At 43.0% G+C, this 55,708-nt stretch carries 49 protein-coding genes, 6 tRNA genes, 3 rRNA genes, 1 other RNA gene and 1 pseudogene; 25 read left to right on the forward strand and 35 right to left on the reverse strand.

The window, feature by feature from the left end; all coding sequences use genetic code 11:
• From ABWK04_05685 to ABWK04_05695, 3 genes are all read left to right on the forward strand, one after another.
• Positions 1 to 429 (forward strand): GMP synthase (glutamine-hydrolyzing) (locus tag ABWK04_05685; protein MEZ0361373.1); only part of this gene is annotated, 429 nt, incomplete at its 5' end.
• 3 nt (positions 430 to 432) lie between these two features.
• Positions 433 to 1,323 (forward strand): bile acid:sodium symporter family protein, encoded by an 891-nt coding sequence (locus ABWK04_05690; GenBank protein MEZ0361374.1) that lies wholly within the window; start codon positions 433 to 435, stop codon positions 1,321 to 1,323.
• The gene (locus tag ABWK04_05695) at positions 1,320 to 1,973 is read left to right on the forward strand and encodes a septal ring lytic transglycosylase RlpA family protein (protein ID MEZ0361375.1); all 654 of its coding nucleotides are present in this window, start codon (positions 1,320 to 1,322) and stop codon (positions 1,971 to 1,973) included. Before ABWK04_05690 ends, ABWK04_05695 begins: the two co-directional genes overlap by 4 nt.
• Here ABWK04_05695 and ABWK04_05700 read toward each other — a convergent pair.
• The 10 genes from ABWK04_05700 to ABWK04_05745 form a co-directional block, all read right to left on the reverse strand.
• Complete coding sequence (locus tag ABWK04_05700; GenBank protein ID MEZ0361376.1) at positions 1,949 to 2,839, reverse strand: ATP-binding cassette domain-containing protein; 891 nt, start codon at positions 2,837 to 2,839, stop codon at positions 1,949 to 1,951. The genes ABWK04_05695 and ABWK04_05700 overlap by 25 nt on opposite strands.
• Positions 2,836 to 3,507, reverse strand: coding sequence for a molybdate ABC transporter permease subunit (gene modB, locus ABWK04_05705; protein MEZ0361377.1), 672 nt, complete (start codon positions 3,505 to 3,507; stop codon positions 2,836 to 2,838). The genes ABWK04_05700 and modB overlap by 4 nt, the downstream gene beginning before the upstream one ends.
• Complete coding sequence (locus tag ABWK04_05710) at positions 3,500 to 3,898, reverse strand: molybdenum-pterin-binding protein (protein ID MEZ0361378.1); 399 nt, start codon at positions 3,896 to 3,898, stop codon at positions 3,500 to 3,502. The genes modB and ABWK04_05710 overlap by 8 nt, the downstream gene beginning before the upstream one ends.
• Positions 3,895 to 4,656 (reverse strand): molybdate ABC transporter substrate-binding protein, encoded by a 762-nt coding sequence (gene modA, locus ABWK04_05715; protein ID MEZ0361379.1) that lies wholly within the window; start codon positions 4,654 to 4,656, stop codon positions 3,895 to 3,897. The genes ABWK04_05710 and modA overlap by 4 nt, the downstream gene beginning before the upstream one ends.
• A gap of 21 nt (positions 4,657 to 4,677) precedes the next feature.
• The gene (locus ABWK04_05720; protein MEZ0361380.1) at positions 4,678 to 4,881 is read right to left on the reverse strand and encodes a TOBE domain-containing protein; all 204 of its coding nucleotides are present in this window, start codon (positions 4,879 to 4,881) and stop codon (positions 4,678 to 4,680) included.
• A gap of 22 nt (positions 4,882 to 4,903) precedes the next feature.
• A complete protein-coding gene (locus ABWK04_05725) occupies positions 4,904 to 6,202 on the reverse strand; it encodes a substrate-binding domain-containing protein (protein ID MEZ0361381.1) in 1,299 nt (432 codons plus the stop codon).
• 94 nt (positions 6,203 to 6,296) lie between these two features.
• Positions 6,297 to 6,980: a succinate dehydrogenase/fumarate reductase iron-sulfur subunit gene (locus ABWK04_05730; protein MEZ0361382.1), complete on the reverse strand. Its 684-nt coding sequence runs from the start codon at positions 6,978 to 6,980 to the stop codon at positions 6,297 to 6,299.
• A gap of 29 nt (positions 6,981 to 7,009) precedes the next feature.
• A tRNA-Gly gene (locus ABWK04_05735) sits at positions 7,010 to 7,081 on the reverse strand.
• A gap of 2 nt (positions 7,082 to 7,083) precedes the next feature.
• Positions 7,084 to 7,167: transfer RNA gene (locus tag ABWK04_05740), tRNA-Tyr, on the reverse strand.
• 10 nt (positions 7,168 to 7,177) lie between these two features.
• Positions 7,178 to 7,250 (reverse strand) — tRNA-Thr (locus tag ABWK04_05745).
• Between the two features lie 124 nt (positions 7,251 to 7,374).
• Between ABWK04_05745 and ssrA the strand changes: the two genes are divergently transcribed.
• From ssrA to ABWK04_05760, 3 genes are all read left to right on the forward strand, one after another.
• Positions 7,375 to 7,719: a transfer-messenger RNA gene (ssrA, locus tag ABWK04_05750) on the forward strand.
• Positions 7,720 to 7,865: 146 nt separating this feature from the next.
• Positions 7,866 to 8,273 carry a bacteriohemerythrin gene (locus ABWK04_05755; protein ID MEZ0361383.1) on the forward strand — a complete coding sequence of 136 codons (408 nt, stop codon included), beginning with the start codon at positions 7,866 to 7,868 and terminating at the stop codon, positions 8,271 to 8,273.
• A gap of 47 nt (positions 8,274 to 8,320) precedes the next feature.
• Positions 8,321 to 9,676, forward strand: coding sequence for a transposase (locus ABWK04_05760; GenBank protein ID MEZ0361384.1), 1,356 nt, complete (start codon positions 8,321 to 8,323; stop codon positions 9,674 to 9,676).
• A gap of 1 nt (position 9,677) precedes the next feature.
• Here the strand turns inward: ABWK04_05760 and ABWK04_05765 are convergent, their stop codons facing one another.
• A complete protein-coding gene (locus ABWK04_05765) occupies positions 9,678 to 12,161 on the reverse strand; it encodes a cation-transporting P-type ATPase (GenBank protein ID MEZ0361385.1) in 2,484 nt (827 codons plus the stop codon).
• Positions 12,162 to 12,176: 15 nt separating this feature from the next.
• Between ABWK04_05765 and ABWK04_05770 the strand changes: the two genes are divergently transcribed.
• Entirely contained in the window at positions 12,177 to 13,145 is a 969-nt protein-coding gene (locus tag ABWK04_05770; GenBank protein ID MEZ0361386.1) for a GDP-mannose 4,6-dehydratase, read from the forward strand.
• On the opposite strand, the gene dxs is transcribed toward ABWK04_05770, so the two are convergent.
• Genes dxs through rgy form a run of 3 tightly spaced genes read right to left on the reverse strand, consistent with a single transcriptional unit; the run spans position 13,125 to position 18,876 of the window.
• Positions 13,125 to 15,017: a 1-deoxy-D-xylulose-5-phosphate synthase gene (gene dxs, locus ABWK04_05775; GenBank protein ID MEZ0361387.1), complete on the reverse strand. Its 1,893-nt coding sequence runs from the start codon at positions 15,015 to 15,017 to the stop codon at positions 13,125 to 13,127. The genes ABWK04_05770 and dxs overlap by 21 nt on opposite strands.
• A gap of 20 nt (positions 15,018 to 15,037) precedes the next feature.
• Complete coding sequence (locus ABWK04_05780) at positions 15,038 to 15,439, reverse strand: hypothetical protein (protein ID MEZ0361388.1); 402 nt, start codon at positions 15,437 to 15,439, stop codon at positions 15,038 to 15,040.
• Positions 15,436 to 18,876, reverse strand: coding sequence for a reverse gyrase (gene rgy, locus ABWK04_05785; GenBank protein ID MEZ0361389.1), 3,441 nt, complete (start codon positions 18,874 to 18,876; stop codon positions 15,436 to 15,438). Before rgy ends, ABWK04_05780 begins: the two co-directional genes overlap by 4 nt.
• A 76-nt stretch (positions 18,877 to 18,952) precedes the next feature.
• Here rgy and ABWK04_05790 point away from each other — a divergent pair, with 76 nt between their 5' ends.
• Positions 18,953 to 21,775, forward strand: a complete 2,823-nt coding sequence (locus ABWK04_05790) for an AAA family ATPase (GenBank protein MEZ0361390.1) — start codon at positions 18,953 to 18,955, stop codon at positions 21,773 to 21,775.
• Here the strand turns inward: ABWK04_05790 and bioF are convergent.
• Genes bioF through ABWK04_05815 form a run of 5 tightly spaced genes read right to left on the reverse strand, consistent with a single transcriptional unit; the run spans position 21,772 to position 25,208 of the window.
• On the reverse strand, positions 21,772 to 22,893 hold the full coding sequence (gene bioF, locus ABWK04_05795) for an 8-amino-7-oxononanoate synthase (protein ID MEZ0361391.1): 1,122 nt from the start codon (positions 22,891 to 22,893) through the stop codon (positions 21,772 to 21,774). The genes ABWK04_05790 and bioF overlap by 4 nt on opposite strands.
• Complete coding sequence (locus tag ABWK04_05800) at positions 22,874 to 23,236, reverse strand: CZB domain-containing protein (GenBank protein MEZ0361392.1); 363 nt, start codon at positions 23,234 to 23,236, stop codon at positions 22,874 to 22,876. The genes bioF and ABWK04_05800 overlap by 20 nt, the downstream gene beginning before the upstream one ends.
• Positions 23,237 to 23,238: 2 nt before the next feature.
• The gene (locus ABWK04_05805) at positions 23,239 to 23,982 is read right to left on the reverse strand and encodes a DsbC family protein (protein MEZ0361393.1); all 744 of its coding nucleotides are present in this window, start codon (positions 23,980 to 23,982) and stop codon (positions 23,239 to 23,241) included.
• Positions 23,983 to 24,036: 54 nt separating this feature from the next.
• Positions 24,037 to 24,636, reverse strand: coding sequence for a hypothetical protein (locus tag ABWK04_05810; GenBank protein ID MEZ0361394.1), 600 nt, complete (start codon positions 24,634 to 24,636; stop codon positions 24,037 to 24,039).
• Positions 24,633 to 25,208 (reverse strand): DeoR family transcriptional regulator, encoded by a 576-nt coding sequence (locus ABWK04_05815; GenBank protein MEZ0361395.1) that lies wholly within the window; start codon positions 25,206 to 25,208, stop codon positions 24,633 to 24,635. Before ABWK04_05815 ends, ABWK04_05810 begins: the two co-directional genes overlap by 4 nt.
• Positions 25,209 to 25,329: 121 nt before the next feature.
• Here ABWK04_05815 and ABWK04_05820 point away from each other — a divergent pair, with 121 nt between their 5' ends.
• From ABWK04_05820 to ABWK04_05830, 3 genes are read left to right on the forward strand one after another with little or no spacing between them, the layout of a single operon-like run.
• Complete coding sequence (locus ABWK04_05820) at positions 25,330 to 25,944, forward strand: M23 family metallopeptidase (protein ID MEZ0361396.1); 615 nt, start codon at positions 25,330 to 25,332, stop codon at positions 25,942 to 25,944.
• Between the two features lie 11 nt (positions 25,945 to 25,955).
• A complete protein-coding gene (locus ABWK04_05825) occupies positions 25,956 to 27,434 on the forward strand; it encodes a menaquinone biosynthesis decarboxylase (GenBank protein MEZ0361397.1) in 1,479 nt (492 codons plus the stop codon).
• Positions 27,412 to 28,311 (forward strand): protoglobin domain-containing protein, encoded by a 900-nt coding sequence (locus ABWK04_05830; GenBank protein MEZ0361398.1) that lies wholly within the window; start codon positions 27,412 to 27,414, stop codon positions 28,309 to 28,311. Before ABWK04_05825 ends, ABWK04_05830 begins: the two co-directional genes overlap by 23 nt.
• Here ABWK04_05830 and miaA read toward each other — a convergent pair.
• On the reverse strand, positions 28,287 to 29,192 hold the full coding sequence (miaA, locus tag ABWK04_05835; GenBank protein ID MEZ0361399.1) for a tRNA (adenosine(37)-N6)-dimethylallyltransferase MiaA: 906 nt from the start codon (positions 29,190 to 29,192) through the stop codon (positions 28,287 to 28,289). The two genes, ABWK04_05830 and miaA, sit on opposite strands and share 25 nt — an antisense overlap.
• Positions 29,193 to 29,216: 24 nt before the next feature.
• Here miaA and ABWK04_05840 point away from each other — a divergent pair, with 24 nt between their 5' ends.
• Both ABWK04_05840 and ABWK04_05845 read left to right on the forward strand, forming a co-directional pair.
• On the forward strand, positions 29,217 to 29,633 hold the full coding sequence (locus ABWK04_05840) for a hypothetical protein (protein MEZ0361400.1): 417 nt from the start codon (positions 29,217 to 29,219) through the stop codon (positions 29,631 to 29,633).
• Between the two features lies 1 nt (position 29,634).
• Positions 29,635 to 29,835: a Trm112 family protein gene (locus ABWK04_05845; protein MEZ0361401.1), complete on the forward strand. Its 201-nt coding sequence runs from the start codon at positions 29,635 to 29,637 to the stop codon at positions 29,833 to 29,835.
• Here the strand turns inward: ABWK04_05845 and ABWK04_05850 are convergent.
• The 7 genes and pseudogenes from ABWK04_05850 to ABWK04_05880 all read right to left on the reverse strand — a co-directional run bounded on the left by ABWK04_05850 (position 29,774) and on the right by ABWK04_05880 (position 35,146).
• Positions 29,774 to 30,442, reverse strand: a complete 669-nt coding sequence (locus ABWK04_05850) for an HAD-IA family hydrolase (GenBank protein ID MEZ0361402.1) — start codon at positions 30,440 to 30,442, stop codon at positions 29,774 to 29,776. The genes ABWK04_05845 and ABWK04_05850 overlap by 62 nt on opposite strands.
• Positions 30,439 to 31,914, reverse strand: coding sequence for a transposase (locus ABWK04_05855; protein MEZ0361403.1), 1,476 nt, complete (start codon positions 31,912 to 31,914; stop codon positions 30,439 to 30,441). Before ABWK04_05855 ends, ABWK04_05850 begins: the two co-directional genes overlap by 4 nt.
• Before the next feature lie 604 nt (positions 31,915 to 32,518).
• Complete coding sequence (locus ABWK04_05860) at positions 32,519 to 32,845, reverse strand: CRISPR-associated endonuclease Cas3'' (protein ID MEZ0361404.1); 327 nt, start codon at positions 32,843 to 32,845, stop codon at positions 32,519 to 32,521.
• On the reverse strand, positions 32,808 to 32,984 hold the full coding sequence (locus tag ABWK04_05865) for a hypothetical protein (protein MEZ0361405.1): 177 nt from the start codon (positions 32,982 to 32,984) through the stop codon (positions 32,808 to 32,810). The genes ABWK04_05860 and ABWK04_05865 overlap by 38 nt, the downstream gene beginning before the upstream one ends.
• A 153-nt stretch (positions 32,985 to 33,137) precedes the next feature.
• Positions 33,138 to 33,569, reverse strand: a pseudogene (cas8a1, locus tag ABWK04_05870) (type I-B CRISPR-associated protein Cas8b1/Cst1).
• 216 nt (positions 33,570 to 33,785) lie between these two features.
• Positions 33,786 to 34,694 (reverse strand): LysR family transcriptional regulator, encoded by a 909-nt coding sequence (locus ABWK04_05875; protein ID MEZ0361406.1) that lies wholly within the window; start codon positions 34,692 to 34,694, stop codon positions 33,786 to 33,788.
• A 47-nt stretch (positions 34,695 to 34,741) separates the two neighbouring features.
• Positions 34,742 to 35,146 (reverse strand): low molecular weight phosphatase family protein, encoded by a 405-nt coding sequence (locus ABWK04_05880; GenBank protein ID MEZ0361407.1) that lies wholly within the window; start codon positions 35,144 to 35,146, stop codon positions 34,742 to 34,744.
• Positions 35,147 to 35,163: 17 nt separating this feature from the next.
• Here ABWK04_05880 and ABWK04_05885 point away from each other — a divergent pair, with 17 nt between their 5' ends.
• The 7 genes from ABWK04_05885 (at position 35,164) to ABWK04_05915 (ending at position 39,956) form a co-directional block, all read left to right on the forward strand.
• A complete protein-coding gene (locus ABWK04_05885) occupies positions 35,164 to 35,472 on the forward strand; it encodes a dephospho-CoA kinase (protein ID MEZ0361408.1) in 309 nt (102 codons plus the stop codon).
• Between the two features lie 30 nt (positions 35,473 to 35,502).
• Positions 35,503 to 35,775 (forward strand): 30S ribosomal protein S15, encoded by a 273-nt coding sequence (gene rpsO, locus ABWK04_05890; protein ID MEZ0361409.1) that lies wholly within the window; start codon positions 35,503 to 35,505, stop codon positions 35,773 to 35,775.
• Positions 35,772 to 37,889, forward strand: coding sequence for a polyribonucleotide nucleotidyltransferase (locus ABWK04_05895; GenBank protein MEZ0361410.1), 2,118 nt, complete (start codon positions 35,772 to 35,774; stop codon positions 37,887 to 37,889). Before rpsO ends, ABWK04_05895 begins: the two co-directional genes overlap by 4 nt.
• Positions 37,846 to 37,917: transfer RNA gene (locus ABWK04_05900), tRNA-Thr, on the forward strand. Before ABWK04_05895 ends, ABWK04_05900 begins: the two co-directional genes overlap by 44 nt.
• Positions 37,918 to 38,046: 129 nt before the next feature.
• Positions 38,047 to 38,496, forward strand: coding sequence for a dUTP diphosphatase (gene dut / locus ABWK04_05905; protein MEZ0361411.1), 450 nt, complete (start codon positions 38,047 to 38,049; stop codon positions 38,494 to 38,496).
• A gap of 1 nt (position 38,497) precedes the next feature.
• A complete protein-coding gene (locus ABWK04_05910) occupies positions 38,498 to 38,770 on the forward strand; it encodes a cupin domain-containing protein (GenBank protein MEZ0361412.1) in 273 nt (90 codons plus the stop codon).
• A gap of 1 nt (position 38,771) precedes the next feature.
• Positions 38,772 to 39,956, forward strand: coding sequence for a cation:proton antiporter (locus ABWK04_05915; GenBank protein ID MEZ0361413.1), 1,185 nt, complete (start codon positions 38,772 to 38,774; stop codon positions 39,954 to 39,956).
• On the opposite strand, the gene amrS is transcribed toward ABWK04_05915, so the two are convergent.
• Entirely contained in the window at positions 39,948 to 40,973 is a 1,026-nt protein-coding gene (gene amrS / locus ABWK04_05920) for an AmmeMemoRadiSam system radical SAM enzyme (protein ID MEZ0361414.1), read from the reverse strand. The genes ABWK04_05915 and amrS overlap by 9 nt on opposite strands.
• 20 nt (positions 40,974 to 40,993) lie before the next feature.
• On the opposite strand from amrS, the gene amrB reads away from it, so the two are divergent.
• Positions 40,994 to 41,788: an AmmeMemoRadiSam system protein B gene (gene amrB / locus ABWK04_05925; GenBank protein MEZ0361415.1), complete on the forward strand. Its 795-nt coding sequence runs from the start codon at positions 40,994 to 40,996 to the stop codon at positions 41,786 to 41,788.
• On the opposite strand, the gene sppA is transcribed toward amrB, so the two are convergent.
• A complete protein-coding gene (sppA, locus tag ABWK04_05930; protein MEZ0361416.1) occupies positions 41,778 to 42,614 on the reverse strand; it encodes a signal peptide peptidase SppA in 837 nt (278 codons plus the stop codon). The two genes, amrB and sppA, sit on opposite strands and share 11 nt — an antisense overlap.
• A gap of 70 nt (positions 42,615 to 42,684) precedes the next feature.
• Between sppA and ABWK04_05935 the strand changes: the two genes are divergently transcribed.
• Positions 42,685 to 43,824 carry a hypothetical protein gene (locus ABWK04_05935; protein MEZ0361417.1) on the forward strand — a complete coding sequence of 380 codons (1,140 nt, stop codon included), beginning with the start codon at positions 42,685 to 42,687 and terminating at the stop codon, positions 43,822 to 43,824.
• Here the strand turns inward: ABWK04_05935 and lptB are convergent.
• Positions 43,801 to 44,517 carry an LPS export ABC transporter ATP-binding protein gene (gene lptB, locus ABWK04_05940; protein MEZ0361418.1) on the reverse strand — a complete coding sequence of 239 codons (717 nt, stop codon included), beginning with the start codon at positions 44,515 to 44,517 and terminating at the stop codon, positions 43,801 to 43,803. The genes ABWK04_05935 and lptB overlap by 24 nt on opposite strands.
• A 117-nt stretch (positions 44,518 to 44,634) precedes the next feature.
• On the opposite strand from lptB, the gene ABWK04_05945 reads away from it, so the two are divergent.
• Genes ABWK04_05945 through ABWK04_05955 form a run of 3 tightly spaced genes read left to right on the forward strand, consistent with a single transcriptional unit; the run spans position 44,635 to position 48,896 of the window.
• A complete protein-coding gene (locus ABWK04_05945; protein MEZ0361419.1) occupies positions 44,635 to 46,728 on the forward strand; it encodes a TonB-dependent receptor in 2,094 nt (697 codons plus the stop codon).
• A gap of 13 nt (positions 46,729 to 46,741) precedes the next feature.
• Positions 46,742 to 48,157 carry a 4Fe-4S binding protein gene (locus tag ABWK04_05950; protein ID MEZ0361420.1) on the forward strand — a complete coding sequence of 472 codons (1,416 nt, stop codon included), beginning with the start codon at positions 46,742 to 46,744 and terminating at the stop codon, positions 48,155 to 48,157.
• Between the two features lies 1 nt (position 48,158).
• Positions 48,159 to 48,896 carry an energy transducer TonB gene (locus ABWK04_05955; GenBank protein MEZ0361421.1) on the forward strand — a complete coding sequence of 246 codons (738 nt, stop codon included), beginning with the start codon at positions 48,159 to 48,161 and terminating at the stop codon, positions 48,894 to 48,896.
• Positions 48,897 to 48,904: 8 nt separating this feature from the next.
• Here the strand turns inward: ABWK04_05955 and rrf are convergent.
• From rrf to ABWK04_05980, 5 genes are all read right to left on the reverse strand, one after another.
• Positions 48,905 to 49,024 (reverse strand): 5S ribosomal RNA (gene rrf / locus ABWK04_05960).
• Between the two features lie 37 nt (positions 49,025 to 49,061).
• A 23S ribosomal RNA gene (locus ABWK04_05965) occupies positions 49,062 to 54,194 on the reverse strand.
• Positions 54,195 to 54,235: 41 nt separating this feature from the next.
• Positions 54,236 to 54,307 (reverse strand) — tRNA-Ala (locus tag ABWK04_05970).
• Positions 54,308 to 54,326: 19 nt separating this feature from the next.
• Positions 54,327 to 54,400, reverse strand: a tRNA-Ile gene (locus ABWK04_05975).
• Between the two features lie 68 nt (positions 54,401 to 54,468).
• Positions 54,469 to 55,708 (reverse strand): 16S ribosomal RNA (locus ABWK04_05980); the annotation flags it as partial.

Genomic DNA, 55,708 nt, shown 5'->3' on the forward strand with positions numbered 1-55,708 from the left:
GTTAGACAGATAGGAAAAAGCTTGGGAATACCTCAAGAGATGCTAAGGAGACATCCTTTCCCCGGTCCAGGGCTTGCTATAAGAATACTGGGAGAGGTAAAGGAGGAAGATCTCACCATACTCAAGGAGGCTGACTTTATATTTATAGAAGAACTAAAAAGGTGGGGACTTTATGATAAGGTTTGGCAAGCTTTTGCGGTACTTTTACCAGTAAAAAGTGTTGGAGTGATGGGGGACGTGAGGACTTACGAAAGGGTTATAGCATTGAGAGCTGTTGAGAGTGTAGATGGTATGACTGCAGATTGGGCGAGACTTCCCTACGACTTTCTTGATCACGTAATGAGAAGGATAATAAATGAGGTAAAAGGTATAAATAGAGTTGTGTATGACATTTCCTCAAAACCTCCTGCCACTATAGAGTGGGAGTGAGCTATGCAAAGTCTCATAAGCCTCATCATTCTACTTTTTGTATCATCTGCAGGGCTAATATTTAGCGAATTTTTCAAGAGTTTCAAGGATATGATCGTACCGCTTCTCGTTTTTGTCATGCTTAGTATGGGACTCACCCTAAGTCAAGAAGACTTTTTGCGTATACTAAAAAGACCTGTAGTGGTTGTGTACGGTGCTTTGCTTCACTATAGTGTGATGCCACTTCTGGCATTCTTCTTATGCATCCTTTTGGACATAAGTAAAGATCTTTATGTGGGTATGGTGCTTGTAGGGTCTGTACCAAGTGGGACAGCCTCTAACCTCATAACATACTTAGCAAAGGGAGACATCCTTTATTCAGTAAGTGTCACAACTTTTTCAACCTTTCTGGCTCCACTCTTTACACCTTTTTGGACCTACATGTTAGCTGGTAAGTATGTATATGTTCCCTTTTTTAGTATTATGGCTGATGTCTTGAAGATAGTTATTTTGCCTGTTGTGTTGGGTTTTACAATAAGGAGAGTTTTTCCCTCTTTACTGAGGGTAGAGAAGTTCCTGCCTTATGTGTCTGTGTTTGTGATAGGCTTTATAGTTGCGGTTGTGCTTTCTTTAAACTTAGATAACTTAAAAAAAGTATCCCTATTGGTTGTTATTGCGGTTTTTTTACATAACACGCTTGGCTTTCTTCTTGGATTTATTATCGGAAGGTTTCTCGGGCTTGACGTAAAAATGGCGAAAACTCTCTCCATAGAAGTAGGTGTGCAAAACTCTGGATTGGCTGTCGCTTTAGCTCTAAAACACTTCACTCCACTCGCTTCACTTCCGGGTGCTATCTTTAGTCTACTCCAGAATATAAACGGTATACTTCTGACAATCCTATACAAGAGGTTATGAGGATCTTTCTGCTTTTCCTGATCTTTTTAAGTGGATGTTCGGTGACTGTAAGGGAAAGAAAAGAAATACAAACTTCCCAAAGACTTACGGTTAATTGTCCAAGCCACATTTATACTAAAGGTTACTACTGCACTGGAGACAGGGCAAAAAGCAAACTCATACAACCATGGAGTAAAGTAAAAATAACTAACGTGAGAAATTATAAGAGTATAACCTTAGCTGTGATGTACGACAAAGATACTGAAGGTGTATGTGTGCCGGAAAGATATAGCCATATATTGGGTCAGGCTCCCTTCCCTGCAAGGCTTGATATAGAAAGGTGTGGTAGGGAAGGTACAAAGGATTGTCCTTCAAAGATAGAAGGTGTGGCGAGTTACTATGCTGAGCCTTATCACAACAGAGAATCCACTTATGGCATACCTTACGACATGTATGGCATGTATGCAGCCCATAAAAGTTTACCCCTCGGGACACTTCTGCGTGTGGTAAATCCCAGAAACGGCAAAGAAGTGATTGTGAAGGTTATAGATAGAGGACCCTTTAAAGAAGGGAGAGTATTGGATCTCTCTTACGAAGCTGCAAAAAAGCTTGGTATAGTGGAAAGAGGCGAAGAACATGTTGTGGCTTATGTACTGAGGTGCGGAGAATGAACTTTGCGAACTACCGGTATAAAGGCTTTAGCTGAAACGAGAACAGTGTCACCAACATTTACGCTATTAGCTGTGTCCTGGTCTACCACAACTTGTACTATCTCTGAACCTACGGCTATACTCAGAAGATATATAAAGTCCATTCGCTGCTTTTCCAAAATGATACCTTGAAAAGAGAACTTGGGAGACCACACTCTTGAGAAAAGTACTTCCTTAGGCTTACCGTAAGCTTGCATTTTACCATTTACAAGCCTTATTACTTTATCTGCGAGCCTAAGCACCTCCTCTTTATTGTGAGATACCATAAGGGTAGGTATGCCGTATCTTCTTTGGAAGCTCTTTATTTCATCTCTAAGAAGGAGCGCGGTTTCGTGATCTAAAGCCGATAGAGGCTCATCCAAAAGCAGTACCTTTGGCTCTCTCGCTAAAGCTCTCAGAAGTGCCACCCTTTGCTTTTGACCGCCTGAGAGGGTATTGGGTTTCCTGTCTTTTAGTTCCTCCATTTTGGCAAGCCTCAAAAGTTCCATTACCTTATCTGGATCTTTTCTTCTCATTCCAAAGGCGACGTTTTCAAAAACGCTCATGTTGGGAAAAAGCGAATAGTCCTGAAAGACGAAACCCACCTCCCTCTTTTGGGGAGGTAGGTTTATGCCCTTTTTTGAGTCGTACCAGATCTCTCCGTTCACCTCTATATAACCCTCTTGAGGTGTTTCAAGACCAGCCAGCATCCTCAAAAGGATGGTTTTTCCGCTTCCAGATGGACCAAAAACCACTACAAACTCCTTATCTTTTACTTCTAAGCTCACTTCAAGGTAAAAATCTCCCTGAGAGCCGTGAAGCCTCTTTTTGACTTCAAGCCTTATCAAAGGAGACTCCACCTCCTATTTAGGATATAAAGACTCAAAAGCGTGATAAAAGATAAGGAAAATAGCACAAGGGCATAAAGGTGAGCGGCAGGGTAATTGACGGATTCTACAGCATCGTATATAGCTATAGAGACTACTCTGGTTTCTCCCTGTATGTTTCCACCAACCATGAGAACCACACCAAACTCTCCAACTGTATGGGCAAAAGACAATACTATGCCGGTAAGTATGGAAGCTTTCATATTGGGAAGGATCACCCTAAGCAAGGTTTCAAACTTAGATTTACCTAAGGTCCAGCTTGCCTCTACAAGGTTTTTGGAAACCGACTTAAAACCTGCGGTGAGAGGATGCACCATCATAGGCAAGCTATAAATGATCGATGCTATCACTATACCCTCAAAATGAAAGACGAGTTGTCTGTCAAAAAGCCTGTACCATAAAGAGCCAAAAAATCCCTGCTTGTTAAAAAGTAGAAGCAGGTAAAAACCCAGAACTGTGGGAGGGAGAACCAAAGGTAGTGTAATAACAGCCTCCAAAATGGTATTTATCTTGTGCTTAGTGTAGGCAAGATAGTAACTCAGAGGTATGCATAAAATGAGTAACATGAAGGTTGTCCAAAAAGCGAGCTTTAGAGTTAGCCAAAAAGGGGAAAGATCCAGCTCACTCATGAATGACCTCCAGAGCTATCTGCATAGGTGGTAAAAATACATGCACCGTATCACCTTCTGAGATCTTCAAAAGATCCAATTGCCTTTTCAGAAGCATTGCCTTTACAAAAACACCTTCGCAATCTACGGTAAGCAACGAAAGGAGAAATCCCTTATCTATGCTTTTTACGAGACCTTTGAATGTGTTAATACAAGGGGTAGCTTCCCTTAGAACTACGACACTCGCTTCCTTAAAGATACATTCCACTTCGGAATTTTCCCTTACGAATTCCGCATCCCCAGGGCTTTCAAGCACAACAGAATAAAGTATACCTATACTCGTTTGTACCTCCACTTCAGATACTCCGTTAGTTGAACGTATACTTTTAATCTTTCCCCTGATTAGATTCATCGCTTCTCACCGGGAAGTACAAAACCGTACTTTATAAATATCTGTCTTACCTTAGGAGTCCCTATAAAGTTGTAAAATCTCCTCACAGCTTGGGAAGAAGCGCCCACCTTTGTTATACCGTAGCCTTGCATAAGAGCATCGTGTTTGTCTGCGGGTATAAGCCAGTAAGTTCCCACCTCTCTCATATTTGAAGAAACTGCAAGGGAAAGAGGTATAAAACCCACATCCGCTGCACCAGAGTACACAAAACTTGCCGTTTGGGAGACATTTTCGCCTAAAACAAGTTTATTTTTCACCTTTTCAAATACTCCGTAGTTTTCAAGCACTTGCTTAGCTGCTCTTCCATAAGGAGCATGTTCCCAGTTTGCTATGGCTATTTTTCTTACCTTAGGATCTAAAAGCACCTGAGGGAACTCAGAGGGAACGAGTCCTGAGTCCTTTCTTACCCAAACTACGAGCCTACCTATAGCGTAAGGTTTTGGCTCTGTAACTACGTAACCTTCTTTGTATAACTCCTCTACATATTTCATATCCGCAGAGAAAAAGATGTGATATGGTGCGCCTGATTTTATTTGAGCTGTTCCCTTTCCTGAAGATCCAAAGATAAGCTCTACCTTGTCTTGAGGATTTTCTTCCTCATAAAGTTGGGCTATCTCTTTAAGAGCGTACTGAAGGTCTGCGGCAGCATATACCCTTATGAGTTCAGCTTTAGAAAAGCCGAAAGTAAAAAGCAGTATAAAGAGTAAAGCTTTTAACATAATAGCACCTCCTTGGTGTTGTTATTTGCCTATCATCACATCTGTTGATTTGAACACTGCGTAAGCGGTATCACCTTCTTTGATATTCAGTCTTTGGGCTGACTCTTTTGTGATAATTGCGACCACATCTTGACCACCTATGTCCAGCACTACCTCTGCCATTACCTGACCCAGCAAGACTCTTTTAACTGTGCCTTTGAGCTTGTTGCGTGCACTGACTTCCATTTTAAAACCTCCTGCAGAGTTTTTACACAACAAACTTTTCAAGAGCCGAGTTAACGTAATAACCCGGCAGACTCTTGAGGAACTCTCTGTAAGACCGTTCCATCAAGCCTGTAAGTATAACAGAAAAACCTTCATCTTCCTCAAGCTCTTGCCTGTAGCATATACAGTAATCTTCCTTCTTCACACTCAAAAAGCCAAGACCGTATTCATAAGCAAAAAACTTAGTACCCACCCCCGCATCACCAAAACCATTTTTTAAACTAAAGGCAAGCTCTCTGTGTCCACCAGTTATTTCTCTGTAATTGACAGATCCAAGCTCAGCACTTAACTCTTCAAAGACTTTTCTTGAGCCTGTGCCTCTTTCCCTAACAAGCCAAAGGATCTCTCTCTTGTTAAGCTCCTTGAAGGTTTTACTGATCCCCTCTCTCAGCATGATCCCTTCTTCCCAGGAGAATACTTTTAAAACCGTATAGCCTTCCCCTAAGTATCCTTTTATTTTCCTGAGATTTTCTTCAAGTGTTCCCAAATGCACACCAGCCAAATGTACGTATCCTTTTTTCAAAAGCTTTAAGGCCTTTTCGCTTGAAGCATAAAAAGGAACGAAACGTATATTTTTTGCAATGAGTTTGTAAGAGATAATATGTAGGGAAGTGTCACAACCTACGAATATATACGTAGGTATGTGTCTTCTTTCAAACCATTTTATCTGTCCGTTTCGGTAAATACCGTCGGGAGGTAAAAAAGTGGCAATTTTAGAATCAATAGAATAAAGCACCTTCTTATGTCCCACCCTTGAGCTTATGAAGGGTCCTTCCCTAAAGCCCTCAAGGAAAAAGGATATTTCTTCGCTTACAAAAAGCTCCTCTACACTACAGCCTAAAGCTTTTGACAACTTTATGGCGTAATCTACCGATGGTACAGCTTTTCCTGATTCTATAGCGCTTATGGTGGTTCTTGGAATACCGCACAGTTTGGAAAGTTCTTCCTGGGAGAGTCCCCTTTTTAGTCTGTATTCTTTTACTCTATTCTTCATGTCTAATATATTGTATAGTAATGCTAAAATATTGTCAATAGTATCTTCAAGCATACTTTCAAGAACAGCGGTGATCCCCTTTGATGGAGTTATCAAAAACCCTTTTGAAAAAAGCCTTCCTCTATTAAAATGGCGGGTAGTCTTTCTCTGCTCGTTAGCCTTTCTACAATGTTTTTCGCCTTTGTAAGATACAGCAAGGATAGGAGTTTTATAGTTCTCTAAAGAAAATAAGAGCTTTATGGTGGTTATGACACTCGGTTCAATTTTAGGTAGTTTTGTAGGTGGCAATCTTTTGCTCAGTTTTATTTCTCAAGAGGGAATTTTGTCATTGCTAATTCTTATCCTCATAGTATCTTCTTTGAAGCTTTGGCGTCACTGAAGTTTATAAATGCCTGTTGTAAGTCATAAGCTCCCTTATGAGCGTTGCAGGCTGAACTTCCTTAGGACATACGTGATTGCATTTATTACAGGAAAGGCAGTGATAAAGATTGCCATACTCAATAGCTTGCATCAGTCTTTCCTCTCTATTCACCTCTCTCGGATCTTCAAGAAATCTGTATAGTTTTGCGAAGATAAGTGGACCTGCGTACCTTTCCTCCAGGACTTGAGGGCAGTATGACTGACATGCAAAACATAATATACAGTCAGCGGCATTTTCTAATTTTTTACTTATATCTGGCGGTATTCTGCATTCACCTGCTGTTCCCTTTATCCAACCGTGTATCTCCTTAATCCTCCTTATAACCTTCTCGTTTTCTACGGCGAGATCCCTTATTACCTTAAAGCCCTTGAGGGGTTCCAAAATAACCTCCCTCTCCAAAAGTACATATGGTAATACCTGTTCTTTACAGGCGAGCTTTGGAAATCCGTTTATGTATATGGTACATGTACCGCATATACCCGCTCTACAAAAATGCCTAAATGTCAATGTCTCGTCCTGATACTCCTTTATCCTCTGTAAGGCGGTTAAAAAGGTCATACCTTCTTCGTATGGGATCTCAAAACTCTGATAAGTGCAAGTACCGTTCTGTGGATCTTCCCTTCTTATGCTCAAACGCAAGATCATAGGAGAAAAATATATACCTTTTTTTTAAAAGCGGGCGACGGGACTCGAACCCGCGACCTGCTGCTTGGAAGGCAGCTGCTCTACCACTGAGCTACGCCCGCTATGGAGGGGGCAGGATTCGAACCTGCGTAGGGCGGAGCCCGGGGGATTTACAGTCCCCTGCCTTTGGCCGCTCGGCCACCCCTCCTTGACTCTTAAGCTGGCGGTGGGACTTGAACCCACGCCCGCGGGATTACAAATCCCGCGCTCTACCCACTGAGCTACGCCAGCTCAAAAGCAATAAAATATTATATTTCAACACGAGACTTTAGTCAATCAATCTCTTATCAAGGTTGAAAAGGGAGCTCTTCGTACATATATTTATATGTGCGGAGGGACCGAAAGGTCCCTTGTAGGGGGCGAATGGCTTCGACGGGGATAGCAGGTAGAGAGTAGCAGGCAGGTTGGCAACCTTAACAGCCAACGAAAACACTTCCCGAAGCTCAACTTGCACTCGCTGCCTAACTAAGGGCAGCGGCTCACCGGTGGCTTGACCTCTGGGTTGCCGGATGGGTTCAGAGACAGAGGAGTAGGGAAGGGATAAACGCAGGGTAAACCCTTCCCGAAAAAGCTACCCTGCCTGTCTCCGGAGGTTTGCAGGTGGACAGCCGGGGATTAGTAGAAAACACCTGCTAAGCCTGTAGAGGCTCTCTTGCCGGGCTATCCTCGGACGGCGGTTCGATTCCGCCCGCCTCCACCAACTTAACTTAACAAATGTATATAGATTAGAAAAGGTGCGAAAGACCTTATGGGTTGGACGGTTTAACACAATAAAGGTAAGAAGTTATTGATAAGATATAGGCTTTACATTATAATATATTATTAAACGCTTAGGGGGATTCTATAATGGAACTTATCAAACTTACGGAAGACTTGCTTACTGGTGTGCCAGAAATGGACAAAGACCATCAAATGCTTGTGGACATGCTCAACGAAACTTACAGCTTGATAGCAGAAGGCAAAAGGGAAGAAGCAAAAAAATATTTTGAAAATGAACTTGTGCATTATGTTGAGTATCATCTAACCCGTGAAGAAAAGTTTATGGAAACTATCGGCTATCCTGAACTTGAAAGACACAAAAAAGCTCACGAAAATTTCAGAAAGGTGGTCTTTGATTTGGTCCACCACATAGAAGAAGGTGAGCTACACGCCTTTAAAGAAGCTCTTGCTATGGCTTGGGGCTGGCTTGTTGGACATATAGGCAAGGTGGATAAAAAGTATGGTGAATATGCTAAAGAAAAGGGCTTTATCTGAAAAATAAAAACTTGATAGATTAATAAATATAGCATATATTTTCTGCAATGGCTGGAAAAGGAAAAGGCAACATTCAAGGCACTGTGTTTGGAGTGATAAGGCAGAGGCTAAACCATCTGAGCAGGAAAGAGTATGAGTCGCTCTACTCTATGTGTAAAATATCCAAAAACCTATACAATCAAACACTCTACAATATAAGACAGCACTACTTTCAGTTTGGCTCTTACCTTAGATATGAAGAAAACTATCATATATTGAAAGAATCAGAAAACTATAAACTCCTAAACTCTAATATGGCACAGCAAATAATCAAAAAAGCTCATGCCAACTTTGAGAGCTTTTTCTCGCTCCTAAAGCAAGCTAAAGAAAAGAATTTGCCAAGACCATCTATACCCAAATACCTACCAAAAGATGGTTTGTATCCATTACATATTGTTATGTTCTCTATAAGAGATGGATATCTGACAATACCAGTAAGCAAGCAAGGAAAGGAGCTTTTTGGAGAGGTAAAAATTAGAGTTCCGAAGATGGTTTTAGGGCTTGACCTTAAAGAAGTCAAGATAGTGCCAGAGGCTAAAGGAAGATGGTTTGAGGTGCATTATGTGTATAGGGTAAGAGAAAGAGAGCAAAAGAAAGATAAACCCAAGAAAGTCTTAGGAATAGACTTAGGCATAGATAACCTTGCTACCTGTATAAGTTCAGATGGAAAATCTTTCATTATAGATGGTAGAGACATAAAGGCGGTCAATCAGTGGTTTAACAAGGAGCTTGCAAGACTAAAAAGCATATATGCCAGACAGGGTATAAAGTCCAGCAATCAGCTGGCGGTTCTGTCGGAGAAAAGACAGAACCAGATAAGAGACTATATGCACAAGACAGCCAGAACAATTCTGGACTTTTGCCTGAAGGAAGGCATAGACATTGTGGTGGTAGGAGACTGCTCATCTGTTTATGATAAGCCAGAGCTTGGAAGAGTTAATAACCAGAACATGAAGTTTTTGCCTCTTGGCTATTTGAAAGACCTCATAAGGCACAAGTGTGAAAAGCATGGCATAACTTATATGGAAGTAGATGAGGCATACACCTCACAGGCTGATAGCCTGTGCAGAGACTACATACCAAAACACCATGAGAGAGGAAACCATATCTTTTCAGGAAAGAGAATGTCAAGAGGACTGTATCTTTCAGGCACGGGCAAAGTGATAAATGCGGATGTCAATGGTGCTATAAACATTATGAGGAAAGCGGGCTTTGAGCCAGAATTCTCTCATATACCAGTGCCAGTAAGAGTGAAAGTATGGCGGAGTGCGGTTAAAACCGCATACGCAGTAGGGGGCGTATGTGAGCGGTCCTCTGAGGAGATAAACTCCTCAGGAAGCTCCATGCTCTATAGCATGGAGTAGTTCACCTAAATAGACATTTTCTCAGCTCTATTGCAAAAAAGGTGAGGGTTGGAATTATAAACACATAAGGTATATGCTCCATGGATAACCTTACAGCGTGGAAGTAATAGGGTATAAAGCCAATAGCCAAAAGGTGAAGCAACATGCCTATGCTTATGCCTAAGTATATGTATGGGTTTAGTTTTATATACTCAATGGGGTTTTTAAGAAAGGGTCTTTCTCCTATTTCTTGAATGCCTACAGACAACTGGCTTAGTACCGCAGAGGTGAAACTAATTGTGAGAGCTACCTCATAGGTATATAGCTTAAGAAGATATGTAAAAATAAGGTAATGAGAAAAGCCCATAACAAGACCGTTGTAAGCTACCTTTATAAACTGCTCTCTTCCGATAAAGACCTGTGCTGGATGCTTTGGTTTTTCCTTCATGGGGTTTCCTTCGTATTTGGTAAAGGGGTAGGCTTTGTCCTGAACGCCGTCGGTCACCAAGTTTATCCAGAGTATCTGAGTAGCATAGAGGGGTAAAGGCAGTTCAGATATTATCGCTAAGGAGTTGTATATTATCTCAAAGGCATTGGTGGATAAGAGATACCTTATGACCTTTGATATGTTTTTTGCTATTAGCCTGCCTCTTCTAATGGCATTCACTATTATGGCTAAGTTGTTATCCAATATAATCATCTTGCTGGCTTCTTTTGCAGACTGAGAGCCTGAGCCCATTGCGATGCCAAGGTCTGCCACTCTTAAGGCTGGAGCATCGTTGGCTCCATCACCCGTAACAGCTACCACCTCGCCCTTTGATTGTAAAACCTTTACAATTCTATATTTGTCCTCCGGAGTTGCCCTTGCCACTACAGAAACGCGCTTTAGAAGTTGATAAAGCTCTTGATCCGAGTACTTTTCTATGTCTTTCCCCTCAATGGCTATATCCCCTTCTTGGTATATACCCACCATCCTCGCCACAGCCTTTGCGGTAAGGAGGTTGTCGCCCGTTATCATGATAACCTTTATGCCTGCATACCTCGCCTGCTCTACCGCTTCCCTCACTCCTTCCTTCGGAGGGTCTAAAAAACCTACAAAGCCTACAAGCTCAACCTTCACCTCCTCTATATCTCCTGGTACCTCTTCAAGCCTTGCATACCCAAAGGCAATGACACGGAGACCCTCCTCAGCTAAATTGTCATGAACCTCTTTAGCCGATTCATGAAGCTCCTTGCATAGTTTTTCAAGGCTTTCAAAGGCACCTTTTACATAAAGCTCCAAACTATTGCCATCCGAGACCACCACAGCCATAAGCCTTAGCTTTGCATCAAAAGGATGCTCCCAAACCCTCCTGTAGGCTTCCCTCAACACAGCCCAATTTACCCTCTCCCTTTCAAGCCATTCAAGAAGAGCCACCTCAAGAGGGTCTCCCTTATTGACAGTGGCATCGTTGCAAAGAGCGGAAGCCAAAAGAAGCCTCTTTTTATCATAGGCGTGGTATCTATACACGCTTAGCCTACCCTCTGTAATGGTGCCTGTTTTGTCAGAACATATATAGGTGGCACTGCCCAAGGTCTCTACAGCAGGCAGGTATTTGACAAGCACCTTTTCCCTTGAAAGCCTCATGGCTCCCACTACAAGGGCTATGGTGACCACTATAGGAAGTCCTTCCGGCACCGCAGAAACTAATTGAGCTACAGCAAAGAACATGAGGGTTTGAATTTTTCTTCCCTGAAGTATACCGATTAAAACAAGTGAAGAGAGGATCATTACAAGTATGGCTACCCACTTTTTCCCAAAACTTCCCAGAGCCTTCGTGAGCGGACTTTCCGGGGATTTTTCCTTCATTCTCTTGGCGATCTTACCAAGCTCCGTATTTTCACCGGTGGCAAAAACTACACCAACACCCCTCCCTCTTATTACAGTAGTTCCTTTGTATAGACAGTTGTACCTTAGGTGCAACGGTGTATTTTCTGGAAGTACCGCCTCGGAAACCTTTTCCACTGGTAAAGATTCACCAGTTAAAAGAGTCTCGTCAACAAGAACACCAGTAGCTTTTACAAGTCTCACATCCGCAGGTACTATATCACCTTCCGAGAGTATAACCACATCACCTGGAACAAGGTCTTTTATGTCTATTTCCGTTTCTTCACCATCTCTTATCCCTCTAACCTTTGGCTCACTCATAGATTTTAGAGCCTTTATTGATGCTATAGCTTTAAGCTCTTGATAAAAACCTACAAAACCGTTGATAAGTATAAGCGCATAGACCACTACTGCATCTATCATGTCCCCAAAGAAGAATGCCACAAATCCAGCGATCATCAAGATGATTATGAAGGAATTGATGAATTGTCTCAGGAGTATTCTCCATTTGCTTTCTTCACCTTCAGCAAACCTGTTGGGTCCATAAAGTTCGTATCTCTTTTTTGCTTCCTCTTCACTCAGACCTTGTGGACCAGTGTTTAGTTCAAGAAAAACATGCTCAAGGGGTATGTGGTGCATGTTAAAATGATTATAATGCAAAGAATTTTGGTTACTGGTTGTGCAGGCTTTATAGGTTGGAAAGTGTCTGAGAAGCTCCTTGATAGAGATATCCAAGTAGTTGGTGTAGACAATCTAAACGATTATTACGATGTGAAACTAAAAGAGTATAGGTTGAGCTTGCTCAAAAAATACAAGAATTTTACCTTTTACCAACTTGATATAGAAGACATTTCTTCATTAAGGGAGGTATTTTTGAGGTATAAATTTGATGCGGTGATAAATGAGGCTGCAAGGGCTGGGGTAAGGTACTCTATAGAGAATCCCTTTATTTATATGAGTACTAACGCGATGGGAACTCTCAATCTTCTTGAGCTTTGTAAAAATTTTGGTGTAAAGAAGTTCTTGCTCGCTTCCACCTCTTCCCTCTATGCGGGACAGCCTATGCCTTTCAGAGAGGATCTTCCAGTAAATGCACCCATATCTCCCTATGCAGCATCCAAAAAGTCCGCAGAGGTTATAGCATACACGTACCACTACCTTTATGGTATTGATGTGTCTGTAGTTCGTTACTTTACCGTTTATGGACCTGCGGGAAGACCAGATATGAGCGTGTTTAGATTCATAAAGTGGATACTTGAGGGAAGTCCCATAGAGGTTTTTGGTGATGGAACACAAAGCAGGGATTTCACTTACGTGGATGACATAGCCGAAGGCACATTTCTGGCTCTCAATCCGGAGGGATACGAGATATTCAATCTGGGAAACAATAGACCTCACGAGCTTTCCTACGTTATTGAGCTTGTGGAAAGATACACGGGTAAGAAGGCTCTGATCGAGTATAAAGAGTTTCATAAAGCTGATATGAGAGCAACTTGGGCAAACATCGAAAAGGCGGAAAAAGTTCTCGGTTGGAGACCCAAGGTGAGCCTTGAAGAAGGTATAAAAAGGACGGTGGAGTGGACACTTGCTAACTGGGATTGGCTAAAGGATGTGAAGCTCTGATTTTGCAGATCTTACAAACTCCTTTACTCTTTTTGCTATACCTTCCGCATCTATACCTATGAGGTTCCTGAGTAAATTCTGATTTCCGTGATCTACAAATCTGTCCGGAACTCCTATCATCAAAACCTTTTTGAGGATCCCTCTTTTAGATAGCCATTCAAGGACTCCAGATCCAAATCCTCCCATTACCACATTGTCCTCAACAGTCACCAAGAGAGGATAACGAGTACAGAGTTGGCTAAGTATGTTTTCATCCATGGGCTTGACAAATCGCGCGTTAACAACTCCGACCCTTATTCCTTCTTTTCTAAGTTCTTCTTGAGCCTTTAAGGCTTGATACACTGTGTAACCCACAGCCAATATGACCGCATCCTCACCTTCCGTAAGGATCTCCCAACTACCTACGGGCAATTCTCTGAAGCCTTGAGTAGGTGCGCCATACGCAGGACCTCTCGGATACCTCACCGCAAAGGGACCATGCCAATTGAGTGCTGTGTATAGAAGATCTCTAAGCTCCTGTTCATCCTTAGGAGCGGATATTACCATGTTGGGAATGCACCTAAGATACGAAAGGTCAAAAACCCCATGATGTGTGGGTCCGTCGTCACCCACCAATCCACCCCTATCAATGGCAAATACAACGTGGAGGTTTTGAAGGGCTATATCGTGTATAAGCTGATCGTAAGCTCTCTGCAAAAAAGTAGAATAGTAAGAGGCTATGGGTTTGAGTCCTTGCGCAGCGAGACCTCCAGCAAAAGTACACGCGTGCTGTTCAGCTATACCCACATCAAAGAACCTTTCTGGAAACTTCTGGCTAAACTCCACGAGTCCTGAACCTTCCTTCATAGCAGGGGTTATTACTACAAGCTCCGGATACATCTGTGCAAGTTCCACCACCGCTTTTCCAAAAACTGATGTCCACGTGGGGGGTGAGGGCTTTTTTATAAACTCTCCAGACTCCCTTTTGTAGGGGGCAACTCCATGCCAAGTTACTGGATCGCTTTCAGCGGGTCTGTAGCCTTTCCCTTTCTTTGTGTATATGTGAAACAGTACAGGACCTTCTATACCCTTTATGTTTTCAAGGGTTTTCTCAAGAGCCTGAAGATCATGCCCATTAACGGGTCCTATATAGTTAAAGCCAAGTTCCTCAAAAATCACACCCGGAGATATGAGACCTTTCAAGAATTCTTCGGTAAGTTTGGCTATTCTGGAGACGCCACTCACATGCTCAAGCAGATGCTTCACCCTCTGTCTGGTCTCTTGAACGAACCTACCGCTCAAGATCTTGCTTAAGTACGTGGATATGGCACCTACGTTAGGTGATATAGACATCTCGTTGTCATTGAGTATAACTATAAAGCGGTTAGGTCTTAGATGTCCAGCATTGTTCAGTGCTTCGTACGCCATGCCTGCAGTCATCGCCCCGTCACCTATCACAGCTACTACGTATCCTTCCTGACCGAGTATATCCATAGCCTTTCTAAAGCCCAAAGCTGCAGAAATGGATGTGGAGCTGTGTCCGGCACCGAAAGCATCATATATGCTTTCTTCCCTCCTCAAAAAACCCGATATACCACCGTATTGTCTAAGCGTAGGGAACTTATCCTTTCTATCGGTAAGGATCTTCCAAGGGTAAGCCTGATGTCCGATGTCCCACACTATAACATCCGAGGGTGGATTGAATACCCTCAAAAGAGCTATGGTAAGCTCTACAACTCCCAAACCTGGACCTACATGTCCGCCGTTTTTTGCAGTCACTTCAAGAATATAGTCTCTGACCTCCTCTGAAAGACAGGTAAGCTCCTCATAAGACATGTATTTGAGATCTATAGGACCCGAATAGTCCTTTAGGATACTGTATCTTTCAAGCATAGGCTATGAATATAGGACTTTCAAGAGAAAAAGACAAGCCTTATCATCCATCCTGTAAATAGCTGTAAAAGGACTATCAGGATACCAAGCACGCCAAGGTATATGCCCTTCCTGCCTATAGTTTCACCTTTGAACCAGAAGAAAAGGAAGGAAAGTAATGAGTAAATAAAGAGAAGAATACCATTCCATTTGTGCGGGAAAAGCCATATGCCTGGAGCTTTTGACTGAACGAGTGGTACGTTGGATACGGAAAAACCGGCAAGAACAGCTATCAATGAGACTAAGATAAGGAATCCATGCAAAATCAAAGCGTACCTAAAGGCTTGAGTGTTTTTAAGCAAGGTAAGGCTGAGAATATAAAGTGCAAAAACGACCAGCGCAAGAAGGATCGTAGTGTAAGCAAAGAGAGGATGAAGGATCATCTTTCCACCTCCAAAGCAGGTTCTAAAAACATTATACTTCTGTATAAATTCTTTAGTATATTCTCATAATCCGCACTTCCTTGCTCTACTAAATCCATTAGATCTTCAAGCTCTCTAGTGAAATCCTCAGATAGAAAGTCCTTTATAACTTCCTTCTGGCTGAGATATTCGTAAGCTTCTTTACCTAGCTTTGTAGGTATGAGAAAGCCTTTTCTTTCTATTATATAGCCTCTCTCAAGGAGCTTTTCTACTATAGCTGCGTAAGTGGAGGGTCTTCCTATACCTTTTCTCTTCATTTCTCCAACAAGCTCTCCGTGTGTGTAAAGGAAAGCTTTGGGAAGTTCTTTTAGCTCCTTCTTGTTTTTGACATCTATTAATCCCTCTAAGTGAGGATGCACCTCCAAATAGAGGAATTTGTTCCAACCGTCCTCAAGGATTTCCGTTGTGAGCGTATGCATGTGTTCAAAGTGTTGAGCTTTTAAAAGTACTTCAAGGATCTTTACTTTAACAGCTCTCGTCTGGCTTGCCATAAACCTTTTGAAGATGAGATCATAAAGCATCAGATGTTCTTTTCCTATACCTTCTGCCTGCCCGCTTAGTACTAAGGATTTTAACTCTTCCGTATCCAGGGGTTTTGTAGGTCTTATACATTCGTGCGCACCACCTTCTGCCCAGCTTCTTGGATGAAAGTAATCTTCTCCCAACTCCTCCTTTATATACTCTTTGGCTATATTAATTCCGTGGTCGGAAACTCTCGTAGAGTCCGTCCTGTGATAGGTTATGTATCCAAGCTCAAAAAGTGTCTGGGCAAGCTCCATAGTTTTTGGTAATGAAAACTTATATCTGTCACTGGCATCCTTTAAAAGACTGTCTGTGGTGTATGGAGGTGGCGGATTTTTATACTCCTCTTTGAAGTTAATAACCTGGAACTCAACCTCGCTTAAGCTGTTATAGAAATCTTCAGCATCCTTTTTTCTTTCAAAGCTAAACTCAGTTTTAAAGGTCTTACCATCTTTTTCTATTCTCACGTAAACCTTGTAGATCCTCTTTCTGTATTCCTTTTCCCTATCTATAATCCAACCAAGCACTGGAGTTTGAACCCTTCCCGCCGATAGCCAATTTTTACCAAAAGCTTGTTGCAGAACCTGGGAAAACTCAAAACCTATCCATCTGTCAGCTACCCTGCGCACTATCTGTGCTTTTACTAAATTTATATTGAAGTCTCTCGGTTCCTTTATGGCTTTAATGATAGCCTTTTTTGTAACTTCGTGAAATTCCATTCTCCTTATGTCTTTAACGTATGGTTTGAGAAGTTCCATAATGTCCCAACCTATCTTTTCCCCTTCTGTGTCTGGGTCTGTTGCCACAAGCACCTGCATGGCTTCAAGAGACATCCTCCTTATACTCTTTATGATCTCCTCCTTTCCCTCTATGCTTTCATACACGGGTACTATCTCGGAATTTACATAAACACCGTGAAACCCGGCTTCCTTGTTTAAGTCAAGCACATGCCCATAAGAAGAGGTGATCATTAGGTATCTGTCTTCAAGGGAGGTTTCAAGCACCTCGTGCTGTCCTATCCTTCTTCTCACAACCTTTCCAAAAAAGCCGGCTATGGTCTTTGCCTTGTTTGGTGACTCAACTATTATCAGTACGGGCTTTAAAAGGTCCGGAAGTTCAGGAGGTTTTTCAGCCATCAAGTATTCCTTAACCTTTTTTCTATCCTTATCTATTTGTGAAAGGACACTATCAAGATCCAAAGAAGATACTGGAACAAAATCTATGTCTTCACTAAACCACCTGACTTTTTTCTTAAGATGGTTAAAAGCTCTCTTATCATCAACAATAAGGAGACAAAGCCCTTTAGTTATGCCTCCTGCAAACATTCTGGATGTCCTCCCGCTCGCCTGAAGGTATCCTGTAGCATCTGAAATCACCATCTGGTAATCTCCATCTTTGAATCGCAAGGCTATATCCTCGGAGGCCTCAAGTATATGGAGGACATCTTCGCTTATAAGAAATTTACTTATTTCCTCCCTCAGTTTTTCTATCTTCACTTTGAGATCCCTTTTGTCTTGTATGTATTCATCGCTTATGTATTGGTATCTCTTCAGCTGAGCTATCCAGTTATCAACCTTCTTTACGTGCTGGCTAAGATGCCTTGCTACATGAGATCTCACCGAGGATAAAGCCCAAAGCAAATGGGATAGACTTTTTTCAAACTGCAGAGATATGATCATCTTGGGAACTCCATAAAAGATAGCGTATCTTACCACATGAGGCATATCGAAACCTCTCGCTAACGGATTCCTGTAAGAGGCTATACCTACGATCACATCTATCTTTCCCCGCTCATAGTCAGATAGATTTCTCTCATTCGTATCTTCATAAGATATAGCTTTTATACCCTGCTTCCCGAGATCTTCTATGATCCTTTCCACTTCCTCCCTGCCTTTGTCTGAAGAGACAAACACCAAGCCTCCTTTGCCAAGCTTTTTGATCCATCCTGATAGAGACATTTCTTCGGGTTTAGCGTAAGCATCTACTATATTTCTCAAGTAAAAGGTGGGAGTTCCTACTTCAAAACCGAGAAGTTCTTTAAAAAGTTTTATCCTGCTGGATTTAGGATTTGAGGTGGCAGAAGAAACCACTAAAACACCCTTGACCTTTTCCGAAAGTTCCCTTACCTCACGGGAAAGCTTATTTATCCTATCCCAATCCTCTTGAGTCTTCTTAAACTTCTCCTTGAGCCTTATGAGGCTCATAGCTTTTTCTATATCCTCTTGCGTAAATCCGAGCAGGTAAAGAACTTTATCTATGTTTTTGGCTGTCTTTAAAAAGGAATCTACATCATCAACAAATATGAATGGAATGCCTGTTGGTATCAGTTGATAATTTTTGTAGAGAAACATAGATGTAGAAACGAGTATGAGAAAGTCCCCTTTCTTTAGCCTCTCTTTACCTTCCTCCTTCTTCTTTTCATTCTCATCACCAAAGGTGAGAAGATCTTCTTCTTTCGCACCCATACTTTTCAGTCGTGCGCTCACCTGCTTTACGAGCAACTTTGTAGGAAGTATTATGTAAGACTTCTCCCCTTTTTTGGCAAGGTAGAAAGCTAAGGATATGCCAAAGGATGTCTTTCCAACGCCGGTAGGGGCAAGTAGCGCAAAGGAGCTTCCTAAGAATACTCTCTTTGCCCAAGAAGATTGCAAACTCCACGGTCTTGACTTTATATGCCTCTCAAAAAAATTCTCCCACTCTTTTATACGATCCTCAATACTGCAAAGCCTTTTTAACTCACCCTGGATTAGCGCCTCACATACCGGCATGTTCTCATCTGGCATACATCTCTCACACGGGAAGCCCTTAAGAAGTCTATCCGCGCTTATTACTCCTCCACAGTTAGGACACAGGTTTAGCAAAAGACTTTTTATCATGGTTATTATCTTATAGCAAAAGTGCCCTAATGTGTATCATACCCGCGCGTAGCCGATCTCTATTATTATTTAAAGAATGGGTTTTTTTGAAAAACTTTTTCAGAACAGAAAGGCTAAGCCAGAAGAAGCTATAAGAGTAAAAGTTGGAGATAGAGATCTTGTAATACAGAGGGATCAGGAGCTGGAAACGGATGCGGACGCACGCATAGAGGAGTTTTGGATAGAAACTATAGGTGTATCAGAGGACGGTTATTGGCTACTTGTAGGTAGAAGACACGGTATACTTCAGTTTTATGACTGGAAAGGAAAGCTTCACAGGCTTCCCGCAAGACCACCTGCGCAGGTAGTGACTGACATAGTATTCAAAGGCAACTACCTCGCACTTTTGACACCTCCCTATCTGATCATTTACTACATGTATGACAAGAGGCATCCGGAAACATGGAAGAGTATAAGGTTCTCTCAAGAGGGTATAAGACCATCCGCAGGACTTGATATAAAAAGAGGCACCCTCGCTTTCGGCACAGTAGGTGAAAGAATATACTTCATAGAGCTTATAGGAGATATGAGCGTTGAGACTATAGACTTTTCAGGCACCTTTAGTTACAGAGATGCACATATAGGACAGTTGGAGGTCATAAAGATACTTGAGGATGGAAAGTTACTCCTTTCGGGTAGCGATGCGGTAGCTATCTACGACAGAGCGGGGAATCTCTTGAAAAACATGACATATCCTGCAAAAAAGTGCGTGTGTTTAAGAGGGAATTGGGCAATCTTTGGATACCAAAACCGCCTCACTATTTACGATCTTGTCAATCAAAACGAGATCTCAAGCACAGAACTGCCTATAAAACCTTCTCAGATGGACATATCTCCGGACGGAAGGTTTTTGTTTATAGCCGATGCGGAAGAAAACAAACTCGGTATTTTTGATCTTGAAGCGCTCTCTATTAAAATAATTGAAGGCTTTGGCTATTCGGTAGTGAGAGTAAGTCCGGACGGAAGCATATACACATGTGCTTATGAAAACACTGCAGAAAAAAGGTTTTACTATCTCATCAAACTCTCCTCCAATCTTCCAGACTTTTACTATACAGAAGAAAGGCGCAGACAGATAGTCAAAAATGTAGAAAGCGCATACAAGGTTCTATACAGAAAACTTTCTTCATTGGGTAGCAAAGATGGTATTGAGAATCTAAAAGAATATACGGATCTTCTCTCCCTTGATGCACCAATAAGGGAAGTTAGGGAGATCCTAAGTAAAGCCGATGGTGATATAAAAAGGGCAAAGACAAACTTATTTATAAGATCATTAAAAGAAAAACTTTTAAATGATGAAGTGCAGGAAAGTGATCTCAGAGAGCTTGAGGAACACATAAAAATCTCTGAAGGTGAAGAAAGACAAAAGCTGGAAGCCCTTAAAAGTGATCTGCTTGCGTATTTTGAAAGGAAGCTAAAGGAGAAACTTGAGAAAGTTAGCTACGCGCTAAACAAACAGGAACTTGTGGATCTCAAAACAGCAGAAAGTATAGATGAGGTGAAAGAGGCGAGAGGATTCTTTTTGAATCTTCCCAGGGATTTACAACTACAAGCACAAGAACAGCTTACGAAAATGATCCAAGAGAGGTTACTAAGTAGTAGGCTCTCACGATACAAAATAGTGATTGAGGATGGGCGGATCTTATTCGGTAGCGAAAGTATAGGAAAGTTCACAGGTGAAAAAAGGAGACTTCCATGGCGACTCCAAATTGAGGAAAAATACAATATTGACGGGCAAATGTATGTCAGGGTGAGCTTTGAGAGAGCTGATGGAATAGTGAGAGAACCAAAAAGATACTCAAATATACTAAAAGCTGAAGAACTCAAACACCCTCCCAAATGGGTAAAATCTTACTTGAGACATCTGAGTGGGCTTTTCTCTTATCAAGAGTATAGACTTCCCCTCTTTGTATCTTATGAAGAAACGCCTTGGTTTGTCCAGAATCTTGAGAAGTTTACCGCTTTGGTTAAAGAGCAACTCAAGTATCAAGAAGGTATCCTCATCCTTGAGGGTGATGCGGGTGTAGGGAAGAACTTTCTCGTGGAAGTCTTTTCCGCACTTACAGGAAGACCTCTTTATATCATCCCGTGCAACTCAAAGATGGAGAGGGAAGACATTACCTTCATGTACGAGTTTGATCCAAAAAGAGGTACAAAGAAGGTATATTCGGACCTTATAAAAGCGCTTCAGACTCCCGGAGCTGTCATCTACTTTGATGAGATAAACACGCTTCCCGCCTCCTTAGTGAAAATGTTCAACCCCTTATTTGACTACAGAAGGTACATGGTGCTGTCTTCCGGTGAGGTTGTAAAAGCAAGACACGATGTGATACTTGTAGGTGGCATGAACCCACAAAACTATTTGGGAGTTTCCGAACTTCCGCAAGACATTAAGTCAAGATCTGACATAATGTACGTGGATTATCCACCTTTTGAAGGTGAAGGGGGTTTTTACTATCCTGACGAGGCTATTATACTTAAGGATCATGTGGAGGAACTGCAAGACATCTCCTATGAGGAATTTACTTACCTTTGGTATTATGTAATAAACTCCGTTAAGACCGAATTGGGACAAAAGGTTTTAACTCCTCAAAGGGAGAGGAAACTGTTAATGATTTTTGAACTTTTGAGTATAGCCAACGCTATAAGGAGTGCATACAGATCCTACCAGATGCAGAAATCCGAAGAACCTGTGGAGTTTGTTTTTTCAATAAGGGATACTATAAGGTGTGCAAGAAGACTTGACAGGTATGGTAATGCCAAAAGAGCTGTACTTGAAACTATTCTTCCCAAAGTGAGTTCACCACTTGAGAGAGAGATCATAAAAGACATAGCAGACAGATCGTTGAGTAAACCTTAGGAACTTATATCCCTCATATATGAGAAGAGAAGATCCAGACTTTCTTTTGGGTATCTTAAACTACCCGTAAGTCTAAGCCTCGCCTTCCCTAAAGGGACAGTAGGATATCTTATAGCTTGGAGAAACATACCTTTTTCAAAAAGACTATCTCTTATATGTATAGCTTTTCTCTCATCATAAATCATCAGAGGGATTATTGGTGTGTGGTGATAAAGTACCTCAAAGTCCAGATCTTTTAGTTTTTTAAATATGTATTCAGAAACCTCTTTCAGCTTGCTTACTCTTTCCGGTTCTTTTTGGATTATCTCAATTGCCTTTCTCGCTCCAGCACACACACAGGGAGGTAAAGATGTGGAAAATATCAAACTTCTCGCTTTATTTACGAGATACTCACAGAAAAGTTCAGAACCGCATACAAAAGCACCATAAGAGCCAAGAGCCTTTGAAAGCGTGCCCATGATAACCATAAACTCTTCCCAGTTTTCATTAAAGGCTTCAAGCCCACCTCTTCCGCCTTTTCCCAGCACGCCAGTTGCATGTGCCTCATCAAGATACAGCATGCAATCATATTCCTTTGCCAGTTTTTTTAGCACTTTAATGTCTGCCACATCCCCGTCCATACTAAAGACCGTATCGCTGACAATAAGACATCTCCTATAGTCCTTTCTGTGAGCCTTTAACAGCTCTTCAAGGTGGCTATAGTCTCTGTGCTTGAAAATTAACACCTTTGCCTTGGAAAGCCTGCAGGCATCTATTATGCTGGCATGGTTTAGCTCATCGCTCAAAATTAAGTCTTTATCGCTTGTAAGGGCTTGTATGGTGCCAAGGTTTGCCAAATAGCCCGAGCCAAAAAGCACACAGTTAGGGACTTTTTTGAATTCTGAAAGCTTTTCCTCCAAAGCCTTGTGTTCTTTTGTGTAGCCAGAAACGAGCTGAGAGGCTCCAGAGCCAAGTCCATACTCTTTTAAAACCCTAATGACTTCTTCCACCACCTCTGGATGTTCCTTAAGTCCAAGGTAGTCATTAGAGCAAAAGTCTATAAGACCCTCCCTTATGAGCCTTTTCCTGTATAGGCTTTGCTCTTTTAAAAGCTCCAGCTCAGTCCTGAGCCAATCCATTGAGCTTTTTTTCAAGTCTCAAGAGCAATTTATGTACCTCAAAAGTAATGTCTTCCATCTTTTTTACCAGCTCCATGTCTGGGTTTTGAATGTCTATCTTCTTGCCTATTTCGTGAAACTGGCAGTGCTTGTCCTCAATTTGAAGAACTATTTGCCTTATTTCTTCTGGAAACCCTTCAAGCCTTGGCATGATTTCTGTATAAAACCTTTCACCAAAAGCACAGCAGTTTGTCTTTGTGTCTCTGCAGCATTCCTTGTGGGCAAAAGGGCGTTTATTTTTAATTGCCAGCTTTAGCTTTTTTGGATAAAGCTCATGCTGACTTATATAAAGCCTTATATCCATGATTAATTTACCAGCTTGTTTAAATCCTCCTCCGTTGGCACGCCTGACTGCATTTTACCGTTCATGCCTATAAACGTAGGTGTACCGTTGACGCCGAGCTGACTGAGAAACTGCAGATTATCCGTAATCACTTTTTTGCCTTCATCACACTGATTTTTTGAGTTATAACCCTTTACAAGTTCATCCCATCCTTTTTTGTCGCACACCAAAGCTACCGATTTCCCAAAGGCTTCTGGATGTATAGGTAGTGGGAACAGAATTACCTTTACCTGCACGTTGTTCTTTTTTGCCCATTCCTCTATGGTAGGCTCGCTCTTTTTACAGAAGGGGCAATCTGGATCGGTTATGTAGTAAATGAACTTTTTACCTTGTCCGTAAGTGAAATTTACATGCTTTTCAAGCTCTTTAAGCTGGTCTTGCGAGACTTTCATAAACTCCTGTTGACGCTCTCTTGTGATATTCTTCTTATCTTTAAGGCTTATTATATTACCCGCAACCACATAATTAGCGGTGCTATCCGTATAAAATACTAAAGGTTGCGCACCTATTTTGATAACTACCTCACAAAGTCCGCTTATTTCTTTAACTCCGGAGACAGACTCAACGGTAAAGTCCTGTGGTATAAGCTCCTTTACCGAATTTTTAATAGCATCCTTAGTGGGACACTTGGCAGAACCTACACCGCATGACGAAGAAACTGCAAAGAAAATCGCTCCAGATAATACAATACCTAACTTTTTTATCATACTTTTCCTCCTTCTTTAAATTATACCCCCTTCACTAAATTTTTCCAACAGGGATCACCTGTTTATGGCTTCAAAAGGAAAACTGATACTTTTTGTTTGACCATCTATGTGGTAATTGACTTTCAAAGTTACCTTTTTAAGTTCCTTGGGTAGCTTTTGAAAGTATACAAAACCTTTTAAGACAGATCCTGGCTGTACAGTACCGTATACAAAAGAGTAATTGAGTATGTCAGGGTATGTAGGTGGATAGTAAGGATAGTAAGGATACCAGCCAAGCCAGTATGGATAAGAATAGTAAGCTACTCCGAAGGAGAAACCCGCACTGTAGCTTAGCATGGAAGATACGTCTCCTGGCGTAAGAGCGTTGTACTGGTTACCTTTATCGTCCAGAAGGTAAACATCACGCCTTTCTATGCTTATACTCTTTTGCGATAAATTTTTAACTTCAAGGTAGATGGGGGTCACATAGTATGGTAGGTCCGAGGGTGAGAAGTTCCAAGCCTGCGATCTTACGAGTATCTGTACATCTGTATTCCTATAAAGGGATGTAGATCTTTCCTTGTTCACAGTGAGACCATCTTCAAGGGGAATTAGCTTGGGAGCAGGTGCGCACCCTATAAAAAGAAATGCGACAAATACCAATATCTTCCTCATGTTTTTATATCTATACCCACCCGCTGTCCTCTTTTCATCAGATCCCTTATACCTTCAACGGCTTTTTCAAAATCCATCACCGCACCACCATAACCTTTAGCAAACTTTTCAGCATCCTCCCTATTAGCAAAGGCTATTGCCGATGGACTACAGCACGGTAAAGCGGAAGATCCCACTACATACCATGCCGAATAACAGCTTATCGGGTTTCCGGTTATGAAATCCCACGTCATACACGCCTCAACTTCATCTTCCTTTATGTCTTTATAGAGTAAAAGACCGCAGTGAGCACAACACGCCTTAATCTTCCTGTTTTTAAGATAGTATATAAATTCAAGTCTTCTATCTACCGCTTTCGTACAGTAAGCGCAAACATCCTTCTTCTCTTCTTTTAGTTCTTCTTCAGTTCTCAATCTCAACTCTCCGTGCTTTCTAACTATCTTCCCTTCCCTTTCCAGTTCTCTAACATCCCTGTAAATGGTCATAAGAGAAACTCCAAAGTACTGTGAAAGAGCCTTTACGTTGTCGTAGCCCTGCTGTATAAGCTCAAGTATCTTTTCCTTTCTGTCCATACTTAATAATTTAAGTCTTTTGTTAAAATGTAAACAAATATCAAATAGATAGTTATGTTCAATCTTGACACTTTCCATATATAAGTGTTAAAGTATTTCAAAACCGAGCGGAGGTGTAACTATGAAAAAGTTGCTTCTGGCGTTTGCGCTCGGAGGTTTCTTTTGTAAGTCTATTGTTGATAGTTCCCCCTTAGGTGTTGGTGGACCTACAAAGGACACCTTTGAGTTCACTCCGGAAAAGGATCTTAAAAAGGAGGAGGATTTTGATACTCAGAGCGTGGATAAGATCATAGCGGTAGAATCCTCCGTAGAAAAGGCTATGAAGGAGCTTCTTGACGTAAAAACTGTTGATACCGTGAAGCCTGACATCTGGCCTGTGATTGGGCTTATCACATCCGATTATGGGTGGAGACGGATGGGTAGAGTAAAGGAGTTTCATCCGGGTATTGACATATCTGTTCCATACTCTACACCTGTGAGTGTTGCTTCTGATGGGAGGGTCATATATGCAGGATGGCTGAGCGGATATGGAAAAACCGTAATAGTGTATCATGGGTACGGCTTTGTAACACTTTATGCACACCTTTCGGATATATCGGTAGATTACGGGGACAAAGTTGTAAAGGGGCAGATAATAGGCAAAGTCGGTATGACGGGAAGAACTACAGGACCACACCTTCATTATGAAGTTATAAGATACGGTATAAGACAGAATCCCATCGCTTATCTGCCGTAGATTTTTTTATTATGCCATACAAAGACTTGAGAGAATTTTTAAAACTTCTTGAAGAGGAAGGGGAACTTGCTCGCATAAGGGAATCTGTTTCTCCCATACTTGAAATAACTGAAATAACAGATAGAGTGAGCAAAATGCCGGGCGGAGGAAAGGCACTTCTCTTTGAAAGAGTGGAAAACTACCATGTTCCTGTACTCACCAATATGCTTGGTTCAGAAAAGAGGATAAAACTCGCCTTAGGATACGAAAACCTTGAAGAAATCGGCTGGAAGCTTTATAAACTCTTAAGACCCGAGATTCCGCACACCTTTCTTGACAAGATCAAAAAGCTTCCTGAGCTTAAAAAGCTAAACGACGCTTTACCTAAAATGGTAAAGGACGGACCTGTAAAGGAGAATTTAAGGATGGATAAAATTGATGTACTCGAGTTCCCTATACTTAAGTGTTGGCCAGAAGATGGCGGTCGCTATATCACCTTCGGGCAAGTTATCACAAAAGATCCGGAGAGCAAAATAAGGAACGTGGGGCTTTACAGAATTCAGGTACTATCTCCAACGGAGCTGGCTTTACATTGGCAGATCCACAAAGATGGAAACCATCACTATTGGAAGGCAAAAAGGCTCGGTAAGAGGCTTGATGTGGCTATAGCTATAGGTGGCGATCCGCTTCTCTCTTACGTAGCCTCTGCACCGCTACCCCCTGAGGTGGATGAATACCTTTTTGCTGGTATCATAAGGGAGGAAGGTGTGGAATTGGTAAAAGGTGCAACCATAGACATTGAGTATCCAGCTAATGCGGAAATAGTAATAGAAGGTTACGTAGATCCTTCTGAACCACTCGTGGATGAAGGACCTTTTGGAGATCACACGGGCTTTTACACACCCGTTGATAAATATCCCAAGATGCACATAACCGCCATAGCTCATAGGAATAACCCCATATACCTTGCCACGATAGTGGGGATACCACCTCAAGAGGATAAGTATTTAGGTTGGGCTACCGAGCGTATATTCCTTCCCCTCATAAGGTTTAACCTTCCGGAAGTCGTGGATTACCATCTACCAGCCGAGGGTTGTTTCCACAACTTCTGTTTCGTATCAATAAAGAAAAGATACCCAGGACACGCTTTCAAGGTGGCTTACGCTCTTTTAGGTCTGGGTCTTATGTCATTGGAAAAGGTAATAGTTGTATTTGATGAGTGGGTGAACGTGCATAATATTGGGGAAGTCCTTTGGGTTTGGGGAAACAACATGGATCCATCAAGGGATATTCTCATACTCAAAGGTCCTATAGATGTGCTTGATCACTCTACCAATGAGGTGGGCTTTGGAGGTAAGATGATCGTGGATGCAACTACCAAGTGGAAGGAAGAAGGCTACACGAGAGAGTGGCCAAAGCTTATAGAGATGACAAAAGAAGTAAAGGAAAAGGTGGACAAAATTTGGGACAGAATAAAATACTATATAGATGGAAACTATAGAAGAACTTAAAGTACATTATGGCTGGACTAAAGAGGATGAGGATAATCTATCCCAAATATCGTGGATAGGAGAAAGATACAAAGAAGAATTTATTGAGGAGTTTTATAGGTACCTGGAAAACTTTTCAGATACCAGTAAGTACCTTCCTGATGAAGCGACGAGAAAAAGACACAAGGAAAAAGTAAAGGACTGGTTTGCTTCCCTTTTCACATCCAGATATGACGCTCGGTACCTGAGAAGGCTTTACAGGATAGGAGAAACACATGTGAGAATAGGGCTTCCTCCACATTATGTTCAGGCTTCCATGAACTTTGTGAGGAACTACATAGCGGACAAGCTGAATAAGGAAATGGGATGTACCCCTGAGATGAACAGAATACTTAAGTCCGTAAATAAGGCACTGGACATCAATCTTGATGTGATGATAAACTCTTTCAGGGAGGAAGAACTTCGCCTTTATCTTGCAGCTGGCAAGTACCAGAGAATTCTTATTGAAAATATAAGAAGGGTATCTTGGTTTTTTGATACTTTTATAATCCTCACCTTAGCGGTAGTTGGTGTATTTCTCATTTTTTGGATATTGTATGAAGTTTGGCTTGCATTGAGCGGAAGTCTGCCTCTGGAGAGAGGAGGACTTAGCATATTAGGTTCAGTTCTGGTTCTCTATGCCATATCTGAGCTTCTTACGGAAGAGATAAGGCATATAAGGGGATCCGCCTTGAGCTTGAAAGTTTTTGTCGGAGTAGCCCTCGCAGCAGTCATAAGAAAGGTATTAGTTATATCGCTATCACCTGAAAAGGTGCAGGAACTTATAACCCTTTCAGCGGTGACGCTCGCCTTAGGTATCGTCTTTTGGCTCATTTACAGAGTTGAGTCAAGGATCTGAATTATGAAGTTTACACTACCATCAATACCGAGTTTTTCAGTATCCACCACAATCCATCCCTGTCTCTTGAACCATCTTATCTGCCTCTTGGCGTATGCTTTTGTGTTTTTAATCACATTTTGCATAGCTTCTTCCAGGCTTATCATACCTTTCACGTAAGGTACAACCTCTTTATAGCCTATCGCTTGTGCTGAAGTGATAAAACTTTCAAATCCCATCTCCAAGAGCTTTCTCACCTCCTGAGTAAGACCTTCACTAAACATATGTCTTACCCTGTTCTCTATTCTTTGTGAGAGGACATCCCAGCTCCACTTAATATAAAAACCTATAAATTCTAACCTGGGCTTTTCCCACCGGTGAAAGGAAGAAAAAGGTTTACCTGTCTGAAGAAAAACTTCCAAAGCCCTCACTATCCTCCTGCTATCCTTAGGTGAGATTTTGAGAGCATATTTTTTATCAATAACCTTGAGCTTTTCGTACATATAAATGCTTCCCTTCCTTTTTAATACACTGTACAACCTTTCCCTTAATGACCAATCTGGCGGTGGGGTTTCCTCTATACCGTAAAGGAGAGCCTGTATGTAAAGGTATGTACCTCCGCACACTATAGGAAGCTTCCCTCTCCTTTCTATATCCTTTATAGCCTCATAAGCCATCTTTTCAAACATCTTTGCGTCAAAAATTTCTCCGGGATCAAGTATATCAACGAGGTGATGTCTTACCTCCTTCATACACTCCAAAGGTTTTGCGGTACCTATATTCATGTACTTATACACGCTCATAGAATCGGCGCTTACTATTTCCGTGTTGAGTATCTGTGCCAACTTACATGCTATGGAAGATTTTCCGCTTGCTGTTGGTCCCCCTATAAGCAATATCATTTATTTATAGTTTATAATATAGCTATGGCTCTTGAGGAGAGGCAGGTTGAGTTTCTCGTAAATCCTTTAAAGAACCGTGTGTGGGCAGTAAGCATGCCGGATGGGGAGCTTCTGGATGACATTATCTCTGTAAAAAGGGCGATCTTTTGTATAGAAAGTAACGAACAGTATTGGCTAAATCCTTTTGGTGGAGCTTTCATGTGGACTACAAAGATGTCCACTCCCTATGAGGAAGAGTTTGTGAGATTCAAGAGAGAGGCAGAGCAGTATATGTGCATATTTGACCTCAACACTTCGGATCTTCAATACATTGATTACTCACCAATAGATGGCACCCTCCTCTTTGAGGAAGAAGAACTCAAAAGGAAGTTAAAAGAGAGCCGTTACAAAGAATTTTTGAGCCTCATAAAAGAGCTTTGGGAGTATATAAAGGAAGATTAATATGCTGGATGAAGAGCTTTTAAAGATACTCGCATGTCCCAGATGTAAGGGAGACTTAATTTACGATAGAGAAAAGAATATACTTATATGTAATGACTGCAGGGTATTTTACCCTATTGAGGATGATATTCCTATTTTACTCATAGATGCTTCAAAACCTCTTGAAGAGTTAAGGCAAGCTCATCGGGAGCATTTACAGTAATGACACCATCTACCTTTACATTTTGACCAAAATGCACGTATTTAACGGATTTTTCATACATCTTCCTGTAACTATTTACCATCTCCCAATCAGCCTTGCTGTCACCTACGTACGCACACGCGGAAAGGTTCATACTTTCAATACAAAGGTGAAGAGCGAAAGGATGAGGTTTTTTCAACTCCTCTACAGATATCTGATCATCATCAAGTATAAAATCAAAGTACTCAAAAAGACCAAACCTTTTAAAAGTGTACTCAAGATCTTCCTTAGGTCTTCCAGTAAGGATACCCAAGGGTATATTCTGAGCTTTTAAGTAAGAGAAAAACTTCCCATCAAGGATAAGTTTTTCCTTATCCCTAACCTGTCTATAAATTCTGTTAAATACGCTTATTATTTCCTCAATCTCTATTTCTTTCCCAAAGTATTTGATAACCTCTCTTGTAGCTATCCAATCGTTGTTTATACCCTTTCCAAATTTAATAGCTCTCACCGTGTCTAGATCCACCTCATGTCCAAGGAAAGCTTCAGCGGTCATCTTTATGGCAAGGTGATAAGACTCTTTTACATCAACAATGACACCATCTACATCAAAGATCACACCCTTCATAGTTCCCCCTTTAATAGAAATTTATTCCCTCCACTCAGAGGGTTTAGGAAGTCCCTAAAGTAGGGATTAGCTTTAAGGACTTCCAGGGGAGCACTATTACACCCCTTGTGTCTCTCAAGATACCTTTTTATCAGCACCTTGAGGAATTGCTTTTTCGGAGTGGAGGACTTTATTAACCTCAGGAGAGACGCTCTCCTGAGGATATTCCTTGCGGAATTTACCTGTGCGTTTATCTTCCTGCCACAGGCTACACACTCAAAAATGTGAGTATCCTTCCTGTTATTCTTATCCACATATCCACAAGAGCTACACTCCTGCGATGTGTATGCGGGATTTACTTCCACTATCTCTATCCCGTATTCCTCTTTTAAACTTTCTAATTTCTTTTTAAAAACTCCTTTCCCAAAGTTCTGAATAATCCTATTCATTCTCCTTGACAAGTCTGGACTTCTGAAGTCTAACCTCTCTATTACTATCTTAGCCGGTTTGTATAACTTTATCAGCCTGTTTACAAACCTGTTTATTTCCGTTTTTATAAAAGCCCTAAGCCTCCTTACAAGCTCTATGTATTTTTTATCTTGATTTGGTTTTATGCCTTTTCTCTGCAAGCTTGCCATCCTCTTTGTTATCTTCTGGTCGTATTTCTTCAATACTTCAAAAAACTGTCTTCCAATAAGGTCTCCTCTATCTGTTGCCATCAAAGGATTTAGCCCTATATCTATGGCTATGCTTTCTACCAGTGGCTTGTATTCCTCCCTTGTGGCTATGTCCTTTATAAGGACTACCTTTACCTTTCCTTCTTCCTCCACAATCTGGCAAAAGTTTAAAAGCTCACCTTCTAAGTTTTCCGCATAGCTGTTGTTCTTGAGTGGCACGTATATGGGTTTTCCTCTCTCAAGGGTAGATAGCTTTAGCCACCTTTGGAAGGTCTTTGAATGCTTGTTTTCCTCCACAAGTACCACTTTGCTGTCTAAGTGCATGGATATGTGCCTAAAAGATGGCCTTCTCCAGCCTTTCAAGATATGCTTAAAAATTTTCCTTGCCAACTTCCTCTCTTCCTCTGTTATCTCATACCCTATCCTCTCCTTTCCTTCTATCCACAGAGCTTTCTCTGACCTTTTAGAAAACCACTCACCTCTGCTGTTGATGTATAGAAGAACTCTTTTGGTTTTTCTATCCAGGTTTGAAGAGAGGACTATCTGTTTGAATTTGTTTTGTATGTTGGAGACAAAACCCTCAAGTCCGCTTACCACCTGCCACAGACAGACCTGTTTGTATCTTTCTGATAGCCTGCTTTCTATGTGTTTTAGCTTTGCATATCTGCTGAACCTGCCTTCTTTAAAGAAGACCTGCCACTGGTAGCTGGCTATCTTCTCTGCTGTTTTTCTGTATTCTTTCAAGACTTTTCCAATTTTTACTACCTTACCCTTATTCGCAAAATGAGGATATACATAAGCTCTAATCACTATCACTCTCCTGTGTGAGTTCCTCTATTATTCTCTCTGTTTTTCTTTATTTTCATTACTTGAAACTCGGGCATAAATAGCTACGGTTTTTTCTGGTAAGTTGGGTTTTTCTTCTTCCAGAACAACTATAGAGCCAGAAGCCTGACCGCATTTGGTATTTTCCCCTCTTTAAAAAGTTGCCATGCCCTTCTATAACTAAGACCTACCCTCTTAGCCCACTGCGATAATTTGATAGCACTAAATATATACTAGATTTCTATAAATGTCAAGATATTTCTATAAAAATCAGTAATTAGTTTCATATAGTAGAAAGGCGACCCTTTTTCGCCTCCAGGCACAGCACTTAAGGGCTCAAGTTCTATAACAGGCAGTTCTTTGTTTGAGCTTGCGTTGTCTATCCGTAGCAAAAGTCCTTTAAGAAGCAGATAAAACTTTTTCTTATCTTTGTCATCACCCGTGAGCGCCTGCAGACTCTGATATTCGTTTTTTACAAGAAGTCTTTTGTGCCAGCCCTGTATCTTTATGTTAAACTCTTTTTCCAGAACTTTCTAAACTTCTTCAGCCACTCCTTCACCCGTTTGTGTATCATGGTGGTGGATTATGGCAAGTGCTATATACTCTTTAAGGTCTTTATCAAGGTATTAGGCAGAAAAGCGGGAGAGAGGAGGTTGTGTCTGACCTCTGGAGTGTATAAAGACTCTACCCGCTCGTTTTTAACCACATTCCGCTGAAAGGCCCAGTGGAGCTTGCCCCAGTCGTGGTATTCACAGGCAAGCTCCAAAGCCTGCCAGAAGATATGTCTGAACTCCTCAGGACAGGCTATTCTGTCTCCGTAAAGCTCTCTCAGAACCTTTAAGTTTTCTTTCAGCCTGTCTGTATGCTCTCTTATGGTGGTGCCATTAGACTTCGCCCACCTCTTCCTCAGGAGGTTCTCCATGGTCTTCTTCTTCCTTCTTTTTCTTTTCTTTTGAGTTCACCCCTATGAGAAAAGCATAGGCTATTCTTTCCAGTCCTTCTCCCAGAGCATCAAGAAATGTCTCGGGCACAGGTCTATCTATTTCCTTGTAGGCCCTCATCAAGTTGTAGAGAAAGCTATTTGTATCCTTCCTTCTTGCAGCTTCAAGGAGCTTGTGAGTAAGGACTGAAAGCTTTTTTCTGACACCCTCAGGGTCTTCTATGAAAGCTTCCTTGTAGGCTTGAGCAAATTCCTTACCTTCCCAGAATACTGCCTACAGCCTTTTGTTTGCTTTTTCATCTACTCTCATTTTTAACTCCTCCTGTAGTTTGATTATAAGAATAAGCTTGCTACTCAGATGCTCCTGCCTTGCTCCGTAGTTTATGAGCGACATAACCCTTGAGTTGTTTTTGCTTTCTCTCTTAAGAATATGTTCTTTGTGAAGGTAGCCATAAAGCACCCAGTAAAGAAGGTCATAAAGGCTTTTGTTCTCATAGGCATAATCAAGCACTGCACAAAAAAGCGTGTCCAGAATTTTCGCATACTCTGTGCTTTTGTCTTCGCTGTCTTCGCTCTTCTTTGTGTTCTTGCTTTCCTTGAGGATTTTGGCAAGTCGGGGTGGCATGTGGAAAGTCTTCACAGAAAGCTCATACCTGTTGCTATTCTTTTTCAAGAAAAGCTCCATAAAGAAGGTGTTGTTTAAAAGCCAATCTGCTTTTTTTAGTCTCTACCCATTTCTCGTCCTCATCTAGTTTGTTTACACGGTGTAATTTTCTCAAGTTTTTCGTCAAGTTCGTCCAGAAGCCAAGCTGTTACTTCACGATTTTTTCTCTCTGGCCTTCAAGCAAGAAAGCGAATCTTTTCAAATCTTCAGCAAAAACTTTCAGTGCTGACCACAGATCTTGCAAAGTTTGTAGCTCTCTCATACTGTTATCTCTTTTTCCGACTTTGAAAGGAGGAATCTTATAAACCTGCCCGCAAGAAAACTGAGTTTGGCATTTTCCGGATATATTATGTAGTACCACCTTTTTGCGCTAAAGCCTTTTATTTTTACATGAACCACGTTCCCTTCTTGAAGATCCCTCTCCAAGAGTCCCTTTGACAAGAAGGACGTACCGTAACCACCTCTTACCATGCTCAGTATGGACATTCCGCAGTTTATCTCCACCTTTATATTCAACTTTTCAAAGATTATTCCGAGTTTCTCAAGTTCCTCTTTTACTATCCTCCTTGTGCCTGAACTGACTTCCCTAAAGATGATATCTGCTTCATAAAGCCTCTCGGGGTGTATCTCACCTTCTCTGGCGAAAGGATGCTCAGGATGAGTAAAGTATATGATTTCGTCAGAGAACCACTGAATTGCGTGAAATCTATCAGAGGGTGGTCTTTCTATTACGCCTACATTAAGCACACCGGAAAGTAAGTTTTCTTCTATTTGCTGTGAGTTCTCTACAAACACCCTTATAGATATGCCTGGCATCTGAGAGTGAAATTCAGCTATAAGTTCAGGCAGTTTATAACCGCTCAGCGTTGTGCTTACACCCACAAAGAGCGTATCTTTAAAGTCCTTCTTTATCTTTGCCATTTCCTCCATAAGGTTTTCATAATCGCTCAAAAGGGATCTGGCTATTTCGTATATTCTCCTTCCTTCGTTGGTAAGCACTATCTTCCCACCTTGTCTTTGAAAGAGTTTAGCACCTACTATTTTTTCAAGGGCTTTTATCTGTTGGGTGACTGCAGGCTGTGTTATGTATAATATCTCCGATGCTTTTGAAAAGCTTCCCAAATCCGCAACCGCTATAAAGGTCTTCAACTTAGTGATATCTATCATTCCTTTTTAAATTATATGTATAAAAGTGCCTTATGACAAGTATAAGTTTATCTTATTTTAAATAGAGAAACTACATTTTCTTCTATCTGATCTCTGAGCTTTCTAAGAGCTTGCAGGTCACTTACATCCTTTATCTCTTCCAAAACCCAGTGTTCCCTCCTTTTGTGGGTATGCATGTATGGACTTTTGTCCCTCGCCTCCGTTGAGAGGGTTATTATTATGTCAGCATCTTCGTAAGATACATCTTCCAAAGATCTCGGTTTTATCTCTTCTACCGAATAACCCTTCTCTTCAAGCACATCTATCACCTGCTTAGGAACTTCTTGCAGTGGTTCCACTCCAGCCGAAAATATTTCCATGTTGAGCAGAGCTTCCTTGGACATTTTTTTTGCTATGGCTTCAGCTATAACTCCTCTTATTGCTCCTCCTGTGGATATAAAACACAATCTCATGGAGTAAAATATAAACTATGATGAACTGGAAGATATATGAGGAAAAGTTAAAGGAGCTTAGAGACTATCTTGAAAAGAGCTACACAACCAACCCAGATATTGAGGTACATCTGATTTCTCCCGATGATAAGGAATTTCAGCATGATAAGGATGTACCTTATGTATTGGTAAGATATTACGTAGATGATGAGCACTTTCATGAGAGAAAGATGGAACTCTTTGATTACTATCTTGAAAAAGATATAAAGGAAATTGTAAAGATGCTGACTGCTATGATAGAAGAGTTCACTATGGAGATAGAACAATCCGAATACGGAGGAGGTTGATGTATAATATTATAACTTAAGGAGGTTAAGATGGCATTACCGAAGGAGAAAAAACAGGAGATAATAAGGAACTTTCAGAGGCATGAAAGAGATACCGGTTCTCCGGAAGTACAGATAGCCGTGCTTACAGAAAGGATAAACAGACTTACCGAACATCTTAAAAAGAATAAGAAGGATGTTCATTCAAGAAGAGGGCTAATAGCTATGATACATGCCAGAAGGAGGCATTTGGAGTATCTTAAAAACACTGACTATAAAAGATACTTAGAGGTGGTTCAAAGGTTAGGTCTTAAGGTGAGATGATGGAGAAGGTGATCGCCAAATTGGGGGACAAGGACCCCATAATAATAGAATCCGGGCATTATGCTAAACTCTCTGATGGTGCGGTAGTCGTAAGACAAGGTGATACGGCGGTTTTAGTTACGGCTGTAGTTTCCGAGGAACCTCAGCAGAATATAGATTTTATGCCCCTTTCCGTTGATTACAGGGAGCAATCTTCCGCCTGGGGAAAGATACCTGGAGGTTTTGTAAAAAGGGAAGGAAAGCCGACGGATCGTGAGGTACTTGTTTCAAGGGTTATAGATAGACCCATAAGACCACTCTTTCCGGAGGGGTTTTTTCACGATGTGGTCATAACAGCGCTTACACTCTCCGCTGATGACAGATACGACCCAGATGTGCTTGCTATAACTGGAGCTTCCGCAGCGCTTCATATTTCCAGAATACCCTTTGAAGGTCCTATAGCTGGATTAAGGATATGTAGGATTGACGGTAATTTTGTGGCAAATCCTACTTACGAAGAGAGACAAAGAGCCGATCTTGAGATAATCTTAGCTGTCAGTAAAGATAGCATAATTATGGTGGAGGGTGGTGCAAAGGAAGTTGATGAGAATACTTTTGCTAACGCTCTATACTTTGGTTTAGAGGTAGGAAAAGATATTATAAAGGTTCAGGAAGAGCTTAGGGATAGGGTGGGGGTTCCTAAGATGAGCTTTGAAGGTATAGAGATTCCTGACGAGATAAAAAATCTTATGGTGGAGTTTTGCAGTGAAAAAATACTTCAAACCTTTGAGATACAAGACAAAAGGGAGAGAAAGGAAAAATCTTCAGCCATCTTGAAAGAGTTTATAGAAACCTATCAGATACCTGAAGAACTTCATTTTAAGGTAGGCTATCACTACAAAAAGCTTACGAGTAAACTGATGAGGGACATGGTACTAAATAAAGGTATTAGGATAGATGGGAGAAGACCTGACGAGATAAGACCTATAAGCATAGAGATAAAGCCCTTTGAGCGACCTCATGGTAGCGCTATTTTCACCAGAGGACAAACTCAAGCTTTTGCTACTGTAACTCTTGGCTCACCACATGAAGCCCAGCTGGTAGAGAGCATTTATGAAGGAGAAGTTTTCAAAAGATTCATGCTCCACTATAACTTCCCGCCCTTTTCTACAGGTGAGGCAAAGCCATGGGGACCTCCCAGAAGAAGAGAGATAGGTCACGGAGCGCTTGCAGAAAGGGCTATAGAACCCCTTATACCTTCCGAAGATGAATTTCCTTATATAATAAGGGTAGTATCCAACATACTTGAATCGAATGGTTCAACGTCTATGGCAACGGTATGTGCAGGTTCTTTGGCTCTCTTTGATGCAGGTGTTCCCATGAAAAAACACGTTGCAGGCATAGCTATGGGTCTGATCATGGAAGGTGAAAGGTATGTGATCCTTTCGGACATACTGGGGGACGAGGATCAGCTTGGAGATATGGACTTTAAGGTAGCTGGTACAAAGGACGGGATAACAAGTGTGCAGATGGATATAAAGATAAAGGGCTTAAAGAGGGAAATCATGCAAGAGGCTCTCATGCAAGCGAAAGCTGGCAGGCTTTATATACTCGATAGAATGTATCAGGCTATATCTGAACCACGAAGGGATCTTTCTCCTCATGCACCAAGAATAGAGATCATAACTGTACCTGAAGATAAAGCTGTGCTTATCATAGGACCCGGTGGAAAGACCGTCAAGGATATCAAGGAGAAAACTGGAACTACCGTGTGGGTGCTTGAAGGTGGAAAAGTGTCTTTGACCGCACCATCCAAATCAGCAATAGATGCAGCAAAGGAAATTATAGAGAACATAATAAGGGATGTGGAAGTGGGAAAGGTTTACGAAGGTAAGGTAACACGTGTAGAACCCTACGGTGTTTTTGTGGAGATCTTACCTGGAAAGATAGGTCTTTTGCATGTGAGCAAGATGGAAGGATACGTAAAAGATGTTAGGGCTGTTTTCAGCGTAGGTGACACAGTAAAGGTAAAGGTGCTTGAAGTAGATGATCAGGGAAGAGCTAAGCTTACCAATATAGGATTAGACGATAGCCGGCGTAGCTCAGCGGCAGAGCGAGGCACTCGTAATGCCTAGGTCGTGGGTTCAAGTCCCACCGCCGGCTGAGAAAAGACCTTGAAAACTAATCCCATTTTCTATTAACAAAGAAATCATATCTTAACGCTAAGGGAGAAAAAAGTTTTTTATACTTGATCTCCCTTTATCTCTGCGGTATATTATTATTCACCCAATGATGAAAACTTTAAAGATCAAAATAAAACGTTTACCTCACGCTCAAGGACTTCCACTTCCCTTTTATGCCACCGAACATGCGGCTGGTATGGACCTTCTTGCGGCCGTTTGTGAGCCTATCTTTCTAAAGCCTATGAAAAGAGTCCCTGTACCTACGGGCATAGCTATAGAACTACCACCGGGTTATGAGGCTCAGGTAAGACCAAGAAGTGGACTTGCCATAAAATACGGTGTTACACTTCTTAATGCGCCTGGCACAATAGATGCGGATTATAGAGGAGAAGTAAAAGTGATTTTGGTAAACTTAGGAGAGGAAGACTTTGTTATAAACAGAGGGGACAGAATAGCACAGCTAATTATCTGTCCAGCCATACGGGTTGAGTGGGAAGAGGTGGAAGAACTGAGTTCAACACAAAGGGGTGACGGAGGCTTTGGTTCTACAGGTTTGTGAGATGACATATATCCAGGAAGCCGAAAGGAAGCTTAGAGAACTTGGCTATGAAGGTATATACCTTTGGGAAGATCCACCTGACACATATTACGACTGGCACACGCATCCCGAAGATGAAGTAAGATTTATACTTGAAGGCTCAATAGTTATAGGTACAGATAAAGAAATTTATCATCTAAAGGCTGGAGACATCTTAGAAGTTCCTGCAGGTACACGTCATTGGGCAAGGACAAAAGAAGGAGTCAAATACCTTTGCGCATCAAGGAAAAAGTAATATGGATCTCCATATCATATTCTTGCATTTAGCTATAATTCTCTTTCTTGCGCGCATAATAGGTGACACCTTTTCAAAGCTCGGTCTTCCGGCAGTTCTGGGTGAGATATTCGTGGGTATTTTGCTTGGTCAGAGTGTGTTAGGTATCCTGGAACCAAACGAAACTCTCAGGCTCTTTGCCGAGATAGGCGTCATACTTTTACTCTTTCAGGTAGGTCTGGAAGCTGACGTACAAAAGCTAAAAGATGTAGGAGTATTAGCCTTTATAGTAGCTTTTGTGGGTGCCTCTCTTCCTATGATACTTGGAACATTGGTCTCTCTTTACTTTCTGAGTTTACCATTAGCTACCAGTTTGTTTATCGGAGGTACTTTGACCGCTACAAGCATAGGTATAACGGTAAAGGTACTTGAAGATCTGGGTAAAATGAGAGAGAGGTTTGCTCAAATAGTACTCGGAGCGGCGGTGCTTGACGATGTGTTTGGTGTTGTAATACTTTCTGCACTTTACGAATTTTCAAAAGAAGGTACTCTGCACGTGAGTGCGATATTAACCCTCCTCCTTTACATAGCTACCTTCTTTATACTCTCTCCCATAGTTGCCCAAATACTTGCCAGAATTATACAGATGCTCTCCAAAGCGCTTGGCACCGAGGACTTTATACCTCCCACGGTAGTGTCTGTGATCTTTCTATTTGCTTATTTGGCTCATGAGGTGGGTTCTCCTGAAATACTGGGAGCTTTTACCGCAGGACTTGCACTATCAAGAAGGCTTACACTACCCTTTGCCATATTTTTAAAGACAGACGAAAAGATGGCTCAAAAAGTGGAACATACCATCTTACCTTTGGTATGGGTACTCACACCTTTATTTTTTGTGTATGTGGGAATAGCGTTGAACCTGAAAGCTATAGACTTTGAATCTGTCGAATTTTGGCTCATGTCTTGTCTGATCCTCCTGGTAGCTCTAACAGGTAAAGTAGTGTCCGGTTTTTTAGTAAGTGGAAGTTTTAGGGAGAAACTCCTTATAGGTTTTTCCATGTTACCTAGAGGTGAAGTAGGTCTGATTTTTGCAGAGCTTGGGAGACAAGCAAATATCTATAACGATCTTCTGTATGCTGTAGTCATATTCACAGTTGCCGTAACTACACTATTAGCTCCTATTAGTCTCAAGTTACTGTCAAAATAAGCTCCAAATACCATCTATTACCTTCCCACACTTGGGACATTTACCATCACTTAGATGAACCTTAACTTGCTCACCGAGAAACCCCTTCCTTTCTATAACTTTGTAAGCGCACGATGGACAGTAAGTGGATTCAAGATCCTCAGACGGATAGTTTCCCAGATATACGTAATTCAATCCTTCCTCTTTTGCTATTTCGTACGCACCGATCAAGCTACTTAAAGGTGTTGGTGACAGATTGGTCATTTTGTAAGCCGGAAAGAAACGGGAAATATGCCAAGGTATATTCTCCGAAATGCTTCTTATAAACCTCGCTATATCCCTTATTTCTTCAGATGTATCATTCAATCCAGGTATCACAAGCGTTGTTATTTCGATCCACACACCCTTTTTATATGCGTACTCTATAGTTTTCAGAACAGGTTTTAGTCTTGCTCCGCAGACTTCTCTGTAGAACTTATCCGAGAAGGACTTGAGGTCTATATTCATTGCGGAAAGATAAGGCAGAGAAGCGTCAATCACTTCTTCTGTTTCGTATCCGCTCGTAACAAAAACGTTTCTTATCCCTTCAGCGTGAGCCAGTTTCATAGTATCAAAGGCAAACTCAAAGAATATTACAGGTTCATTGTAAGTGTACGATATGGAAGGTGTTTTGTAAACCTTTGCCAACCTCACTATATCTTCCGGAGACATATTTTCACCAAAGGTTTTATAACGATGTGTCTGCGGATACTGAGAGATCTCCCAGTTTTGACAAAACAGACATGAGAAGTTGCATCCTACAGTTCCTACTGAAAAGGTATATGTGCCGGGAAGAAAGTGATACAGCGGCTTTTTCTCTATGGGATCCGTGTTGTAAGATGCAACGCTACCGTAAACTGTTAAAAAAAGCTTACCTTCTCTATTTACCCTAACACCGCACTTTCCATACTCACCATCTTTGACCAGACATCTCTGGTAACAAGCTTTACACAGAACTTTACCGTCTCTCTCTTCACTCATCCATGCAAGACTTTCCATAGGAGATTAATTTATTTCTCATGAAGGTAAAAGGACCTAACGTGGCTGGTATCTTTTACCCATCCGATCCGGAAACCCTTAGAATCACTGTAACCAATTTTTTAAAGACTTCACCGCTTTTTCCATTAAAACCTATGGGTTTTATAGCTCCCCATGCAAGTTATGTATATTCGGGTAGAGTTGCTGGAGTGGTCTACAAGCAAATGCAAAACCTTGATACATCAAAAGACTGGAGGATTATTCTTATAGCGCCAAGTCATTATGTGTTGTTTGAGGGTATCTCTTTTGGAAGCTACCAGGCTTTTAAAACACCGCTGGGATTAGTAGAGGTAGATAGGGAACGTATAGAAAAGTTTATTCAGATGGAAAAGTCTGTTAGAGTAAGCTTGAGCGATACGCCCTATTTTAAAGAACATTCTCTGGAAGTACAACTCCCCTTTTTACAAGTGCTTTTGAATAAATTCTATATAATACCTGTACTTTACGGAGATGCATCGCCCAAAGAAATAAAATATCTCCTAAGCTTTTTTGAAGGAGAAGATACTCTTTTTGTTGTGAGTTCTGATCTTAGCCATTACTATCCAGACACCGTCGCTAAGGTTAAAGATAACTTCTGTCACGCTGGAGTCGAGGGTTTGGACGTAAAAATCTTGAGTAAGTGCGAGGCGTGCGGTATAGTAGGCATAACCGGTGCAATTCTCTATGCAAAAGAGAAGGGACTCAAAGGTAAACTTCTTGATTACGGGACATCTGCACAGAGTGGAGGAGAAAGACATAAGGTTGTAGGTTACGGAGGTTACGTTTTTACTTCATGAGATAATAAGTCATTGTTGGATAGTAATTAAGGTAAAAACCAGAAAGATCCGCTCCAAAAAACCTTCTGATTAAGCTCTTTCCCTCCTCCATGTAAAAAACCCTCGCCTCTTTCACTCCTGCAAGTTCTTTAGCCTTATCAATGGCATCTTCAAAGTTACCAAGCCCGTCTACAAGCCCCACTTTCTGAGCCATCAGTCCGGTCATTATTCTGCCATCAGCGACGCTTCTGAGCTTTTCCTCACTTATCTTCCCTGACCTATATTTGAGTATAGCTGATACAAATTGGTTATATGCATCTTCCACTGTATTTTTTAAGTACTCTTTTTCCTCATCCGTGAGGTTCTTAAAGGGAGAGAGTATATCTTTGAACTTACCCGTCTTTATGGTTGTGGTCTTTACACCTATACGATTCAAAAGCTCCCTATAGTCCATGTGCTGTATGATCACACCTATGCTACCTGTTATAGTGCCTGGATTTGCGTATATATAGTCAGCAGGTATGGATATGTAGTATCCACCTGATGCAGCCACATTTCCCATAGAAACCACTATAGGTTTTTTACTTTCTTTGAATCTCTCTAAAGCTCTGTATATTTCCTGAGAAGCTCCAACCGAACCGCCCGGACTGTCAACCCTCAAGACAAGGGCTTTTATGCTATCATCCTTCTTAGCTTTTTCTATCTTCTTCACTACAGGATCAGGATCAATTATTATACCGTCCACCTTTATAACCGCTATTCTGCTCCCTACGGGAAGCTTAGCTATAAGACTACCTATCACGATAGCACCCAAAAGAAGAACTAATACTAATATAAGCCTTTTCATACTTGAAATTATAACTCTTTTTATGGGGGTGGGCTTGACAATACATAAGTGATTACTTACTATTTAATTTATGTTCTACGTTTCAAAAGTAAGCCTCTTCTTTTTTGTTCTGGCATGGGTAGATCTCTTTTTCTCGCTGATATACAAGTCGTTGAGTTTAAACTTGGAAGCCGTATGGATGATAGCAGTATTCGGCTTTATAGCCCATACAATCATGTCCGCCATGTATCAGCTTATTCCAAACTCTCAAGGTAGATCTTTGAAATTTCCACAGGTGTCTTATATAGTTTTTTCCCTCAGCCTCTTTGCATCTCTTTTCCTTTATGCAGGATGGTTTCATTACGCAAGTTACATCTGTGCTTTGGTGTCAATCATCTTCTTTGTTCACATATTTATCTCTGTAAAAAACTGGGGTCCCGTGACGGTGAAGTTTCTTGGTTTAAGCGCTCTTTACTTTTTAATATCCTCTATATTCCTTCTCCTTTCAGATCTTGGCTATGTTCCACCGCAGGTTGCCGTACATACACTTACTCTCGGTTTTATGCTCAACGCAGTTATGGGAACACAGCTTGCGTGGATACCCATGCTTTATATGGAAGCTCTGAATGTAAAGTATGGCATTTATTTATTTTATGTTAGCCTCTTAGCCTTACCTCCCTTCCTTTTCTCCTTTTATATTCTCAACTACAAATTTATAGCTCTTCTGAGTATCCTACCCATAGTCGTAGTAAGCTACTTTCTTTGGATAATTTACTCTGTATTTTCAGGCAGGCGTATGCCAAAAGAGATACCTCTTGCAGTAAGATACTTTATACTGGCTATGGTTTTCCTCCCTTTTGGTATGCTGATCGGTGTTCTCATGGCTGGTAACAATTTGATACCCCTTTTGATAAGACCGCATATAGATCTTCTCGTTTATGGCTTTACTGCAACTACTATAATGGGTGGTGTAGCACACCTCTATCCGCGAATAGTTTACGGTTGGATGCAGTCAAAGGGTGTAAACGTGAGCATACAGACTCTCGTTGATGAAGTTCTTCTCAGAAAGCTACTTCCCTATGTAACTTTTAGCGTATTCTGGATGAGTTTTTGTGACGTTATGGGGGATTTTTTCCTTTACTTTTCCGCTCTGCCTTACATATTTTTGTGGCTTTTATTTTTTAAGGCTGTGTTTTTAAATTCCGTTCTAAAGAGCAAAGTCACTTCCTAAGTATACTTCCCTTACCTCTTTATTGATCACTACTTCCTCAGGCGATCCCTCCGCGATTATACTACCTTCAGATATTATGTAAACCTTGTCCACTATCTTTATAGCTTCCCTCACGTTGTGGTCAGTTATAAGCACTCCTATGTTTTGAGACTTAAGATCTTTTATCATAAGTTTTATATCTGCAACGAGTATGGGATCGATGCCTGCAAAGGGTTCGTCAAAGAATATATACTTAGGTCTTGGTATCAGTGATCTTGCTATCTCAAGCCTTCTCTTTTGTCCTCCGGATATGTGTTTCGCTTTGATATCTTTTATATCGTAAAGTCCAAAGTCCGCGAGAAGCTCTTCGGCTCTTGCATACCTTAAACTTCTACTTTCCTCAAAGAACTCAAGAAATATGAGAAGATTTTCAAGGACGGTAAGATCCTCAAAGAGGGTATGTTCTTGGGGCAGAAAGGTAATACCTTCCCTCGCTCTCAGATGCGCCGGCGTGTGGGTTATATCCTTACCATCAAACAGGATCTTGCCCTGATCAACAGAAATGAAACCGACAAGACAGTTAAAAAGGGTAGTTTTACCGGCACCGTTTGGACCTAGCAGTCCTACTATCTGCCCCCTATCTATCCGCAGATCTACACCTTTGAGAACCTCTCTTCCTTTGTAGCGCTTTTTAATACCTTTGGCGATCAGCATTTATTTTATTTTAACTCTATCGCCTAAATGTACCTTGTGTTATATTCACGAAATAGTTACTTTAAAATTCCCTTATTTTTTATGTTATAATATCATAAAATACTCAGGAGGTTTAACATGAGGCGTACGGTGGGAATGCTTGGGTTGGTTTTTTTAGGAAGTGCGCTTGCAAAGGAGGTGCAGGTAGAAGAAGTTAGCGTTACAGCAACGAGGACAGAGAGGAAGACGGAAGATGTACCTGCAAGCGTCAGTGTAATAGGTAAAGATAAACTTGATCAGAAACCCATGTTTAATCTTTACGATGCCTTGCAAGGGCTACCGGGTGTGAACATTACTACAAGGAATCAAGGCTATGACACGAGACTCATCATAAGAGGTGCAGGATTAAAAGCTCCTTACGGTGTCAGGGAAATAATGATACTGCTGAACGGTGTTCCTATAACAGACCCTGACAGCCTCACAAGGCTGGACTTTGTAGATACATCTCTTATTGAAAGAGTAGAAGTGGTCAAAGGTCCCAATTCCACACTCTGGGGGGTTAACTCATCAGGCGGTGTTATAAACGTCATAACAAGAAGCCCATTTGAGAAGAAGGGAGGCTTTATAAAGCTAAGCGTAGGAGATTATAACACACAAAATCATAATCTCTACTATTCTACACCCTTAGGAGGAGGGTTTTATATAGGTTTTAACGCAAGCAGGAGACAAACTGATAACTCTTGGAGACCCCATAACAAATTCTGGACAAATCAGATAACCCTTCAGCCTTCCTACATGTTTCAGGACGGTAGTACATGGGAGAACTATATAAGTTACACTAAAGCTAACCTTGAGCTTCCGGGATCACTTGTAGTAAACCCAAGCAGGGGTATAGACCAGTGGTCAGAATTTAAAAGAACTGGACAAGTTCCAACAACCGCAGATCCTTGGAAAAATATGGGAAGGTATTCGGAAATATTCTTTCTTAGTTCTAAGCTTACAAAGAATTTTGGAAACCTTGAAATAATACCACTAATTTACCTAAATCACTGGCAACATTACCACCCTGTTACAGGAAAGATAAATGATGCAAATACATGGGTGTATGGCTTTGACTTTCAGGCAAACTACAGACACAGCTTAGGCACACTTACTGCTGGATTCACCTTAAGGCACGACGACCAGAATACGGACTATTTCAAATACAGGGATGTGAAGGTAGTACAAGGTAGGATATTGAGTACTCTTTCTGACAGAAGGGGTGACTTGCTTGAGAAGCAAAATCAAAAAACTACTTTGTCAGGCGTATTCCTTCAGGAATCTCTGCAAAGGGGCAGATGGATCATTGATGTTGGTGCGAGAGTTGATAGGGTAAAGTTTGACATATCAGGCTTTAAATGGGGAGATTACGACTTTGGTCTGGGAAACTACCGAAGCTGTCCTGATCCTTCCATAGACAACTGCCTTTCCTATTCAAGGGATAAAACTTACACAGCATTCAGTCCGAGAATAGGTATTGTGTACAAGCTCACATCCGTAGTGAATCTTTATGGGACAATATCAACTGGAGCAACTACTCCTTCAAGTTCCGAGCTATCCTCAAACCCAGACCTTAAACTTTCCAAAGTTATAAACTACGAAGTCGGGCTTAAGGCAAGGCACCAAAAATTTACCGTAGATACAGCCTTGTATCTAATGCGGGTAAAAGATGAAGTTGTGAGAGTTATACAACCTAACGGATACACACAATTTACCAATGCAGGTAAAACCGAGAAGAAAGGATTTGAGTTCTCGGGTTCTTATAAACTCTTTGAAGGGTTTGATGTAGGATTATCTTACGCTTACTCTGATTACAAATTTAAAGAGTTTTCCGAGCTTGTGGGAGGTAAAAATGTGAGCAGAAATGGTAACAGACTCCCTTACATACCAATTCATCAATACTCACTTTTTGTGAACTATACTCACCCATCCGGAATAAGAGCGAGGGTTCAAACTGATACTTGGGGTAGGTATTACATGGACAATGCTAACACTGAAAAATACGGGGGTTACGACTTTCTAACGAGTGTAAGCTTAGGTTATGTGAAAAGGAACTTTGACGTAGCGCTAATGGTAGACAACATCTTTAACAAGAAGTATGCGGTTGAAGTTACAAAGGATACCTCTGGCGTAAAAAGATACACCCCCGGATCACCAAGGACTTTTCTCGTAAGGGTAAGTTACAGCTTTTAAAGGAGGTATAAATATGCATGTAACTAAGGTGCATATAGCATTAAAGAGAAATAAAAGGGACATTTTTGGTATGCCTATATTAAGCTTTCTTTTTAAAAATAAGTATATGCTATTTTTCTATAGGCTATTTACACTTTTTCTCCTTATTTATTCTACACTTTATGGTTTTATAAATCCTACAAAGGGAAATCTTTTTACTAATGCGGTCTTCTGGTCCATCTTTTGGCCCTTCTTTATGACCGTTAGTCTTCCTACCCTTGGTAGTGTATTTTGTATGGTATGTCCTCATGGTTTTTTGGGCAAGTATATAACCAAACTTGGGCTTAAACTCAGACCTCCAAAATGGCTTGCAAACCCTTACATAGGACTCGTAGGTTCAAACATTCTGGTTTATTGGTTTGTACTTTATACCTTTCCGGGCTTTTTTAGAAATCCTTTTAATACAGCCATTTTCTTTTTATCTTTTACCTTTCTCTCCGTGCTATTTTTCTTCGTATTTAGGGGAATGGCATACTGCAAATATATATGTCCTATAGGTTCAGTTAACACTGCCTTTTCAAGGACATCCTTTACGTGGCTTTCCACATACGAGGAGGAATGTAAAAGCTGTAAAAAGCCTGAGTGTGCTTTAGCTTGCCCCTATGAGCTAAACCCATCCAAGTTTGACAAAAAGAACTCTATGACTTACTGTACCCTTTGCATGGAGTGTGCCAAGGCTTGCGATGCTGTGAGGTTTGAGGTAAGAGGTTGGGGAAGCTCTCTATACAAAGAGATAAGCAATCCCAAGTCTATAGAGATAGCGGTGTATATACTTCTCCTTGGGGTCATCACATTTACAATGAGATTTCATCACGGGCTTTCAAGGAGTGGGCTTGCAAACTACATGCCTTGGGTAGTTGTGGGCAAACATCTTCAGTCAGCTTTAGGTATTCCCAGCTGGGTTGATATTACAGGTCTTGTCGCGTTGCTTATGGCTGTTTCATTGGTTCTTTTGTTGTTTTACGTAAGCTTCAGGCTTGTAGCAAAAATAACTGAGAAAAGTTTTAAAGAGTGCACTCTTGTGCTTGGTTATGCCTTTGCACCTTTGATGATCGTGGGGGGTCTCTCTCATACCCTTGAATTTTTCTTTACCGAATACTATCACAATATAGTAAATGGCTTTTCTCAAGCTTTTGGTTTGGGAATTCATGGCGTAACGCTCGCTAAAAGAGGAGATATCTGGCTTAACTTATTTAAGATTTTTCCATTTGTAGCAGGTTTTTGGAGCCTTAACATCTTATGGAAAAGAGTAGTTATGTTCACAAAAGATAAGCGAAAATTGGTGTTTATCCTATCTGCTTCTTTACCATTGGTTTACCTCCTCCTATCACTGCTTACTATAATCGTAATGGTACTCTTTCCAGTACATCATGCTCACAAAATACACTGATATGAATAGGAAACTTAGCGCTTACGCCTTCTCCCTCCTTTTGCACATTTTATTTTTTAGCGCTTACGTTCTATTTTTCGGAAAGGCTGTTAAATACAAACATATAGTAGAAATAGACCTTAGTCTAACAGAGCAGAGCGCAAATAACGTGGAAAAACATCACACAGAAGAGAAAACACCTGTAAAGAGAGAATTTATACAAACTCATAAAAAAAGTACGGAACGCATACAAAATGCAGTGAATAAAAAAAGTGAAGGGAAATTGATGCAAAATTCTGAATCGTATGAGAGCTATAGGGAAGGCATTCAAGAAAGCAACAGTATATATGAAAAATCTGAGAATGCCTCAATATCAGGTGGAGTAGTTAAACAAAATGTGACTGAAAACGAAAAAAGAGGGGATGCTTCAGCTTTGGTACAGCAAAGCAAAGTTGCTGGAAATGAAAAACAAACTTCAGAAACTTACCTAAGAGAAAAACTTTCGGTAATTTCTTCTATAGTAAGGGAAAATATAAGTTATCCTCCTATAGCGCGCAGGATGGGATGGGAAGGTAAAGTTGTGATATGCTTTTTGTTGAAATCTGATGGTCAAGTGGAGAATATATATGTAGAAAAAAGCTCAGGCTACGAGATCTTAGACGCTAATGCTATAGATACCCTACAGAAGGTAGCTAAGTTATTTCCAAAACCTCCTGTGGACGTAATGATAAGGCTTCCAATAAATTACAGGCTTGAGTAATTTTAAAACCCCCGGGACGACCTACTTTCCCGTGCCGTTCGTCCGGCACAGTATCATCGGCGCTGGAGGGCTTAACTGCCGGGTTCGGAATGGAAACCGGGTGTTTCCCCTCCGCTATGGTCCCGAGGGAAACCTTAGCAACTCAATAGGTCTTCCTTCCTGTGGGTGTGCAAGTCAAACGGGCTATTAGTACAGCTCGGCTTCACCCCTTGCGGAGCTTCTACCTGCTGCCTATCAACCTGGTAGTCTTCCAGGGCCCTTCAGGGAGTCCTTATCTTGAGGTGGGCTTCGCGCTTAGATGCTTTCAGCGCTTATCCCGTAGCAGGATGGCTACCCGGCGCTACCTCTGGAGAGATAACCGGTACACCAGAGCCTGCCCCGTCCCGGTCCTCTCGTACTAAGGACGGACCCTCTCAAGACTCCTGCGCCCGCGGCGGATAGGGACCGAACTGTCTCGCGACGTTCTGAACCCAGCTCGCGTCCCCCTTTAATGGGCGAACAGCCCAACCCTTGGGACCTGCTTCAGCCCCAGGATGGGGGGAGCCGACATCGAGGTACCAAACCTCCCCGTCGATGTGGGCTCTCGGGGGAGATTAGCCTGTTCAACCTTGCTCTGGTTTCCCAGAGGGTTAGACTATATCTTCATCCCCACCTTTTTCGTGGGGAGCGCGGCGTGTTGGCTCTACCTTTTGGTAGAACCTTCGGGCAACGCGCCCTCAGTCGTTACAGGGTCAGGAGAGGTTTTGTATTTCATAAACTCAGGCACCCAAGGCTTTATTATGGACATAAGCCTCTCAGTTTCCTCTCTCGGAAAGTAAAGCACTGGGTAGCCCTTTTTCCATACTACCTTTGGCTTTAAACCAAAGTTTTTTTCCAAGGCTTCGGTCAGCCTTTGCAACTCCTCTTCTCCGTACTTTGGGAGGTATATGTAGGCCACCTTGTCTCTTCTGTAGTAGTGTCCGTCATCCATATACCAGACTGCCAGAGAAAGGGGAGCTTTTAGAAGCATACTTATTTTTTCTGGCACCCTTTTTTTGCCCTTCTCATCGTAGAAGAGCCTTCTTAACTTTCCCAGCAAAGGCATTGAGTGGCTCTGACACCTGTAGTAGGTGTAAGTTTTACGCCACTTTGGGTTATACCTTTCTATCCTTTTGGGTTTGTCCTGCATCAGGTTTTTCAGCTCTTCCCACTTCCAGAAGATGTAGTCTTTTTGTTTTTCAGAATGCTCAAGCTTTAGCCTTGCATTCTTCTTGCCTGTGGCTTGCAGGTAGCCATCACCCAAAAGGGTGCCTATGATTATTTCCCTTTGCCTTTTGCTCACCATCGTGCCTCTCCTGACTTCCCACGGGATTACCCCACGCCCTTTCTGGGCAGGAGGGCTCCCCCGTTATAAGCCGCGTTCTTGCCTCCCAGTTGCCTGGGAGCGGGACAACAAGCGTTATCCCCGGAGTAGCTTTTATCCGCTGATCACCGGCCCTTCCCCGAAGAACCGGTGGGTCACTAGGCCCGGCTTTCGCCTCTGCTCGGCCTGTCGGCCTCACAGTCAGGCACCCTTCTGCCCTTGTACTCTACGGCGGATTTCCGACCCGCCTGAGGGTACCTTTGGACGCCTCCGTTACCTTTTAGGAGGCAGCCGCCCCAGCTAAACTGCCCATCTGACACGGTCCCGGCGGAGGATAACTCCGCTCGGTTAGGGCCTCAGCCTGTCCAGGGTGGTATCTCACCGGCGCCTCCATCCCTCCCGGAGGAGGGACTTCACAGGCTCCCACCTATCCTGCGCAGGACAAGCCAAGGCTCAATGCCAGACTGCAGTGAAGCTTCACGGGGTCTTTCCGTCCTACCGCGGGTAGCCGGCATCTTGACCGGCATTACAATTTCGCCGGGACTCTCCTCGAGACAGCGCGGCACTCGTTGGGCCATTCATGCAGGTCGGAACTTCACCCTTTCCTACCTTTCGGCAGGGGGTAGACTATACCTTCATCCCACCAAGGACCTGTAGGAGGAAGTCCTTTGTATATTTTCTCTTGCCCGAAGGGTTCATACGATAGGCAAGCTCTATTATCTGGGGCAAGTGCTTTGGTGAAAGGTGAAGATTTGCTTTTATCATCTTGCAGATTTCTCTGAACTTCTCAAAGTCTTCAGCTTTTGCTCCCTGCAGTGGATACTTCTCAAAGTGCGGAATCACCTTCAGCGTCAGGTCTTTTATGTCCCTGACCTCATACTTGTAGGTATTGTCCGACCTTGAGAACCTTATACCACCGCAGGCAAAGTAGGCATGCACCTTTTTTAGAAGCTCCAAATCCCTTCTGTTCATTGATAAGGAAAAGGAGGCTCTGGTTTCTACGCCTACCTTCAACCTGTCTCTTAAGTTAAAGCTCACAGAAAAGCATCCTTCACCTTCCACAAGCCCAGTTATGTACCAAGGGTCAAGCATGACTTCCTCCATAGCCCTTTCTGCACCACCTTTCGGCGGGTGGGAGCCGGCGTCTTGCACGCTATAGGCGTGCCTCCCCTTTCGGGTCAGTCGTTACGGGGCTTCCTACCCCTCACGAGGCAGGAGCTTCCCTCGGGATTACCCCACGCCCTTTTTGGGCAGGAGGGCTTCCCCGATATGAGCCGGACACGGGCAAGTCTCCTTACCCGACAAGGAATTTCGCTCACCTTTATCTCTGGCTTTCGCCAGAGGGTGGACTGTATCTTACCACCGCCTCTAGGTCCCTTTTTACCTGAAGGAGCCTTTCTCTGTTTTGAGTGTTCATCTGCAGAGCTGTCTCCACTATATCAAGAAGACCTTCAGGCTTTAAATGTCTGCCCTCTTCAATCCACTGAACTATACGCCTGAACTTTATAAAATCCACGTTCTTTTTCGTCTTTAGAGGGTGCTCCGTGAAGAACTCGCATATCTTTTTCAGACAGCTCAACTTTCTTACCCTGTAGCACCATCTGTCGCCATTGTTTTTCCTCACTACACCGCATGAAAAGAAGCGCTTGAGGGCATACAGCACCTGTATATCTCTTTCGTGCTGGACCACCACAAACTCGGGCAGAACCTGATAGCCTACGCTCATCTCAGGGTGCTTATTGACCGATACATGAAAGCACCCTTCACCATCTACAAAGCCCACAACCCAGTCAGGAGACAGTTCCATATTGCTCCTCCAGGGAGGCGTGGCCTCCGCGTGCAGTCTCTGAGGAACCCCCTTTCGGGGTTTCCTGCGGATTGCCCAATCTCTGGCATTTTTACGGAAGGCTTTTACCTTCTCGTAGCCAGAGCTCTAAGGGCTTCCCCGCATACAGCGGAGTTCAGGCAGCTTTCGCTACCTTAGGACCGTCATAGTTACGGCCGGCGTTTACCCGGGCTTCGGTTTGGAGCTTGCACTCCTCCCCTTAACCTACGGGCACTGGCCAGGCTTCAGACCACATACAGCCCCTTACGGGTTTGCGTAGTCCTGTGTTTTTGATAAACAGTCGGCACCGCCCGGTCTCTGCGACCCACAGGAGCTTACGCCGCAAGGGCTTCACTCCCATGGGCCCCCCTTCTACCGAAGGTACGGGGGCAACTTGCCGAGTTCCTTGAGGAGAGTTCCCCCGACGCCTTAGGCTACTAACCCAGCCCACCTGTGTCGGTTTCCGGTACGGGCAGCTGTGCTTCAACGCCAGCGCCGTTGTTTCTCGGCAGTGTGGCGTCAGGAGAGTTACCCCATCGGCTCTCGGAGTATGGGGTGACGGATTTGCCTGCCACCCCCTCCTACTACCTTAGACCACCATTCCATAGGTGGCTCTCCCTAGCCTCCTGCGTCACGACTCTGGCTCCACACAGCTGGCGCGGGAATGTTGACCCGCTTCCCATCGGCTACGCCTTCCGGCCTCACCTTAGGGTCCCGGCTAACTGGCGGATGATTTACATTGCCGCCAAAACCTGGGGCTTTCGGCGGACAGGTTTCTCACCTGTCTTCGCTGCTACTCATGCCAGGATTCTCACTTCCCTGCAGTCCATCCCACCTCGCGGTGAGACTTCGGCCCACAGGGAACGCTCCCCTACCGCTCGCTTACGCGAGCCCGCAGCTTCGGTACCGGGCTTGAGCCCCGCTAAATTTTCGGCGCACGGCCGCTCGGCCGGTCAGCTGTTACGCACTGTTTAAAGGATGGCTGCCTCTAAGCCAACCTCCCAGCTGTCTTAGCAGCCGCACATCCTTCCCCACTTAGCCCGGATTTTGGGACCTTAGCTGGCGGTCTGGGCTGTTTCCCTCTTGTCCACCGGAGCTTATCCCCCGGGGACTGACTGCCCTACTACCTTTCCCGGCATTCGGAGTTTGGCAGGGTTCGGTACCTCTTTCGAGGCCCTAGCCCAACCAGTGGCTCTACCTCCGGGAAGGACCGTAGGACGCTAGGCGTCGACCTATTTCGGGGAGAACGAGCTATCACGGAACGCGATTGGCTTTTCACCGCTACCCACACCTCATCGGACGGTTTTGCAGCACCGACCCGTTCGGGCCTCCAGACGGCGTTACCCGTCCTTCACCCTGGGCATGGGTAGATCGTTCCGCTTCGCGTCTGCCCCCAGCGACTTAACGCCCTATTCGGACTCGCTTTCGCTACGGCTTCGCCTGACGGCTTAACCTCGCCGCTGAGGACAACTCCCTGGCTCATTCTGCAAAAGGCACGCAGTCGGGCCATAAAGACCCTTCCACTGGCTTGTGGATCCGGGGTTTCAGGTTCTATTTCACTCCCCTTCCGGGGTTCTTTTCACCTTTCCCTCGCGGTACTATGCGCTATCGGTCTGCCCGTAGTACTTAGCCTTGGAGGGAGGTCCCCCCTGATTCCCACGACCTTCCACGGGGGCCGTGGTACTTGGGATCATGCACCCAGGAGACTGCTCACCTTTTGCCTACGGGGCTTTCACCCTCTATGGCGGAGCATTCCAGCTCACTTCGGCTAGGTGGCAGTTTTGTAACTCCCTGAGAGGCTGGCGGACCTCTCCGTGCATGTCCCGCAACCCTATGCGGGCTAAGGCCGCCACCATGGCACCCGCATAGTTTGGGCTGGTCCCCTTTCGCTCGCCGCTACTCGGGGAGTCTCGTTTGATTTCCTTTCCTGGGACTACTAGAAGGTTTTACTTCGTCCCGTATTGGCTCCGCTTGCGCGGATGACAGGGCTCAACGCCCTGCCGGGTTTCCCCATTCGGGCATCCGGGCCTCACAGGCTCTTTGCGCCTCCACCCGGCTTATCGCAGCTTAGCACGCCCTTCATCCCCTCGGGCAGCCAAGGCATCCACCCCGGACCCTTACTAACTTGCACACCCACAAGGAAGGAAAACCTATTCAGTTGCCAAGATAACGTGGAGATGGTGGGATTTGAACCCACGACCTCCTGCTTGCAAAGCAGGCGCTCTCCCGCTGAGCTACATCCCCTTGGACCTGCCCCAGATAATGGGCCTCGGTGGACTTGAACCACCGACCTTGCCCTTATCAGGGGCACGCTCTAACCGACTGAGCTAGAGGCCCAAAGGAAAAGGCAGCTCAATAAGGAGGAAGGGCTCCTGAAAGTTTATTCTTAGAGTTTGCTCCGTTATAAAGGAGGTGATCCAGCCGCAGGTTCCCCTACGGCTACCTTGTTACGACTTCGCCCCAGTTGCCAGCCTTCCCATCGTCCTCTGCCTCCCTTGCGGGTTAGCCCGAGGGCTTCCGGGAAGACTGACTTCCGTGGCGTGACGGGCGGTGTGTGCAAGGCCCGAGAACGTATTCACGGCGGCCTAGCTGATCCGCCATTACTACCGATTCCGGCTTCATGAGGGCGAGTTTCAGCCCTCAATCTGCACCATGACCGGGTTTGAGGATTTGCTCCCCATTTCTGGGTCGCTTCCCATTGTCCCGGCCACTGTAGCGCCTGTGTCGCCCCGGGCATAAAGGGCATACTGACCTGACGTCATCCCCACCTTCCTCCGGCTTATCGCCGGCAGTCCCCTTAGAGTGCCCTCCGTAGAGTGGCAACTAAGGGCAGGGGTTGCGCTCGTTGCGGGACTTAACCCAACATCTCACGACACGAGCTGACGACGGCCATGCACCACCTGTGATGGGATTCCGTCCAGAGGACGGCACCCTCCGCTTTCGCAGAGGTTTCCCATCATGTCAAGCCCGGGTAAGGTTTTTCGGTTAGCATCGAATTGAACCAGACGCTCCACCGGTTGTGCGGGCCCCCGCCAATTCCTTTGAGTTTCAGGCTTGCGCCCGTACTCCCCAGGCGGGGCGCTTAACGCGTTAGCTGAGACACCGCCCTTACGGACGACGTCTAGCGCCCATGGTTTACGGCTGGGACTACCCGGGTATCTAATCCGGTTTGCTCCCCCAGCTTTCGTCCCTGACCGTCAGAACAGCCCCAGCAGGCTGCCTTCGCCTTCGGTGTTCCTCCCGATATCTACGCATTTCACCGCTACACCGGGAATTCCGCCTGCCTGAGCGTGCCTCAAGATGGGCAGTTCGGTACGCCTTTCCACCGTTGAGCGGTGGGCTTTGACGAACCGCTTACCCATCCGGCTGCGGACGCTTTACGCCCAGTGAATTCGCGCAACGCTCGGGACCTACGTATTACCGCGGCTGCTGGCACGTAGTTAGCCGTCCCTTCCTCTGGGGGTACCGTCACCCACAGAGATTATTCACCTCTGTGAGCATCTTCCCCCCTGACAGGAGTTTACACCCCGAAGGGCTTCTTCCTCCACGCGGCGTCGCGGGGTCAGGCTTTCGCCCATTGCCCACGATTCCCCACTGCTGCCCCCCGTAGGGGTGTGGGCCGTGTCTCAGTCCCACTGTGGCCGG

The organism is Hydrogenobacter sp. (assembly GCA_041287335.1).
Taxonomy (GTDB): domain Bacteria; phylum Aquificota; class Aquificia; order Aquificales; family Aquificaceae; genus Hydrogenobacter.

Bases quoted from the DNA above. Each gene is read 5' to 3' on its own strand.
- dxs (MEZ0361387.1), bottom strand. From the start codon at position 15,017: ATGCTTGAAAGATACAGTATCCTAAAGGACTATTCGGGTCCTATAGAT.
- ABWK04_05945 (MEZ0361419.1), top strand. From the start codon at position 44,635: ATGAGGCGTACGGTGGGAATGCTTGGGTTGGTTTTTTTAGGAAGTGCG.
- lptB (MEZ0361418.1), bottom strand. From the start codon at position 44,517: ATGCTGATCGCCAAAGGTATTAAAAAGCGCTACAAAGGAAGAGAGGTT.
- rgy (MEZ0361389.1), bottom strand. From the start codon at position 18,876: ATGATAAAAAGTCTTTTGCTAAACCTGTGTCCTAACTGTGGAGGAGTA.
- dut (MEZ0361411.1), top strand. From the start codon at position 38,047: ATGAAAACTTTAAAGATCAAAATAAAACGTTTACCTCACGCTCAAGGA.
- ABWK04_05755 (MEZ0361383.1), top strand. From the start codon at position 7,866: ATGGAACTTATCAAACTTACGGAAGACTTGCTTACTGGTGTGCCAGAA.
- ABWK04_05875 (MEZ0361406.1), bottom strand. From the start codon at position 34,694: ATGATAGATATCACTAAGTTGAAGACCTTTATAGCGGTTGCGGATTTG.
- ABWK04_05710 (MEZ0361378.1), bottom strand. From the start codon at position 3,898: ATGAATCTAATCAGGGGAAAGATTAAAAGTATACGTTCAACTAACGGA.
- rpsO (MEZ0361409.1), top strand. From the start codon at position 35,503: ATGGCATTACCGAAGGAGAAAAAACAGGAGATAATAAGGAACTTTCAG.
- ABWK04_05810 (MEZ0361394.1), bottom strand. From the start codon at position 24,636: ATGAGGAAGATATTGGTATTTGTCGCATTTCTTTTTATAGGGTGCGCA.
- ABWK04_05885 (MEZ0361408.1), top strand. From the start codon at position 35,164: ATGATGAACTGGAAGATATATGAGGAAAAGTTAAAGGAGCTTAGAGAC.
- ABWK04_05865 (MEZ0361405.1), bottom strand. From the start codon at position 32,984: ATGAGGGCCTACAAGGAAATAGATAGACCTGTGCCCGAGACATTTCTT.
- ABWK04_05955 (MEZ0361421.1), top strand. From the start codon at position 48,159: ATGAATAGGAAACTTAGCGCTTACGCCTTCTCCCTCCTTTTGCACATT.
- ABWK04_05820 (MEZ0361396.1), top strand. From the start codon at position 25,330: ATGAAAAAGTTGCTTCTGGCGTTTGCGCTCGGAGGTTTCTTTTGTAAG.
- ABWK04_05760 (MEZ0361384.1), top strand. From the start codon at position 8,321: ATGGCTGGAAAAGGAAAAGGCAACATTCAAGGCACTGTGTTTGGAGTG.
- ABWK04_05845 (MEZ0361401.1), top strand. From the start codon at position 29,635: ATGCTGGATGAAGAGCTTTTAAAGATACTCGCATGTCCCAGATGTAAG.
- ABWK04_05690 (MEZ0361374.1), top strand. From the start codon at position 433: ATGCAAAGTCTCATAAGCCTCATCATTCTACTTTTTGTATCATCTGCA.
- ABWK04_05850 (MEZ0361402.1), bottom strand. From the start codon at position 30,442: ATGAAGGGTGTGATCTTTGATGTAGATGGTGTCATTGTTGATGTAAAA.
- ABWK04_05910 (MEZ0361412.1), top strand. From the start codon at position 38,498: ATGACATATATCCAGGAAGCCGAAAGGAAGCTTAGAGAACTTGGCTAT.
- ABWK04_05950 (MEZ0361420.1), top strand. From the start codon at position 46,742: ATGCATGTAACTAAGGTGCATATAGCATTAAAGAGAAATAAAAGGGAC.
- ABWK04_05790 (MEZ0361390.1), top strand. From the start codon at position 18,953: ATGGGTTTTTTTGAAAAACTTTTTCAGAACAGAAAGGCTAAGCCAGAA.
- ABWK04_05840 (MEZ0361400.1), top strand. From the start codon at position 29,217: ATGGCTCTTGAGGAGAGGCAGGTTGAGTTTCTCGTAAATCCTTTAAAG.
- ABWK04_05915 (MEZ0361413.1), top strand. From the start codon at position 38,772: ATGGATCTCCATATCATATTCTTGCATTTAGCTATAATTCTCTTTCTT.
- ABWK04_05800 (MEZ0361392.1), bottom strand. From the start codon at position 23,236: ATGGATATAAGGCTTTATATAAGTCAGCATGAGCTTTATCCAAAAAAG.
- ABWK04_05815 (MEZ0361395.1), bottom strand. From the start codon at position 25,208: ATGGACAGAAAGGAAAAGATACTTGAGCTTATACAGCAGGGCTACGAC.
- ABWK04_05765 (MEZ0361385.1), bottom strand. From the start codon at position 12,161: ATGCACCACATACCCCTTGAGCATGTTTTTCTTGAACTAAACACTGGT.
- bioF (MEZ0361391.1), bottom strand. From the start codon at position 22,893: ATGGATTGGCTCAGGACTGAGCTGGAGCTTTTAAAAGAGCAAAGCCTA.
- ABWK04_05895 (MEZ0361410.1), top strand. From the start codon at position 35,772: ATGATGGAGAAGGTGATCGCCAAATTGGGGGACAAGGACCCCATAATA.
- amrB (MEZ0361415.1), top strand. From the start codon at position 40,994: ATGAAGGTAAAAGGACCTAACGTGGCTGGTATCTTTTACCCATCCGAT.
- modB (MEZ0361377.1), bottom strand. From the start codon at position 3,507: ATGAGTGAGCTGGATCTTTCCCCTTTTTGGCTAACTCTAAAGCTCGCT.
- ABWK04_05830 (MEZ0361398.1), top strand. From the start codon at position 27,412: ATGGAAACTATAGAAGAACTTAAAGTACATTATGGCTGGACTAAAGAG.
- ABWK04_05935 (MEZ0361417.1), top strand. From the start codon at position 42,685: ATGTTCTACGTTTCAAAAGTAAGCCTCTTCTTTTTTGTTCTGGCATGG.
- ABWK04_05770 (MEZ0361386.1), top strand. From the start codon at position 12,177: ATGCAAAGAATTTTGGTTACTGGTTGTGCAGGCTTTATAGGTTGGAAA.
- ABWK04_05730 (MEZ0361382.1), bottom strand. From the start codon at position 6,980: ATGATCTTGCGTTTGAGCATAAGAAGGGAAGATCCACAGAACGGTACT.
- ABWK04_05880 (MEZ0361407.1), bottom strand. From the start codon at position 35,146: ATGAGATTGTGTTTTATATCCACAGGAGGAGCAATAAGAGGAGTTATA.
- ABWK04_05720 (MEZ0361380.1), bottom strand. From the start codon at position 4,881: ATGGAAGTCAGTGCACGCAACAAGCTCAAAGGCACAGTTAAAAGAGTC.
- miaA (MEZ0361399.1), bottom strand. From the start codon at position 29,192: ATGATATTGCTTATAGGGGGACCAACAGCAAGCGGAAAATCTTCCATA.
- sppA (MEZ0361416.1), bottom strand. From the start codon at position 42,614: ATGAAAAGGCTTATATTAGTATTAGTTCTTCTTTTGGGTGCTATCGTG.
- amrS (MEZ0361414.1), bottom strand. From the start codon at position 40,973: ATGGAAAGTCTTGCATGGATGAGTGAAGAGAGAGACGGTAAAGTTCTG.
- ABWK04_05780 (MEZ0361388.1), bottom strand. From the start codon at position 15,439: ATGATCCTTCATCCTCTCTTTGCTTACACTACGATCCTTCTTGCGCTG.
- ABWK04_05805 (MEZ0361393.1), bottom strand. From the start codon at position 23,982: ATGATAAAAAAGTTAGGTATTGTATTATCTGGAGCGATTTTCTTTGCA.
- ABWK04_05695 (MEZ0361375.1), top strand. From the start codon at position 1,320: ATGAGGATCTTTCTGCTTTTCCTGATCTTTTTAAGTGGATGTTCGGTG.
- ABWK04_05860 (MEZ0361404.1), bottom strand. From the start codon at position 32,845: ATGGAGAACCTCCTGAGGAAGAGGTGGGCGAAGTCTAATGGCACCACC.
- ABWK04_05825 (MEZ0361397.1), top strand. From the start codon at position 25,956: ATGCCATACAAAGACTTGAGAGAATTTTTAAAACTTCTTGAAGAGGAA.
- modA (MEZ0361379.1), bottom strand. From the start codon at position 4,656: ATGTTAAAAGCTTTACTCTTTATACTGCTTTTTACTTTCGGCTTTTCT.